Raw genomic sequence first — 42,064 nt, forward strand, 5'->3', positions numbered from 1 at the left:
CACTCTGGTAAATCTCGCGCTGATCCTGCAAAAGCGCCGCGCGCCAGGTGCGCCGTTCGAAGTGCCCATGATTGTGCCCGTGAGCGGCCTGATTCTGTCCGTATCGGCGCTGGCTGTGGCAATCGGAGGGGCAATATGAGCCTGTCAGTTATTTTGGGGGCAATCTGGGTGCTGGCTGCGACGCTGGTCGCTTTGCTGCCGATGCGGCTGCAATACGTGCCCGGAGTGATCCTGCTTGTACTTGCCCCGGTTCTTATCGGCTTTCTCGGATATGAACTGGGCTGGATTGCAGCAATGGCGGGGCTTGCGGCATTTCTGTCGATGTTCCGCAATCCGCTTAGGTATTTCTGGCGGCGGTTCCGCGGGCTGGAAACCGGAGGGCCGGGTGTATGACGACTTCGCTGACTCTCGCGTGTTTCTGGGCCGTGATTGCCAATCTGCTCGCCATGCTGCCCAGCCGGGACAACCACTGGGCCCGGGCGTATGGATTGATTGCGGTTGGGATTCCGATTTTGGGATACGTCACCTACGAAAATGGGCCGTGGTGGGGCCTGGCGGTTTTGGCTGCGGGTATGAGCGTGTTGCGCTGGCCGGTCGTCTATCTCGGCCGTTGGCTGCGGCAGCGGATTGGCTCAGCGCGCCGCTCTTGATCGCAGCGCCAGCCCGAACGTTGCCCGCCGCCGTTGTTCCGGTCGGTCAACTGCGCTAGGGGTGACCTGGTCGCCCATGTGGGTAGCTGACAGGACAGAAGATGAATCTGGAAGAACTGAAGGTCAAAGGGCGGCTGACGCCGAAACGAATGCTGTCCGAATTGACCTGGTTACGGGTCGGCGGGCCGGCAGACTACCTGTTTCAACCAGCCGATACAGAAGACTTGCAGGCGTTCCTGCGGATGTTGCCGAAAGGGGTAAAGGTGTTTCCCATGGGCGTGGGATCGAACCTGATCGTGCGCGACGGAGGCGTCAGAGCGGTGGTGATCCGACTCGGGCGTGGGTTCAATGGGATCGAAATCCAAGGGCAGCGCGTGACAGCGGGGGCGGCTGCACTGGATGCCCATGTGGCGCGCAAGGCTGCGGATTCAGGCGTTGACCTGACCTTTTTGCGAACCATCCCCGGTTCGATCGGTGGTGCAGTTCGGATGAACGCCGGGTGTTACGGCAGTTATGTTGCCGATGTGCTGCAGTCAGCCACGATAGTGACGCGGTCCGGAGAGTTGCAGGAATTGCAGTCGGCGGATTTGAACTTTCGCTATCGGACCAGTGACCTGCCTGCCGGTGCGGTGCTGATCTCGGCCGTATTTCGGGGGCCCGAAGGCGACCCGGCTGAGCTGCGGTCGCGGATGGATATCCAGCTGGAAAAGCGCGACGAAACCCAGCCTACCAAGGACCGCAGCGCCGGCTCCACCTTTCGGAACCCGGCCGGTTTTTCCTCGACTGGGGAGGCCGATGACGTACACGATCTGAAAGCGTGGAAGGTTATAGACGATGCCGGAATGCGCGGCGCACGGCGGGGTGGAGCGCAGATGAGCGAGAAACACTCGAACTTCCTGATCAACACTGGCGGCGCGACCGCAGCGGACCTTGAAGGGCTGGGCGAGGAGGTGCGAAAAAAGGTTTACGAGAACAGCGGCATAACGCTAGAATGGGAAATCATGCGGGTCGGTGAGCCGCAGGATAGCCAATGAACAAAAGATCCAGCCGTTGAACCGATCAGGCAAAAACCGGGACGGGTGGGAATAATAAGAGCACGGGCCAATTGATCTGGCTCGGAACATTGAGGCACGTTGTGGGTCAGTCGAGCAGGACAAACCCCAAAGTGGCGGTATTGATGGGCGGACCTTCGCGCGAGCGCGAGGTGTCGTTGTCCAGCGGGCGTGAATGCGCAGCCGCCCTGAGGGAGCAGGGATTTGAGGTGGCGGAACTGGATGCCGGTCCCGACCTCTGTGCCCGTCTTCAGGACATCCGGCCGGACGTCGTCTTTAATGCGCTGCATGGGCGCTGGGGTGAAGACGGCTGTGTGCAGGGTATGCTGGAATGGCTTGGTCTGCCCTATACTCATTCCGGGGTTTTGTCCTCCGCTCTGGCGATGGACAAGCAGAAATCCAAGGAAGCTTTTCGCGCTGCTGGCCTGCCGGTGGTGGAAAGCGTTCTCGTTCCAAAGGCCGGAGTCGAAGCGGCACATGTGCTGGCGCCGCCATACGTGGTCAAGCCCAACAACGAAGGGTCTTCGGTCGGGATCTACATTGTTCACGAAAGCGCCAACCGGCCTCCCAAGCTGGATGATGACATGCCTGACGAGGTCATGGTGGAAACTTATGTGCCGGGGCGTGAACTGACGACGACTGTAATGGGTGACCGAGCGCTCTCGGTCACCGATATTGTTACCGACGGCTGGTATGACTACGCCGCAAAATACAAACCCGGAGGGTCTCGGCACGTGATACCCGCAGATGTTCCAGCGGATATTTACGAGCATTGCCTTGATTATGCTCTGCGTGCCCATCGAGCCTTGGGGTGCCGGGGTGTCAGCCGAACGGACTACCGTTGGGACGAAAGCCGCGGAGTGGACGGCTTGTATCTGTTGGAAGTCAACACCCAACCCGGCATGACACCGACCTCTCTGGTGCCGGAGCAAGCCGCGGAGTTGGGAATGAGTTTTGGTCAGCTTTGCGCGTGGATGGTGGAGGATGCCTCATGCGATCGGTAGTGCAGTCTCTTCTGCCCGTCCGCTTCAGAGGCAAGCCGCTGGAAGGCGTGGACGCGGAATTCGAAAGCGGCGAGGTCGTCGGCGAGCGGCCCGGAGCATTCCGGCTCGATGGTGCGCAGGAATTGAACTCCGGCGGTCGGAAATGCGATCCCGCTCCCTCGCGGCTCAGCTACCGAATGCAACGATGGATGCTGACTCCGGGCATTCGGCTCGGCTTGCGGATCGGCGTCCCTTTCTGCTTGGTCTTTGCCTTGAGTAGCGCTTTTCTGGCGGACGAAAAACGCAGCGATGCTTTGAACCAGTTTGTGGCCGACATGCGCGCCTCTTTTGAGGAGCGTCCGGAGTTCATGGTCAACCTGATGGCCATTGATGGTGCCGGCAAAAGCCTGGCGCAGGACATTCGCGAGGTTGTTCCGATCGATTTCCCGGTCAGTTCGTTCAACCTAGATGTGGAACAGATCCGCGAAGTGATAACCGGGCTGGATCCCGTCAAGAGCGCGCGCGTCATGGTCCGCCCCGGCGGAATTCTTCAGATCAACGTGAGCGAGCGGATACCGGTGATCGTCTGGCGTACCCGTGACGGGGTTGAGATGTTGGATGAAACAGGTGCCCATGTAGACGACCTGCCGAGCCGCGCCGCGCGTCCCGATTTGCCTCTGATCGCTGGCATTGGGGCAGACGCGCATGTGGGCGAGGCCCTGCGTCTTTTGGAAACCGCGCGGCCTCTCGGTCACCGGTTGCGCGGACTGGTTCGCGTGGGTGAGCGCCGATGGGATGTGGTTCTGGACCGTGGGCAGCGCGTTTTGCTGCCGACGGACAAGCCGGTGCGCGCTCTGGAGCGGGTTCTGGTTCTCAATGAGGTGCAGGATTTGCTGGAACGGGATGTTGCAGCTGTAGACATGCGGATCTCCGCGCGTCCGACCCTGCGGATGACGGAAGCCGCCGTAGAAAGCTGGTGGCAAATTAGACAGGCAAGTGGAAACGGGCAGTGATGATGACGGACCTCTATCAGTCCCAGCGAGCCATGCGGCAAATGAGGCGCCAAGCCATGCAACGCGGCGTCGTCGCGATCCTTGATGTAGGCAGTTCCAAGATTGCCTGTCTGGTTCTGCGCTTTGATGGCACCGGACGGCTGAGCGAAGACAACTCCATCGGGTCGATGGCGGGACAGAGCGGTTTCAGGGTGATTGGCGCGGCCACCACCCGATCACGTGGCGTGCAGTTCGGCGAAATCAATGCGATGCAGGAAACCGAGCGGGCCATTCGGACCGCGCTTCAGGCCGCACAAAAAATGGCCGAGATACGTGTCGACCACGTCATTGCCTGTTTCTCCGGTGCTCAACCGAGATCCTACGGCCTTGATGCCAAGATCGAACTTGAAACGCAGGTCGTTACCGAGAGCGAAGTTGCTCGGGTTCTGAGTGCCTGTGACGTCCCGGAATACGGGGCAGGGCGTGAAGTTTTGCACGCGCAGCCCGTGAACTTCGCGCTCGACAACCGCTCGGGCCTCGCGGACCCGCGCGGGCAGCTCGGTCAGGAACTGGCGGTCGACATGCATATGCTGACCGTGGATGCGCCATCGATCCAGAACCTTGTTCATTGCATCAAACGCTGCGATCTGGAACTCGCGGGCATTGCCTCGTCGGCTTATGTATCTGGCATTTCCTCGCTGGTTGAGGACGAGCAGGAACTGGGTGCTGCCTGTATCGACATGGGGGGCGGTTCGACCTCGATTTCGATCTTCATGAAAAAGCACATGATTTTTGCCGATAGCGTTCGGATGGGTGGCGATCACGTCACCGGCGACATCTCAATGGGGCTCGGAATTCCGGCATCCAATGCCGAACGGATCAAGACGTTCTGCGGCGGTGTTCACGCCACAGGTGCCGACGACCGTGACATGATCGACATTGGTGGCGACACCGGGGATTGGGAACATGACCGCAGGACAGTGAGCCGGGCGGAATTGATCGGCATCATGCGGCCGCGGGTAGAAGAGATCCTTGAAGAGGTGCGCGCCCGCCTTGATGCTGCGGGCTTCGACCACCTGCCGAGCCAGCAGATTGTTCTTACGGGGGGCGCAAGCCAGATCATGGGGCTTGACGGGCTGGCCAGTCGTATTCTGGGGCAGCGTGTGCGTCTGGGGCGGCCGCTGCGCGTTCATGGCCTGCCGCAATCGGCAACAGGGCCGGGATTTTCTTCGGCGGTCGGGTTGAGCCTGTTTGCAGCCAACCCGCAGGATGAATGGTGGGATTTTGAAATTCCCGTTGATCGCTACCCGTCGCGCTCGATCAAGAGGGCGGTGCAATGGTTCCGGGACAACTGGTGATCGCAAGATCTCGCGTATCAAACGAAATCCCGCGTCTACCGGCGGAAGATTGCCCATATTTTGCGGTATTTTTGCGTTTTTTTGATGACGACCTATCCACATCAGGGTAGGATTGTTGTGGATAGGTAACAAAAATGAATGCGCCGGCGGGCGCACAACACAGGCGGACAGAGCATGACATTGAATCTTTCGATGCCCGGACAGGACGATTTGAAGCCGCGGATCACGGTATTTGGCGTGGGCGGAGCCGGGGGTAACGCAGTCAACAACATGATCGAGAAACAGCTCGACGGCGTTGACTTTGTGGTGGCAAACACAGATGCGCAGGCCCTTCAGCAGAGCCGGAGCGAAGCCCGGGTGCAACTGGGTGTCAAGGTAACCGAGGGTCTCGGTGCCGGCGCGCGGGCAACAGTGGGCGCTGCGGCTGCCGAAGAAAGCATCGAACAGATCGTGGATCACCTGGCCGGCGCACATATGTGTTTCATCACGGCAGGAATGGGAGGTGGCACCGGTACCGGCGCGGCTCCGATCATCGCTCAGGCGGCGCGTGAACTGGGAGTTCTGACCGTGGGCGTCGTGACCAAGCCTTTCCAGTTTGAAGGCGCAAAGCGGATGAGCCAGGCCGAGGACGGCGTTGATGCGCTCCAGAAAGTTGTCGATACGCTGATCATCATTCCGAACCAGAACCTGTTCCGCCTGGCCAACGAAAAGACCACGTTCACCGAGGCATTTTCCATGGCCGATGACGTTCTGTATCAGGGCGTCAAAGGTGTGACTGACCTGATGGTTCGCCCTGGCCTGATCAACCTCGACTTTGCCGACGTTCGTGCCGTGATGGACGAGATGGGCAAAGCGATGATGGGAACCGGCGAGGCCGATGGCGAAGACCGCGCGATTCAGGCAGCCGAGAAGGCAATTGCAAACCCGCTGCTGGACGAGATCTCGCTGCGTGGCGCAAAGGGCGTCTTGATCAATATCACTGGTGCTCACGACCTGACCCTGTTCGAACTGGACGAGGCTGCCAACCGTATCCGCGAAGAGGTGGATCCCGAAGCGAACATTATTGTGGGCTCCACGCTGGACACCAACATGGATGGCACGATGCGCGTTTCGGTTGTTGCAACCGGCATCGACGCATCCGAGGTCCAGCACGACGTTCCGGTTCCGCGCCGTCCTCTGTCGCAGCCGCTCAAGCAGAAAGTCGTGGCGGAAGAAACTGTTGCAGAAGTCACGCCGGAGCCCGTGGCGGCAGCAGCACCTCTGACGCTGGAAGAGCCAATGGTCGAGCAGGTAGCCGACGTGGCAGAAGAGCCGAGCCTGTTCGAGAATTTCGAAGTGGAGCAAGCCGCCGCCGAAGATCTGGGCGAAGACATCTTTGCCGCTGACGAACCGGAATTGCTGGAAGAAGATGGCCTGCCGCCGCCGGCCTATCAGCCTGCTCCGCAACACCCGCAGGTTCCGGCCTTTGAGCCGCGCGCGATGCAACGTGAAGACCAGACCGCCGAAAGCTTCGTCGCACCCTCCCGAGGGATGCCTTCGCAGGAAACGACGCGCCGGCTTCACATGGCAGCCGCGAAGACACCCGAGGCGGTTCCGCAGGAGGATCCTGCAGCCTACCGGGGCGCGGAGCAACCGGCTGGGCGCAAAGGTTTTGGTATCAATAATCTGCTCAACCGGATGACCGGACAAGGAGCTGAAACACCGCACGAGCGTCCTGCTGCTCCAGTTCGCCAGCAGCCTCCGATGGGGCAGGCCGGGGCCGCTGCTCAGCCTCAGGCAGAGCAGGATCCGGATCAGGAACGGATCGAGATTCCCGCTTTCCTGCGCCGTCAGGCCAACTGAACCGGTCACAATAGGTAAAGAAAGGGCCACCTTCGGGTGGCCTTTTTTATTTTGTTTTCAGGTATCTAAGGTTGTGTGCGCAATCCGGCGCCGATTCAATACAGTCATGTTTCATTTGGTTGCAAAGAGTGAGTTGAGCCTTGGACCCCCTCCCATTACGTGATGGTCAACACAGCTCGTCGAGGCTGGAAACTGCGGTAAGAGGCACAGGGTGCAAAATACGCTCAAAAGCTCGGTCGTCTTCAAAGGTGTCGGATTGCACAGCGGTGCACCGGCGAACATGACTCTTCGTCCGGCTGCCGCCGGGCATGGGATCTGGTTCAAGCGGACGGATATCGAGTTGGGCAATGCTATGATCCCGGCTTCTTATGATCTTGTTGAGCGCTCTCCGCTTTGCACCCGACTCGTGAACGGTGCCGGCGTATCGGTTTCGACGGTCGAGCATGTCATGGCTGCGCTCGCTGGTTGCGGTGTTCACAACGCTTTGATCGAGATCGACGGCCCGGAAGTTCCGATTCTTGATGGCTCTTCGGCCCCATTCGTGCGCGGCATCATGGCTTTGGGCGTGCGCCGGCAGGCAGCACCGGTCTTGGCCTTCAAGGTTCTCAAGCCGGTAACTGTCGAAAAAGACGGTGCGCGTGCGACGCTGCTGCCTTCGGAGCGTCTTGAGATTGAATTCCACATCGATTTTGTAGACGAGGCGATCGGCAAGCAGAGCAAGACGCTGGACATGCGCAATGGCAGTTTTGCCCGCGAACTTTGTGACAGCCGGACATTCTGCCGCAAATCCGATGTCGACATGATGCGCGAGAACGGTTTGGCCCTTGGCGGTTCGCTCGACAATGCGGTGGTCGTTGATGGACACATTGTATTGACGCCCGGCGGGCTGCGCCACGAAGACGAAGCCGTGCGTCACAAGATGCTCGATGCGTTGGGTGATCTGGCACTGGCCGGTGGTCCGCTGTTGGGCCGCTACGTGGGGGAACGTGCCGGACATGCACTGACCAACACGCTGCTGCGCGAGTTGTTCGCGACTCCTGGTGCGGTTCAACCCGTTCTGTGCGACTCGGAAACGGCTGCTCTGCTGCCGGGGCAGGGGTTGGTCTGGGATGAAATCCCACAGGTCGCCTGAAGCCTCTGTTTTACCCTTCAACTTGTTCCCGCCGGATGCGATTAGGGCGTTTTGCAGCACGGATTAATGTGCTAGACCAAGGCCCAATCGGGCTGAACGCCCTAAGGCAAGTCAACGAGGGTAGGCAAGCATGATCGGCGGTGGATCACGGGCCAAAACAATTGCGGCTCTTCTTCTTGTTGCCATGCTTGCGGCCTGTGGCAACAATTCGGGAACGGATCGTTCCGAAAATCTCGAAGTCTACACGCCTGAACAGATCTATGCCCGGGGCGAATTTGAGTTGGCTCGCAAACGGTCGGAAGACGCGGCTTGGTATTTTTCGGAGATCGAACGGCTTTACCCGTATTCCAACTGGGCAAAACGCGCTCTTATCATGCAGGCGTTTTCTTATCACGCCGGTCGGGACTATGAAAATAGCCGGGCCTCAGCTCAGCGGTATATCGACTTCTATCCCACGGACGAAGACGCAGCCTATGCCCAGTATCTTCTGGCGCTCAGCTATTACGACCAGATTGACGAGGTCGGGCGCGATCAGGGTCTGACCTTTCAGGCGCTTCAGGCATTGCGCACGGTCATCGAAGTTTATCCCGACAGTGAGTATGCGTCTTCGGCAATTCTGAAATTCGATCTTGCGTTCGACCATCTGGCCGCCAAGGAAATGGAAATCGGGCGCTATTACCTGCGCCGGCAACACTATACCGCCGCAATTAACCGGTTCCGTGTGGTGGTCGAGGACTTCCAGACCACATCGCATACCGCTGAGGCATTGCACCGGTTGGTCGAGGCCTATCTTTCCCTTGGGCTTCTGGACGAGGCGCAAACGGCCGGGGCGATCCTTGGATACAACTATCAGTCGACGGAATGGTACGAAGACAGCTACAAACTGCTGACGGCTGCCGGTCTCAAGCTGAAGAGCAAGGGCAACAACTGGCTCAGCCAGATCTACCGCCAGTCGGTCAAGGGCCAGTGGCTGTAACGCGCAGCCAGTGGGGGACGGCGATGGGACCGGATCATGCTGCGCACGCTTGAAATCCGGGATCTGCTGATCATCGACCGGTTGGAACTCGACTTTCAACCCGGGTTGAACGTATTGACCGGAGAGACTGGTGCAGGCAAGTCGATCCTGTTGGATTCGCTCGGATTTGTGCTTGGGTGGCGGGGCCGCGCCGAGCTGGTTCGCAAGGGCGCAGATCAGGGCGAGGTGGTTGCGGTTTTTGACCTTTCTGAAAGTCATCCGGCCCGGGAGGTTCTGGAAAATGCGGGCCTGCCAGCCGGGGATGAACTGATCCTGCGGCGGGTCAATTCCTCGGACGGACGCAAAACGGCTTGGGTGAATGACCGGCGGTGTTCGGGAGAAGTGCTGCGCGCGCTATCGGAAACCCTGCTGGAGCTTCACGGCCAACATGATGATCGGGGTTTGTTGAACCCGCAAGGGCACAAACAGATGCTCGACACGTTCGCCGGGCTGTCCCAAATGCTTGATAAGGCCGCCGCAGCATGGCGCGGAATGCGCCAGTGTCGGGCGGCGTTGGAAACGGCTACGGCAGCTCTCGAAGCTGTCCGGGCGGAAGAAGATTTTCTGCGACATGCCGTGGCCGAACTGGATCAGCTTGATCCGCAGCCGGGTGAGGATGCCGAACTGGACAGCCGTCGCCGACGCATGCAAGCGGCCGAACGGATTCGCGACGATATTCTTCGGGCAAACTCGCTGTTGGGAGCGGACGGAGCCGAAAGCGCTATGGGCGATGCATTGCGCTGGCTCGAAGGGGTTTCGGATCAGGCCGGAGGTGAGTTGGAAAATCCCATCGCTTCGCTGGGACGAGCCATGATCGAGCTATCCGAAGCGCAGGCCGGTGTCGAAAGCTGCCTTGCTGCGCTTGATATCGATCCCACAGACCTGGAGCAGGTCGAGGAACGGTTGTTCGCTATCCGGGCCTTGGCACGCAAACATGATGTGACCGCCGATGAATTGGCGACCCATGCAGAAGTGCTGCGCGAGAAACTTGCTGCATTGGACGCGGGCGAAGCTGACCTGCATGAGCTGCAAGTTGCGCTTCGCGGTTCCGAAGAGGCTTATGACCGCATCGCGACAGAGCTTTCCGAAGCGCGCCGCCTTGCTGCCGGGCGGCTCGACACGGCAGTTATGGCTGAACTGGCGCCTCTGAAAATGGATCGCGCCCTGTTTGAAACACAGGTACGAAACGCCGAACCGGGCCCCGACGGCCGCGATACAGTGAATTTCATGGTGGCGACCAATCCAGGCGCTCCGGCCGGGCCACTCAGCAAGATTGCTTCGGGTGGCGAACTAAGTCGGTTCCTGCTGGCGCTCAAGGTATGTCTGACGGGAGAGGACGGGGCCCGCACCATGATCTTTGACGAGATCGACCGCGGGGTAGGGGGGGCAACAGCCGATGCTGTGGGGCGCCGCCTCGCCGCGCTTGCCGAAGGCGGACAGGTTTTGGTTGTTACCCATTCCCCTCAAGTCGCAGCCCGTGGCGCCCACCACTGGCGGGTTCAGAAGCAGGTAAAAGACGACATCACGCTCTCGTCGGTTGTGCCGCTGCCGGCCACGCAACGGGTCGACGAACTTGCGCGTATGCTGGCCGGCGATACCGTAACCGAAGAAGCTCGTTCCGCCGCACGGGCGCTTCTGGCTGGTTAGTTCCGACGAAATCTGCGTTCACGCCAACCGATATTTCTGAAGGTCCAAACCGGGGCAATGCAGCAGCAGCCGTCAGTTGCGTTCCTGAACGGAATAGGGGCTCAACCCGTTGCCAAGGCAAGCAAACAATCCGGAAAACCGTTTCACACTACCCATGAAGCGAATTAAACAGGGTGGAACGGCGAGGTTTGGATGCCCCAATCAACACGCAAATTGCTCTCGGACCAGTTTGGTCAGGCGGTAACCGCCTTCAGAGACGGTTGGCGTGTTCTGCTTCATCGCGGGCCAAGCCAGGTTCAGTTCTGGTTTATTGCTCTGGCGATCGGGATAGCCGCTGGCTTTGCTGCTCTTTTCTTCCGCAAGAGCATCCGGTTTCTGCAGTCGTGGCTTTATGGCACCGAGGATGTGCAGCTGCTACACAGTTTCGCTGAGCAACTCCCGTGGTACTGGCTCTTGGGTATACCGGTCACCGGCGGTCTGCTGGTGGGGTTGATCCTGCATGTGTTCACGCCCGATGGCCGTGTCCGATCGGTCGCCGACGTGATCGAAGGGGCCGCGCTCACCGACGGGCGGGTAGAGAAACGCGCGGGTATTGCTTCGCTTCTGGCTTCGCTCGTAACGCTCAGTTCAGGCGGCTCGTCGGGGCGTGAGGGCCCTGTAGTTCACATGGCCGGGGTAATCTCCACATGGGTAAGTGACCGGATTCATGCTGACGGTATCACCGGACGCGATTTGCTGGGATGCGCGGTGGCAGCGGCTGTATCGGCCAGTTTCAATGCACCGATCGCGGGGGCACTATTTGCTCTTGAGGTCGTGCTGCGCCACTTTGCGGTGCACGCCTTTGCACCGATCGTGATTGCCTCGGTAGCTGGGACCGTGATCAGCAGGCTGGAATTCGGAGACGTCACCGAGTTCGTTCTGAACACGCCGGGCTCGCTCAAGTTCTACGTTGAACTGCCGGCGTTTTTGCTGCTGGGGCTGCTATGCGGATTGATCGCGGTGGCCCTGATGCGGTCGATTTTCTTTGCCGAGGATGTGGCCAATCACATGCAGGACCGGTTCCACCTGCCGCGCTGGCTAAGGCCGGCAGTTTCCGGAGCACTTCTGGGGCTGATTGCGATCTGGTTCCCGCACATCATCGGGGTTGGGTATGAAACGACTGCGCTGGCCCTAAGTGGTGATCTCGTTCTAGGCACCGCCATAATCTATGCGGTCATCAAGACGCTGGCTGTCGCCATTACCATGGGCGGCCGCATGGGCGGCGGGGTTTTTTCGCCCTCTCTGATGGTTGGGGCCTTGTCCGGGCTTGCATTTGGCTGGATTGCGACCGGTCTTCTGCCCGACGTTTCGGGCACTCACACGCTTTATGCCTTTGCCGGCATGGGGGCCGTGGCAGCTGCGGTTCTGGGTGCTCCGATATCCACCACACTGATTGTGTTCGAACTGACTGGTGACTGGCAGATCGGTTTGGCTGTAATGGTCTCGGTATCGATGTCGACAGCATTGGCCTCGCGGCTGGTCGATCGTTCATTCTTCCTGACACAGCTTGAGCGGCGAGGCATCCATCTTGCGGCCGGACCGCAGGCCTATTTGTTGGCGATGCTCCGAGCCGGATCAGTGATGCGGCCAATGGGCGATCCCCGGGGCGCAGACGAAGCAGCCTGTTGGGAATTGATCAGGCAGGGGCTGGCTGTCGAAGCGTCAGCAACCCTTGAGGCGACAATGCCCTACTTTGACCGGGCGGATATTCCTTTTGTTCCGGTCGTGGCTACACGGAGCGACGATAACGGCGACCCCGTTGATCCAGAGCTGCTGGGCGCCTTGTTCCACGTCGACGCGCTCAAGGCCTATAACCGGGCACTCGCGGCTACTGCGGCTGAAGAGCACTCCTGACGGGTCTTTCGGAACGGATTTCGAAAATGATCAGGGCCTTGCGTGGCCTAGATCTGTTCAACTGTCACATCATCTCGCCGATAGAATGCGATATGTCCGTTGATCCGACTCATATCGGCAATGGGGTCTTCATAGCTCCATGCCGCGTTCGGGATCGTTGCGGATTTGTTGGCGATCGAAAAGTGGGTTGCATCTCCCTTATGAGGGCAATGCGTCACGTGATCGGTGCGGTCAAGCAAGGCCATGGCGATGTCTTCGCGCGGAAAGTAGATGACCGGTTCAAGGCTGCCCTCGGATAGTTCCAGCGCGTTCGTGCTTTCGCCAAGTATGGCACCGCCCGATCGCACGGACCACTTTCCTTGGGCTTTGCGGATCTTGATGTCGGTCATGTGTCGTCCTTCACGCTGGCACGGCGCCTGTCACAATGGGGCCGTTGCAGCATCCAACCACAGCCGCGCCTCGGGTGAAACCCTTGGGCCTATTTTCTCGGCAACGTCTTGGTGATAGGCGTTGAGCCACTTGCGTTCATCATTCGTCAATAGTGCTGTCTGAATCAGGCGGCGGTCGATTGGTGCAAAGGTCAGGGTGCGCCAGCACAGCATCTCGCGCTCGGGGTCCGAACTGGGCAAGGGCTTGGCCGTTTCTGCAACGATCAGATTTTCAAGCCGGATGCCAAATGCGCCTTCACGGTAATACCCCGGCTCGTTGGACAGGATCATCCCCGCCTCCAACGGAACATTCGAGGTTCGTGCGAGCCGTTGCGGGCCTTCGTGGACGTTGAGATAGGTTCCGACACCGTGGCCAAGCCCGTGGTTGAAATCCTGCCCGGCCAGCCACAGCGGCATCCGGCCAATGGCTTCGATCTCGCGACCGGACAACCCGTTCGGCCAGCGTAACCGCGACATAGCGATCATCCCCTGCAAGACGCGGGTGAACGCGGCGCATTCTTCTTCGCCGGGTTCCCCGATGGCGATCGTTCGCGTGATGTCGGTTGTACCGTCGAGATACTGGCCACCGCTGTCGAGCACTAGAAGATGACCCTCTTCAAGGCGACTGTCGGTCTCCTCGGTCACGCGGTAATGCATGATGGCTCCATTGGCGCCCGTGCCCGCAATGGTGTCAAAGCTGATGTCCTGAAGCGCATTGTCCTTGCGGCGGCACTCCTCGAGCCGGGTCACGGCCTGTGTTTCGGTCAAGCTGCCCGGAGGCTGCACGTCGAGCCACGCAAGAAATTCCACCACTGCCGCCCCGTCGCGCAGATGCGCTTCGGCGCTTCCTTCGATTTCTGCCGAGTTCTTGCAGGCCTTGGGCAGAGCGCAAGGATCTGGCCCCTCCGTCGCGCGGGATCCCAGCCGATCGGCGACGATCTGCGGAACAGAAACCATGTCGATCCGAACGGGACCTTCCAGGGTCTCGAGTCTAGGCAGAAAATCATCGACCGGGCGCGGTTTAACCGTTTTTGGGAGGGCTTCAGGGAGGTCATTTAGCTTTTCTGGCGCCATGAACAAGTCAATGCGCTCGTCATCGTGCAGAATTGCAAATCCATGCGCCACCGGGTTTCGCGGGACATCCGAACCCCGGATGTTAAGCAGCCACATGATTGAGTCGGGTAACGTGACAACGGCCGCCTTGTGCTCGTTCTTGCGCAGGTCTTCGGCCAGACGCCGGGCTTTGTCCCCGGCGCTCTCGCCGGCGAATTCCATTGGGTGATTCCGAACAGGTTGCATCGGAGGCGACGGCTGATCTTGCCAGATCCGGTCCACAAGGTTGTCGCAGCGCGTCAGGACGATGTCCGACCCGTCCAGTTCTTTTTCCAAGCTGCGGATCTGCCCGGCGGCGTGGAGCCAGGGGTCAAACCCAATGCGCCCGCCTTCAGGCAATTGCTCGCGCAGCCATTGGGGCAGGCTCACATCTGGCCAGGGTACCGGGGTGTAATCGTCTGCCACCTGTGCTTTGACCTGAGTGCGATAGCGCCCGTCGATAAATACACCCGCCACGTTAATAAGGGCGGCGCAAAACCCCGCCGATCCGGTGAATCCGGTGAGCCAGGCCAAACGCTCGTCACGGGCGGCCACATACTCTCCTTGATGGGCATCTGCGCGGGGGACAAGAAAGCCATCGAGCCCTTCGCGCAGCAGTTCTTCACGCAGCGCGGCCAGACGTGGCGGGCCCTGTTCAGGTCGGGCGGTTACCTCGAAAGTCTGATACATCTGCTCCCCCCTGTTGCGAATTGTCCTCGGTCGACCGGAAGGTGAGTGTCCGGGCGGCAAATGTCCAGTGGTCAAATCCGGGGCTTCGCGTCTATGGTCGGGCATCCGGTAACAAGGAGCCGAAATGACCCGTTTCGTTCTGATCCTGTCATTGATTACTTCGACACCTCTTTATGCTCAGGAATCCGTGCCGGATTCTGAACTCCGCCAGCTTGCGGCCGAGGCTCTCGGCAAGGCGGTTTCGCGGACGGGCAAGCAGGGTAAGGCGGAGATTTCCAAAGCGCACCGCGAAGGCGAAACGGCGATCTTCTGTGCCAATACCGATGCGTTCAACAAAAACGGGAGCTTCATTGGTCTCGACTATTGGGAAGTTCGGGTGCCCGCATCCGGCGAGGGCGAAGCTACCTTGAGAAATGTCACCGGTTTGTTGTCGCCTTGCTATGGGGCCGACTATGAGCCGTTTGATGAACTGCGGAACAAGTAGAGGTGGTCAGTCTTCGAGAAAGTCCAGAAACGAGGCCAGGAAACAGTCCCAGACGGCATTACCGGGAAGTGGGACGTGATTGGCTGAGTCCAAAACCACCAGTTCAGAGTTCGGAATGCCCGCCGCCAGCTTTTGCGCCTGGGTCAGGGGATGCACCGCGTCGTTTCTGGAGTGGATGATAAGGGTCGGGCATTGGACCCTTTGCAACAGGTGCAACACCGATGCCTCGTTGATCGCATCTCTCAGCTTCAGCATGGTTTCCGGCGAACACGACTTTTGCATCATATCGACCAATTCATGCACCGACTCCAATGGGCCTTCGGGAAAGTATGTAGTCATGAAAGCGGTGGCAAACGCGCCCAATGGTTCGTTCCACCCTTCTTCGATCAGCGCGCGCATGAGTTCAGGACGTTGTCGCTGAGCCCTCAGCGATCGTCCCTCTGCGTAACCGCCTATGATCACAAGTTTTTCCAGCATCTCCGGATATTTTGCAGCGAAATGGATCGCTGGCAGCGCGCCTCCAGATTCCGAGTACATCGCAAACCGTTCGAACCCGGCGGCCTCGGCGACCAGTTTCGCCTCGTCTGCAATTGCGCCAAAACTGATCTCGACCGGAACCCGGTCGGATTGTCCTGATCCCAGGTTGTCGAAACGCAGCAGCCGGTGGCGCGCCCGAACGGCGTCGATGAGCCTCCGTTCCGGTTGGTTCTCCCATTCGTGGTGAATGTCCCGTGTCAGGAGAACTCCCATGGCCATCACAGGTGAGCCGCTCCCGGTGACAGAGAAAGCCAGTCGTTGACCATGCTCGTTTCGAGTGAACCGGATGCGTTGAATATCATCTGTTTGATAGGAAACGGGCTGCAGGTTGTGTGCCGCGTCGCCAATTTCGACTTTGGGAACAAGCATCACGCCTGTCCCATGAACGGTACGGATAACTTTCTGATCTTTGCCGGTGTCACCAACCGCTTTTCGCGCCGCAGCAATGCGCGCGCTGACTGCGGAATCTGAGATGAAGCGGCCCTGCCAAACCGCATCGACCAATTCGTCACGTGTGACAACCCGGTTGGGGTGCTGAAGCAGCAACAGGAGGAGTTGGAACACCTGCGGCTCGATATTCTGTCTGAGTCCGGCGCACGTCAGAACACGCTGGCCCGTATCCAGAACACAATCTGCAAAAGAGTACCGCATGGATGAATAAGACACCAGAGCAGGGCCTTACTCAAGCTTTCGCGACATATCTAAAGGAAATCCAAGGGAAATCTAAGGCTGGTCTTCAAGCGCTTGCTTCGGTGCAATGGCAAGATAGGGCATCACAGTTGGAGAGAACCGATGATGCTGCCGACCGATACGAACCTACTCCGTCATGCACAGCCGCCACGCACATCGCTGCCGGAGATTTCCGCCCCGGATATCCCGAGAGCTGCCATCCAGGTGTTGTTTCGGCGGTTGAAGTCCAACCTGGCTGCCAATTTTCGGATCAGGAAGCGCGCTTGATTCCCATTACTCGCGCCCTGGCCCGAGGGTCGCTGTCGAACAGGGCAGCCAATTGCTCGGTCATGGCTCCTGCTAACTGCTCCACATCGGTGATCGTCACAGCGCGGTCATAGTAGCGCGTCACGTCATGGCCGATGCCGATTGCCAACAATTCCACGATCTTGCGCTTTTCGACCATGGCGATCACGTCGCGCAGGTGCTTTTCCAGATAGTTTGCCGGGTTCACGCTGAGGGTTGAATCGTCTACCGGTGCGCCATCCGAGATCACCATCAGAATCTTTCGTTGTTCACGTCGGGCGACCATCCTGCGATGCGCCCATTCCAGCGCCTCACCGTCGATGTTTTCCTTCAGCAGCCCCTCTTTCATCATCAGGCCCAGATTGGGCCGGGCTCTCCGCCAAGGCGCATCAGCGCCCTTGTAGATGATATGACGCAGATCATTCAGACGCCCCGGTGTCTGCGGGCGTCCGTCAGCCAACCATTGCTCGCGCGCTTGCCCGCCCTTCCAGGCCCGGGTCGTAAAACCGAGGATCTCTACCTTGACGTCGCAGCGTTCCAGCGTTCGGGCAAGAACATCGGCGCAGATTGCGGCGATCGAAATCGGCCGGCCGCGCATTGATCCGGAGTTATCCAGAAGCAGCGTCACGATGGTGTCTCGGAACTCGGTGTCTTTTTCTACCTTGAAGCTGAGCGGTGTGGTCGGATTGGCAACAACCCGGGCCAACCGTCCGGCATCAAGAATACCCTCTTCGCGGTCGAACTCCCAACTGCGGTTCTGCTGCGCCTGCAGCCGACGCTGCAATTTGTTGGCCAGTCGACTCACCGCGCCTTTCAGGGGCTCGAGCTGTTGGTCCAAGTAGGCACGCAGCCTTTCAAGTTCGGCCGGTTCAGCCAGATCTTCTGCCGAGATCTCTTCGTCATGGGTGTCCAAATAGACGCGGTAATCCGGATCAGCTTCTGACGGCGGGGGTGGCGAGGGCGGGTCGAGGGGGGCTTCACCATCGGGCATGTCCATCTCGTCGCCCATCTCGTCGTCAGACATCTCGTCCATCGTGACCTGAGCCTGCGCCTGATCGGTCTGCTGTTCCTGCGACTGCTCGGGATCGGCTTCGGTCTGTTCGTCCTCGGAATCGTCCTGACCGGTGCTGTCCGGATCGGACTGCTCTTCGGCATCTTCTTCGGCCTGATCTTCCTGATCGTCGTCGAATTGATCGGGATCGTCGCCCAGCTGATCCCCGTAGCCCAGATCGGTAATAACCTGCCGCGTGAAGCGGGCGAACTCGGCTTGATCCGAGAGGATATCCTGCAAGTGGTCCAGGGTGCCGCCGGCCTGCTCCTCGATGAACCCACGCCACAGTTCCATAACATTGGCAGCCGCAGGCGGAAGATCGCGGCCACTGGCAAGATGCCGGATCAGATACCCGGCCGCCACAGGAAGCGGTGCCTCAGATGCTTCCTTGCACTGGTCATAGCCGCGCCGAATGGCCTCGTGCGAGATCTTGACGTCGATATTGCTGGCAGTGCCCGGCATATCGCGCGCGCCCATTGCCTCGCAACGCGCAGTTTCCATCGCCTCGTACAGATCCCGCGCCATGTCGCCCGGCGGGGCATAGCGGTTATGGATACCCTCGTCATGGTACTTGCGCTGCATGGCCAGGGCGTCGGCTGTTCCGCGTGCCAGCAACACTTCTTCGCGGGACATCCTTCGGCTGACCTGAGGCAGCCGCATGGTGTCGCCGGACATGCCAGAGGGATCGACGGTGTAGTTCACCGTCAGTTCCGGGTCTTCGGCCATGACCTTGGTGGCCTCGGCCAAGGCCTTCTTGAAAGGATCGGCGGGGTTGTCGTTCTTTTGTGCCATGTTTCCCATCCTTCCCCGATGCTAGACGTGTCGGGCCGCCCGGATCAATCTGTGCCCATGTCTGTCCCGGTTTATTTCCGGTCTGCTTATCCCCGATAATGCGTTGTTCGGCAGGTGGCGCCGATGGGGAAGATCCGCGCCCAAAACGGGCGCAGACTTTGATCAGGCCAAGGCCACGCTCGCTGCGCTTTCGGGCAGTTCTTCATCAAAGCAGCGCTGGTAGAACTCGGCCACGGTCTGGCGTTCCAGCTCATCACACTTGTTGAGGAAGGACAGACGGAAGGCGTAGCCAACGTCGCGGAAGATCTCGGCGTTCTGGGCCCAGTTGATCACCGTTCGTGGGCTCATCACCGTCGACAGATCACCGGCCATGAACGCGGTCCGGGTCAGGTCGGCAACCGTAACCATCTGGCTGACAATCTTGCGGCCTTTCTCGGTGTTGTAATGCGGCGCCTTGGAGAGGACGATCATGGTTTCGGCGTCATGGCTGAGATAGTTCAGCGTCGAGACCAGAGACCAGCGGTCCATCTGGGCCTGGTTGATCTGCTGAACCCCGTGATAAAGCCCAGTCGTGTCGCCCAGACCAACGGTGTTCGCCGTTGCAAACAGGCGGAAATTCGGGTTCGGCGTGATGATTTCATTCTGATCGAGCAGGGTCAGCTTGCCGTCATGTTCAAGAACCCGCTGGATCACAAACATCACATCGGCACGACCGGCATCATACTCGTCGAAGACGATGGCGACCGGGTTGCGCAGAGCCCAAGGCAGGATGCCTTCGTGGAACTCGGTGACCTGCTTGCCGTCACGCAGTTTGATCGCATCCTTGCCGATCAGGTCGATCCGGCTGATATGGCTGTCGAGGTTGACGCGCACGGCCGGCCAGTTCAACCGGGCCGCGACCTGTTCGATATGAGTCGACTTACCAGTGCCGTGATAGCCCTGAATCATGACGCGGCGGTTATGTGCAAAACCGGCCAGGATCGCCAGTGTCGTTTCCGGGTCGAACTTGTAGGTGTGGTCGATTGCTGGCACCCGTTCGGTCACCTCGGCAAAGCCCTTTACGGTCATCGGAGTGTCGATGCCGAATACTTCGCGGACCGAGATTTCCTCGGTGGGTTTTGCGTTCATATCGATGGATCCGTCAGCCATGCCTGTCGTCCTTGTCATTCGTATGGACCCCGGTTCCGGGGCAACCCGGGTGTCGTGCAACATAATGCGGACAAGAGCAAGGGGAAGGCAGCGGATTTGCCTTCATTCGGGCGCGTCGGATCATCCCGTTGGGAGCAAGGCCCAAGCGCGTTGAATGACAATGTTGCAAGATCACCTGCCGGAGTTATCATGTCGGTATTCATTTATTTCAGGGAGATCTATTCCGATGAAGCTGTCAGAACTATTCTGTATCGGCGCCTTGGGTCTGTTGGGAACAGGCGCGATGGCGCAAGACAAGCCGCTGAATTTCCTTATCATCTGGGGCGACGATGTCGGCTATTGGAACATCAGCGCCTACAATCAGGGCATGATGGGCTATGAAACCCCCAACATCGACCGGATCGCAAACGACGGCATGCTGTTCACCCACGGCTATGGTGAACAGTCCTGCACGGCCGGACGCGCCTCGTTTATCATGGGGCAGTCCGGGTTCCGCACGGGCCTGCTGAAGGTCGGCCTGCCGGGGGCCAAGGAGGGCATGTCTGAAAAGGATCCGACCATTGCGGAATATATGAAGTCCAAAGGCTATATGACCGGGCAGTATGGCAAGAACCATCTGGGTGACCTCGACAGTATGCTGCCGACAAACCACGGATTCGACGAGTTTTTCGGCAACCTCTATCATCTCAACGCCGAGGAAGAGCCTGAGAACGTCGACTATCCCAAAGACCCCGCCTTCCGCGAGAACTTTGGGCCGCGGGGAGTTATCAGGTCTTCTGCTGATGGCAGTGTTGAAGACACGGGACCGTTAACACGCAAACGCATGGAAACGATCGACGAAGAGGTGACTGCCGGGGCGCTGGATTTCATGGATCGCGCGGTTGAACAGGAGAAACCATTTTTCCTGTGGTACAACACCACTCGAATGCACATCTTCACGCATCTGAAGGAAGAAAGCCAAGGCGTAACCGGGCTTGGTGTTTATCCTGATGGCATGGTCGAACATGACGGTATGGTGGGTCAGATGCTCGACAAGCTGGACGAGCTTGGCATCGCCGACAACACAGTGGTGATGTATTCCACCGATAACGGTGCCGAGGTGTTCTCATGGCCCGATGGTGGCACAACTCCGTTCCGGGGCGAGAAAAATGACAATTGGGAAGGCGGCTTCCGAGTCCCGATGATGATCAAATGGCCAGGTGTCATCGAACCGGGTCGCAAATCAAATCAGATCATCAGTCATCTCGACTGGTTTCCAACGTTCATGTCGGCGCTTGGCGATGAGGACATGAAAGAGCGGATGCTGACCGAGGCGCCGTTTGGCGAGGGCAACGAGCCGGTTCATCTCGATGGTTATGACTTCATGCCATATTTCCGAGGGGAGACGGAAGAAGGACCACGCCGCGAGTTTCTATACTTTTCGGATGGCGGCGATCTTATGAATCTACGCTATGATCGCTGGAAAGTGATTTTCGCTGAACAGCGCGAGCATGGATTCAACGTCTGGCAAGAACCGCTGACGTTCCTGAGGTTGCCGAAAATCATGGACCTCTATTCCGACCCGTTCGAGCGGGCCGATCACGAGGCCATAGGTTATTCGAAATGGCGACTTGACCGAACTTATCTGTTGGTCCCCGCCCAGGCTTTCGTGGCGCAGTTTTTGGGTACGTTCAAAGATTACCCACCCCGCCAGAAACCGGCGAGCTTCTCGATCGATCAGGTGCTTGAAAGCCTGCAACGCAATCAGGGCGGCTGAGGCACCATACGAAAACGCAGAAGGGCGCCCATGCGGCGCCCTTTTTTGTTAATCGGTATAAGAGATTACTTGAAGTTCCTGCTGTCCTTGATCTGGTCCCACGCCCAGACCACTTCCTGCAACTGTTCTTCCTGGCTGCGGTCACCGCCATTCATGTCCGGGTGCAGAACTTTGATCAGTTTTTTGTATGCCTTGCGAACTTCGGCCTTGGTCCAGTTGTCCTTGGCTTCAAGGATTTCAATGGCACGACGTTCGGTGGGGGGCAGACGACGGCCGCTGCCGCCGGTTGCTCGTCCCGGGTTCTGGGTTGCATTGGCTCCAAGAACCTGATGCGGGTCCTCAATTCCGAGACGAGCCCATGCGCGGGCTTCGGGGTCGCCCATCGGTTTGGTTTCCCGTTCCCAGACCTTGTCCTTTGATCGCTGTGCGTTCATTTCGGCCTCGGTGGTGCCGTCGAAGAAATTCCACTTCTGATTGTATTCGCGCACATGCTGCTGGCAGAACCAGAAAAAGTCATCCAACACATCCGGCGCCTTTGGCGCGCGGAACTTTCCCGGTTCCTCGCATCCCTCGTGCTCACAAAGCCGCACCGAAGTTTCCGAGGCTCCTGACATACCGCGGCGACCACGCGGGTTTTTCTTCTTTGCAGAAGAGACCGACATGTCGAAACCGAAAGGATCTGATTTGCTCATACTGGAAACCCTTGTTACGCATCTTTCCGACTCGGAGGCAGCAGTTTAATCTAAGCGGCGGCAGATAGAAGAGGGGGCGGCAGAAATTTTTTGTCGCTGGGCAGAATGACCATCAGAGAAACCATCTACACCCGTTTGCAAGAGGCGTTCGATCCCCGCGAACTGGACGTCGTGGATGACAGCGAAAGCCATCGGGGACATTCCGGTTATCGGGGCGAGGGCGGAGAAAGCCATTTCAATGTTCGGATTCGGGCGGATGCCTTTGCCGGACAGACCCGCGTGGCGCGCCACCGCGCTGTCCACAATGCGTTGGGTGATCTGGTTCCGCGCATTCATGCGCTGGCGTTGGATATCGACGTCTAGAACGAGGTCCTAGCTTTTGTCGGTTTTGTCCTGATCGGGATCATCCGAATCGTCCGATGCGTCGTCGCTCCTGGATCTCCGGCGGAAGGTCGGCTGCACGTCCTCGGTCTGTTCCGGGTCGTCGGTCTCGTCGGTGCCTTCCGTGGTGTTCTCGGGTTCTTCGAGTTCGGGCGCGTCCTGATCCGAATGTATAGGTGGTTCGTCCACGGACTCGGAGATTGGAGCCGGTGCTGCAACAGCCGGCAGTTCGGCCAACGGCTCGGGCAGGTCGATCACCTCGGGCGAGAAATCCTCGACAGTGTCGATCGCTCGGCGAAAGATCAGCACGTTGCGCCAGTTGGTTGCCGAGCCGGTCAGGCCGGTGCGTTCGTCGCTGGGCAGCAGTTCGGCCCGTTGATACTCCCACCCTTCGGCGCCCATCTTGTTGAGAAGGTTTTCAATCGACAGTGAAAACCGCGCTTCGGGCGTTTTGACCTTTCTGGCCTTGGTCCCTTTCTGTGGGGCAGGAACAACTTTGTATTCGTATCGGGGCATCAGCGGTCTCCGGTTGCCCCTGTGGTGTAACAAAGGCCGTTGAAACGGAAAAGGCCCCGCATCATTGCGGGGCCATAATCGGGTGTGCTTGGGGTCAGAGGCCCAGCTTGGCCGAAACGATCTGGTTCACGGCTTTCGGGTTGGCCTTGCCGCCCGTGGCTTTCATGACCTGACCAACGAACCAGCCGGCCAGCTTCGGGTTCACCTTGGCCTTTTCGACCTGAGCCGGGTTGTCGGCAATGATTTGATCAACCGCCGCTTCGATTGCACCGGTGTCGGTGACCTGTTTCATTCCACGTGCTTCGACGATCTCGCTTGGGTCGCCGCCTTCGGTGTACACGATTTCGAACAGGTCCTTGGCGATCTTGCCCGAAATGTCCCCTTTGGCAATCAGGTCGATGATGCCACCGAGCTGATCAGGTGAGACCGGCGATTCGGTGATATCGTGATCTTCCTTTTTCAGCCTACCAAAAAGCTCGTTAATCACCCAGTTGGCCGTGATCTTGCCATCGCGGCCGGAACCGCCATTGACCACAGTCTCGAAGTAACCCGCCGCTTCCACCTCGGCGGTCAACACCGACGCGTCATAGTCGGTCAGCCCGAAATCGCCAATAAAACGCGCTTTCTTTTCATCCGGGAGTTCCGGAAGGCGGGCGGCGATATCATCGACCCATGCCTGTTCGATCTCGAGCGGCAGCAGGTCCGGATCCGGGAAGTAACGGTAGTCATGCGCCTCTTCCTTGGATCGCATCGACCGGGTCTCGCCCTTGTCCGGATCGTAGAGCCGTGTTTCTTGTTCGACTTCTCCCCCGGCTTCGACAATCGCAATCTGGCGTCGCGCCTCGACCTCGATCGCCTGCTGAATGAACCGCATCGAGTTCATGTTCTTGATTTCACAGCGGGTTCCGAGATGTGAGAAATCCTGGGTTTCCATATACTTCTCATAGGCGCCCGGCTGACAGATCGACACGTTTACGTCGGCGCGCAAGTTGCCGTTCTGCATGTTGCCGTCACATGTGCCCAGATAACGCATGATCTGGCGAATTTTGGCGATGTATGCAGCGGCTTCTTCCGGGCCGCGTATATCGGGGCGACTGACGATTTCCATCAGACAAACGCCGGTGCGGTTCAGGTCCACAAAGGACATGTTCGGATCCATGTCATGGATCGACTTGCCAGCGTCCTGCTCCATGTGGATGCGTTCGATGCGCACCCTGCGCGCAGTGCCATCACCCATTTCAACCAACACTTCACCTTCGCCCACAATCGGGTGGTAAAGCTGCGAAATCTGGTAGCCCTGTGGCAGGTCGGGATAGAAGTAGTTCTTGCGGTCAAAAGCTGACTTCAGATTGATCTCGGCTTTCAGGCCCAGTCCGGTGCGTACGGCTTGTTCTACGCAGAACTCATTGATCACCGGCAGCATGCCCGGCATCGCGGCGTCCACGAAAGCAACGTTCGAGTTGGGTTCGGCCCCGAACCGGGTCGAAGCTCCGGAAAACAGCTTCGCATTCGATGAAACCTGCGCGTGCACTTCCATACCAATCACCAATTCCCAGTCGTGCTTGGCACCGGCAATTGTCTTGGGTGTGGGCGTTTCGAAAGTCAGGTCCAGCATCTTGTGCGCCTCTTGTTCCGCGGGTCGTTCGGCCCGCGTTCTAGGCCACTGCCGCAGGCGGGGCAAGAGCAAGCAGGTAACGTCACCGCGCTGGACAAGACATGTTTAAGATAATGCCGATGCGTCGCGCATCCGCACGGGAGGGCGAATTACCAGTTTTCCTGGCTACCCGATCGCCTCGACCTGCGGTCCGTTGGCGGTGAACGTCACCCGGCGGCCCCGGGTGATCTCGTCATGGAAGAGATCGGCAATAACCTGCAGGGCGTCGGCGCGACCTCGCGCAGCGAAGCGGCTGGGTGACGTGATGCGGGTGTTGTTGTCGAACCCGTCAGCGGCATGTGCCCAGATCATGGGGTGCAACTCGGTCAGGTGATCGCGGATCAGCCAGTCCGCGCATTCGGCGATCTGCATCCGCGGCAGGTCGGCATCCTGGCTCATTCCCAGCCCGTTGCGCAGAGCAACGGCGCAATAGGCGGCCAGAAGGTTGATCATCTCCTGTTCCGGGCGTCGTTTGGCAATGTCCTTCAAGCCATCCACGAAAAAGTCTACGTCGATCCGTGCACAGGCGTCCTCGTCCATGGCAATGGCGTCGAAACAAACCCAAGTGTAGGCGCCATTGCCCCAGATATCCTGTGTGCGCGCGGCAGTTCGGCGAGCTTCCAGCTCGAGGTCCTGATAGCTGCCAAACCAGCGCGGCAACATATGGTTGCCAAAGGCGCGCATATGCCGATGGTTATGTGGATCAAGGTCGATGAGCCGTTCATAGTCATTTGCGATGCGGTGCGCGGGATCGGACCGAGAGGTCAGCAAAGCACAACAAGCGGCGCCGACAAGCGGGCTGTCCATCTCGTCACCGCTATAGGGGGCGAGTAGGGCCTTGGCGCGATCAAAATGGGCAGCGCAACGGCCGCGATTGAACTTCGGAACGATTGTATCCCAACCAGTCCCGCGCCAGGCCCAGGCAATATCAATATGCGCAAGCGCAACGATGAGCGAGATATAGGCATCGCCACGATACTCCGCTCTTACGGCTTCCAACCCCATGATTCCATCGATCAACGGGGCATCTTTGGATGGGCGCCCGTCGATCAGGGCGTGCTCTACAGCGTGGACCACATCTGCGCGTGCGCCATAGGCCAGCAACTCCGCCACCGGCATCCCGCCCGGTGTCTTGCTGCGGGCAATATCAGCAGCCCGGATCTCGTCGGCCAGTTCTCTCCATCGGTCTTGCCTGGCCAGGAACTGCCCGCGATCCTGGTGAGTCCGGCAGATCCGGTCGTCCTTGGTGAATTCAACTATTGGGATGCTCAGGTGATCTTCGGGCCTGGGTCGCGACGGATCCGGCGCGGGCGCTGGCAGAGCAAGTTGCACGGCCGGTGCCGGCAAACTGAGCAACGGCAGGCGCGCAATAATCTGGGCCAGAGCGTGACGGGCGCGATGGAGCATGGGTGCGGCTCGATGATTTGTTGTTATTCGATAGAGAAACTGCCGGATCTTTTGGGCGCAATCATGGCGTTGCTAAGGAGTTTCAGGACGCCAATTGGGATTTTTGCGTGACACCGATGCTGATCGGTCTGACTTTGGTTCAGAATACAAGGAAATGATGCCGCTCCGTTCGCACTGCTTGGGCATTCAGCTCGGTCTCGAAACGGCGATGGGGTGGCAGAGCCGGGTCGGGGATCCGTATTTTGTGCCCCGAAGCCAGAAAGATGGTTGCCCGAACCGAGAGATCCCAACGTGTGTCCAACCGAACGTGATCGATCCCGCTCAACGCAATCTGATCGCTGCGCGGCCCGGTCCAGCTTAGCATGGTGTCGTTCAATTCCAGCCGCCAGACAGGGTTTGATACAAAATCCCACAGTGCGGGGAGCCCCGGCAGTGCCAGAAAGACCAGTATCCAATCTGCCGCCTGCAACGTGAGCCGCAGCACGACCAGCCCTCCATAGTAAACTGCGATCAGAGTTGCAGCCCGGGCGGAACGACCCTGACGGACATGATGAAAGGGTACGGTCAACTTACGCCAGCCCGAACGCCATGCGTTGTGTGAGCTGTTCGTCCCCGATCAGGCATTTCGAATACGAGTGATCATTTCGGTTGTGTCACGGCTGAGATCGGGTGTTGCCGCAATCCGGTCAAGCTGTTCGGAAATCAATGCCTGCCGGTCGGCGTCATAGCGCCTCCAGCTCTGGAATGGTGTGCACATGCGCGCGGTTGTCTGGGGGTTCAGCGGGTCTAGCGCAATCAGATGATCGGCAAGCAGTTGATATCCAGCCCCGCTGGAATGATGGAACCCGGCATGGTTCATTGCCAGGGCTCCCATTACAGCACGGAACCGGTTTGGGTTCTTCATGTCAAATAGCGGGTGGCGGGTCAGCTTTTCGGCTTTGGCTGCTGCTTTTGCGGGCGCTGCACATGCGATTTGCAGGGCAAACCATTTGTCCATGACCAGCCTGTCTTCTTGCCACTGCTCAAAGAATGCCTGGGTCTGTGCGATCCCGCGATCAATTGTGAGCAGACATGTAAGTGCCGCGTTCTGCTGGGTCATGTTGTCCGCGTCTTCGTACTGGCGCCGCGCCTGATCTCCGCCATCGAGACGAGACAACAGAGAAAGAATCCGGAAATTCAGGGCCCGCTTGCCGGATCCAACGGCATCGGGTTGATACTGACCTTCGATTGTGGTGTCGGCATAAAGACGCGGCAAGCTGTCCGACAGCGTCTGAGCCAGTGTCTGGGCGAAGGTTTCCGCAGCTTCATGAATCGCTTGCGGGTCCGGAATGACGCTGCGGTCATGCAGGGTCTGTGCCAGATCCGACTGGCTGGGCGGTTGGAGCACAAGTGCACGAAAGGCCGGATCCTGTGTGTCATCACGCACAAGCTTTTGGAGGGCATCGAGGTAATCCGCATCCGGCGCCGCGCCCGTTGTGATCATTGCCAGCCGGGTTTCCTTGGCCAAAGCGTTGCCGGCTTCCCACCGGTTGAACGGATCCGTGTCATGCGCCAGCAGGAAGGCGCGTTCCGCATTGTCGCTGTCGCGCTCCAGGATTACCGGGGCGGAAAACTCCCGAAGAATCGAAGGCACCGGCCGCGCCGACAACCCTTCGAAGCGGAAGGACTGGGTGGTCTCTGTCATCTCAAGCAGCGTGGTTTCCTGCACTTCGTCGCCATTTGGCCCAAGAAGGCCGACAGCGATCGGCAGCACCTGTGGCTTGGGATCAGGGGTGTTGGCGCTGGGGGGAGTCATTTGGCGGAAGGTCAGTGTATAGGTGCCGTGCGACCAGGCTTCGTACACGTTTAGCCGGGGCGTTCCGGCCTGCTCGTACCAGCGCTTGAACTGTGAGAGGTCACGGCCGGTCGCCTGTTCGAAAACCTTTAGCCAGTCTTCGATCGTGCACGCTTGCCCGTCATGGCGCTCGAAATAGAGATCCAGAGCCTTGGAGTATCCTTCGGACCCCACCAACCGCTTCAACATGCCAATCAGTTCTGCGCCTTTTTCGTAGACCGTGGCCGTGTAGAAATTGTTGATCTCCTGAAAACTGTCGGGGCGCACCGGATGCGCCAGCGGGCCATTGTCTTCTGGAAATTGGCGCGCGCGCAGGTCGATCACGTCCGAAATCCGCTTGACCGGCGCCGACCGCATATCTGCAGTGAACTCGGCATCGCGGAACACGGTCAGCCCTTCCTTCAGGCACAGTTGAAACCAGTCGCGGCAGGTGATCCTGTTGCCGGTCCAATTGTGAAAATACTCGTGCGCAATGATTGCTTCGATACGTTCGAAATTCGCGTCTGTCGAGGTTTCGGGACTAGCGAGCACGCAAGAGGAATTGAAGATGTTCAATCCCTTGTTCTCCATCGCGCCCATATTGAAATCGTCCACGGCGACAATGTTGAAGATGTCGAGATCATATTCGCGGCCATAGACTTCTTCATCCCATGACATCGATTTCTTGAGCGCGTCCATTCCGAAGCCGCATTTCCCCTCGTCGCCGGGTCGCACCCAGATGTTGAGGTCCACCTCTTTTCCCGATCTGGTGGTGAACCGGTCAGGGTGGTTCACAAGATCACCTGCCACCAAGGCAAAAAGATAAGCCGGTTTTGGCCAGGGGTCGTGCCAGATAGCGTAGCCGTCGCCTTGCTCGGTCGGGTTTCCGTTCGACAGCAAAACGGGTTGGGGGCCGTTGATCCGAACCGTGAAGGTGGACATTACGTCCGGTCGGTCCGGATAATAGGTTATCTTGCGAAAACCTTCTGCCTCGCATTGTGTGCAATACATGCTGTTCGACATGTAGAGACCTTCGAGTGCGGTGTTATTGGCCGGGTCGATTTCCACTTCGGCTTCCCACACAAACGGAGTTGGCGGTACATCGCAGATCAAGCCACCGTCCACCATTTCAGGAGAAACAGGTTCCCCATCGATCGCGGCCCGGATCAGGTCGAGATTTTCTCCGTGCAAAAAGAAACGCTGTTCGCTTGCTTCGGGATTGGGTCGGAACTCGATACGCGATTTGACCCGCGTTGCGTTGGGCGCAAGGTCAAAGGTCAAGTCGACACTGTCCACGAAATAGCCAAACGGGCTGTAGTCCTTGAGGTAGATTGTCGTGGGGGCAGGGTCGCGCATCATGGGGCCTCGTCTGGTTTTGTCTCGCGGCGACGTTAGAAACTTCGCAGACCCGCCGCAAGCAGAGCAGTGAGGCGGACTCCGGATAAGATGTTCGGCACAACGATCACGCGTGTGATGTATCGGTTTGACCATCAATTCGGTGAGAAAACGGGCGATCCGCACGTTTGATCCGAAGAAGGTGTTTCGCGTACTTGTGGTGTAATCGGGATCATTCAGACCGGAAATCCATATTATTCTTCCTGTAGTTTCAAGAATGAAAAACAGCGAACTCGGCGCCTTGATCTTTGCGTGGGGTAGGCCGCAAGTTCGACTGCTTTGCGAGCCGGAAATTGGACGGACTTCGGGGGTTTCTGATTGTTAATGAATTGAAAGAAAACAGAAAAGCTGGGCCTCACTGGTCCGAGGAACAGTGCTGAAACAAGCTAAAGCACCCTCTCTATAACCGAAGTTGCCCGTCACCGGTGTCTGCACTCTACCGACTGGAAAGGACAGGATCTCACACCGGTTTCTACCGGTTTGGCGCAAGATGCGGTAAGAGCAGTGGCTCGTGTTCAGGCGGTCCGATGCAGTTGAACGCTACGTCACTTATGGTGCACATGGAGGCAGCGAGGGGCCGATCCTCTCGTGTAGCCCCGGCGAAACCGGGGGCAGATGAAAGGGAACCGGAATGGCACTGTCACTCAGACGCGCACGCACAATCATTCGCAAAACGTTGGAAAAAGGTCGAGAGATGGACCTGAAACCACTGTCCGTCGTGGTGTTGGATGCAGGTGGCCACGTGATTGCCTTCGAACGCGAGGACGGCGCAGCGCCCGGACGGTTCGCGATTGCCCACGGTAAGGCTTATGGCTCGGTCATGCTGGGAATGGCTGGCACCGCACAGATGGCGCGGGCCGAGCAGCAGGCCTATTTCATGTCCGCGATGAACGGCGTTTTTGGAGGGCAGGTGGTACCGGTTCCCGGTGGGATCCTGCTGCGCGACCGCAAAGGTGCCGTGATCGGCGCGGTCGGTGTAACCGGTGATACATCTGACAATGATGCCGTGGCGGCGATGTCGGGTGTCGAGGCCACCGGACTGAACGGAGAAGCGTAGCTTTGCCAGCCACAGGCCGCTTGGCCTGTGCATTTCTGAACAACCGGATGCGCCCTGATTGAGCCTGCCGCCCGTTGCCGCTCTGGCATGCGGGCAGTAATCTGCCCGAAATCATCTTTCCGGGGTAAACATGGCGCGTCCTATCGTCGGCATTATCGGCAATTCTTACCTGCTTAACGATCAGTACCCGACCCATGCTGGCGGGACGATGAACTCGGATGCGGTGGCCAATGTGTCAGGCTGCCTGCCGCTGCTTATCCCTGCCGACCCGCGATATGTCAGTGTCGAGGAGCTACTGGACACCTGTGACGGGTTTCTGTTGACGGGCGGGCGGCCAAATGTGCATCCGGCCGAGTATGGTGAGGCCGAAACCGAGGCCCATGGAGAGTTTGACCGGGCCCGGGATGCGATTACGCTACCGCTGGTTAGATCCTGCGTGGAGCGAGGGCAGCCATTCCTTGGAATTTGCAGAGGTTTCCAAGAGGTCAATGTCGCAATGGGCGGCACACTGTATCCCGAAATTCGGGACCTGCCGGGGCGGATGAACCATCGGATGCCCCCTGATGGCACCTTGGAAGAAAAGTTCGCTTTGCGGCATTGCGTGCGTTTTGATGACGGCGGAGAGTTCCACAGGCTTTTTGGTGCAAGCGAGGTGATGACAAACACCTTGCATGGTCAGGGTATCAAGTCAGCCGGTGCCCGTATCGTTATCGAAGGGCATGCGCCGGACGGCACGCCCGAGGCCATTCGGGTGGCCGACGCAGTGGGCTTCACACTTGCGGTGCAATGGCACCCGGAATGGGATGCAGCTAACGATCCCGTTTCGCGCCCATTGTTCGAAGCGTTCGGGGCCGCCGTCAAGGATTGGGCCGGACGCAAAACTGATCCGGTGCTGCGGTCAGTGATTTAACGCCTGCAAAGCGATCGGGGGAATTGACCTTGGTTTTTTGCAATATTGGCGGTGCTGCGCCCCCAGTTTAGGAGCTAGGCGGCCAATACACGGCTTTCGTGCGAACGAAGGCAAAGGCGCGCGGTCGGGCCAAATCCGCCTTCGTGGCTGCGGAGCTCTGGGAACAGAGCGAACATTTCCTCTCGTCCGGGGTCGGACAATGCGCCGAGTGCCTGACCGCCGGGATAGAAGCTCTCGGTTGCGGCACCGTTGGCATAAACGATTTCATGCCTGTCGAACATCAGATGGAGATAGGTGACTTCGCCGCCTTCAAGTTGGCTGACCGCCGGATGGTCGAGCAGATGGCGTGCCGCGACCAGAACTTCGCGGTCGCCAAACAGAAGTTGTGCTCGCGAGCCGCTCCAGAGCAACCGGTGTTGCGGCGAAACCAGCAATGGCGCTTCGGCACCGTCCAAAAGTGAGGTGCCCACTCGAATCGGTGCAAAGCGACCCTCGGCTTGAACGGTTCTGCTGCCGACCCAACGCAAAGGCTGCAATCCGCTGTCCCGCGTGACAATGAGGTCGCCGGGCTGCAGATCTTCCACAGGGCGCGACCCGCCTGCTGTCTGGATCAACGTGCCGGGCGTGAAACAGATAATGTTTTCGATGTTGTCGAAGGTAACCAACGTGCCGTCGTATAGCTCGACCGTGCCGCTTTTTTCATCGGGTTGGTCAACTGTCAGGTTCAGCGTGCTGAGATCGGCAACACCACCGAAATCCAGCGTGTCTCCGTCGGTTTCACCGTTCTCGTTTCCGGTGATCGAGATGCCAGCAGTGCCGGCTTCGGCAAGATCGGCCAGCCTGATGTAGTCGTCGCCACCGCCGCCCCGAATGTCGTCGCCCTGGGCAGCAATAATCGTATCGGCCCCACCGCCGCCGCGCACTTGGTCTGCCCCAGTCCCGCCTTCGATGCTGTCGTCACCAGCATTGCCGCGAAGGGTATCATCGCCCGCGTCACCAAAAACCGTGTCATTGCCGGCCTGGCCCCGGATGTTGTCATCACCATCACCGCCCGAGATGCTGTCATCCCCGCCGATCGGCAGCAGTGGTTGGAAATAGATGTCACTGACCCAGATTGCCTGCGTGCCACTCAGGAGATTGCCGTAGACGATTTCAATCTCGGCAACAGGGCCAGCGATTTCGACAAGGACCGACCCATCTGCATCGGATTGCGATTCCGAGGCTTGACCCGCAGTGATCGTGTTGCCGGAGACGGTATCGGCATTGGGCCCAGAGCTTGAAGGTGTCAGCGTGACCGTGACTGCTGCTCCGTCGGCGTCGTAGGCATTGACGGTAACCTGATCCTCGTGGTTTCCGGACGCCCAGTCGATGTCATTGATGCGGAAGGTGACATTCGCCACTTCGTCCTGAAGATCGGCGTTTGCGTTGGCGGCAAAGTTGATTGTCGTGGTCGACGTCGCCCCGTCGCCGCTACCATAGAGATACAGGGCCGAGTGGTCCGAATGCGCGTCACCGTCGCGATAGATCTCGTCGGTTGTCTCGACACGGTATTCGGGGCTGTTGTTGCCGTCGTCGTTGAAGCTGACCGAGACATCCATACCACCAGTGGTCTGGGTAAACCCGGCGCTCAGATCGGTGCCGTCCACACCTTCGGCAAACCAGTTCAGAGACTCGGTTTCGCTATAGAAATCATCGAGTTCATCAAGGAACACCGCATCGCCCCAGATGACGTCGTTGCCGTCGCCCCCATCCACGGTGTCGTCGCCGGAGCCTGCAACAACCAGGTCATCCCCCAGTCCGCTCTCGATGGAATCGTCGCCGGTCAGACCTAGAACTGTGTCGTCATTGCCGTCAGGTCCACCGCCCTCACCGCTGTCGACAGAATTTCCGTTTATGTCAGAATAGCTGCCGTCGATCGTATCGCCGGCGATGGTTCCCAGAACTACATTGTCATCGGCAAAGAATGGTGCGGAAACGGTTTCGGCGCTTGTGACCGTGGTGACGGGGCCGAGGTCGGGAATAAAGTAAACATTTCCGTCCAGCGCCAGATAGTATTCACCGGTTTCGGTTTCATTGTAATAGTTTGTTGTGCCAACCGTTCCGGTAAAGGCCCACTCTCCGCTGCCCAGCGACTGATCTGTGGTGAACGAAGTCCAGGTGGCACCGATGGCGTCTTCGGCGCCCAGCGTGTTTCCTGTTCCCAATGTCACCAAATAGCCGAATGGCATGGTTTCTCGTCCTCATTTCCGGCTCTTCTGACCGGTGATCAAGCGGCCCAAATGGACCGCCTCATCCTGAGAAGTAACGGTGCTGCGCGGCGGCAGTTGGGAGGGAATGAGGAGGGGGCGTGGCCATTGTTGGCCGTATTGCCACAATTCGCTGGGTTGGCCCGGGATCGTTTCCGTCCGGAACATGTGGGTCAGGACGCCGCCACAACCTGCAGCAGCGCCCCGTTGGCTTGATCAGACCAGAAGGTCGAAATCATGCATCAGTGGCAGGCGCCTTGGTCGCTTTCCGGTCAGGTCGAACAGCGCATTTGCCAGAGCCGGCGCGGCCGGAGGCGTGCCCGGTTCGCCCGCGCCGCCCATATGTTCCTGCACCTGCAGGATTGCGACTTCTGTTTGCGGCATAGTGTGCATGCGAATGGCATCATAGTCCGGGAAGTTGCCCTGTTCGACCGCACCTCCGGCAAAGGTGATTTCGCCGAAACACGCAGCAGACAGGCCATAGACCATTCCGCCAAATAGTTGTGCCTTGATGTTTTCGGGATCAAGTGCAAGACCAAGGTCGGCCGCGATCCATGCCTTGCTGATACGGATCGAGCCGTCTTCCTCAATGACCTCGATCACCTCGGCGACCGGTGTGCCGAAGCTATAGCTCATGGCGACACCGCGCCCGACCCCTTGGGATGTTTTGCCGGTCCAACTGGACATGTCGCGGACGGTTTCCAGAACCTTTGCCGCAGGTTCCCATTCTGCTCGTGCCAGTTCCAGCCGGAAATCCAGCGGGTCTTGGTTTGCGGCATGGGCCATTTCGTCGATGAAGCTCTCATTGAAGAACCCGTTGAAGGAATTTCCGACCGACCGCCATGATCCCACGGGCAAGTCCATTTCCGCGATGTAGCCCCGGGTGCGGTAGTTCGGAATGGCGTATGGCTGGTTGTAAGCGCCTTCGACATGGACCTTGTCCGGGCCGCCGCCCTCGATCCCCATCATGCGTTTCAAGGATGACCGGATCACAGATTGCGCCGCGATCTGCCCGTCTAGGGACAGCGCTTTGCCATCTCTTACGGCCCCCTTGAACCGGGCAATTGCGCCGGGGCGGAACATGTCATGGCGCATGTCTTCTTCGCGAGACCACGTGACCTGAATTGGCGTGCCCTGCATGGCAGTGGCGACTTTCGCAGCGATCACGGCATAGTCAAACTCCAACCGTCGACCATATCCACCACCAAGATAGGTCACATTGAAGTCCACAGCGTCCGGATCGAGCCCGGCAGCCTCGGCGCATTTTGAACGGGCGTAGGTTGGCGCCTGATTTCCACACCAGACCTGCAGCCGATCTCCGTCGTGCAAAGCGGTTGCGTTCATCGGCTCCATTGTTGCATGGGCCAGATAGGGGACCGAGTATTCGGCATCTATCAGGGTTGCACCTTCGGGCAACGCATCGACGTCGCCATCGTCCCGCATCGTCGAATTGACCTCTCCATCGAACGCTGCAACGATGGTATTGAAAATCCGGTCTGTTTCGGGCGGGTAGGGGGCGTCACCCCATTCGAATGTGATTGCCTCGAGCGCCTGCATGGCGATCCAGGTGTTGTTGGCAACAACAGCCACACCGCCACCGAGATCAATGATCCTCTCGACTCCGGGTATCGCCTCAGCCTCCGAAGAGTCGTACCCGGTCATGGCGCCACCCAGATTCGGGTTCATCTTGACCGACGCAAACTTCATTCCCGGCAGGCGCACATCGATACCGAACTCAGCTGTCCCCGTGACCTTTTCGACCATGTCGATCCGGGGCTGGTTGCGGCCCAGCAACGTCCACTCGGACGCCGGCCGCAAATCGGCTTCGATCGGCGCAATGTCCGCTGCCTCACGGGCCAGGTCGCCATAGGCGATCTCGGTTCCGTCGGGGGCGATCACCTTGCCCTTGGCTGTATTCAACTGCTCGCGCTTGATTCCAAACCGTCGTGCTGCGGCCTCTTTTAGGGTTTCGCGGGCAGATGCGCCGGCTTCTCGCATGCGGTGATAACCGTCTTTCATAGAAGATGAGCCGCCGGTCATCTGCATGTCGAGAACCCTGCCGAGGTGACCCAGCGTGTCACCCAGCCGGTGCTGGAAGGCAGATCTGTCATAGCCCTTGCCGGGAAGAGCCTCTCCGACCAGCGCGCTGTTGTAATAGGCTTTTGCGGCGGGGCCATGCAGAACGGTGACCTGGTCCAACTCCACATCCAGTTCTTCGGCAATCAATGCAGCCCATGTTGTACTGACGCCCTGACCCATTTCGGAGCGTGGCGCAATCAATGTGATTTGTTTGTCCGAGATCATTACGAACGGGTTGAAAACGGCTTCGCCATCGCCAGCGATCAGTGGGTTCGGAGCGGGTCGTGCCACCTGCCATGCGCCAAATGCGACGCCGCCGACAAGGGCCGCCGATCCGATCAAAAAGCTGCGGCGGGCAATTTTTCCAAAGCGGGATTTCTTTTCGGGACGGGACATCGATCAAACCTCCTGCAAACGCGATGCGGCGGAATGGATGGCCGCCCGGATCCGCGGATAGGTGCCGCAGCGGCACAGATTGCCCTGCATGGCCTCGTCGATCTGGGTGTCGCTCGGTTTTGGGGTTTCGGCCAGCAGTGCAGCGGCTTGCATGATCTGCCCGGATTGGCAGTATCCGCACTGTGCGACCTGATGATCGACCCATGCCTGCTGCAAGGTCGAAAGCGTTTCGGGTGTGCCGATGCCTTCAATCGTCGTGACGTCCCCCCAGACATCCGAAAGGTTCACTTGGCAGGAACGGACGGCTTCCCCTTCAATTTGTACTGTGCAGGCCCCGCAGGCCGCGACGCCGCAACCGAATTTGGTTCCGGTCAGGCCGATTTCATCTCTCAGAACCCATAGCAGTGGGACATCGTCAGGTAGATCAACTTTGTGCAGTTTGCCGTTGATGGTGAGATCTGTGGACATGGCTGCCTCCCGGTTGCTTGTCGTTTTGACATAAATAGTAACTTTTGTCAGTGTGTCAATTGACATTTTGATAAAAAAGTGTCAATCCTTCAGGAATGAGCAGAATGAACCAAGATATTAACGAACCAGCGGAGGCGGGGCCGGCGAACCTGAGCAACGATCCGAAGCAGGAAACAATCTTGCTGTCCGCCTGGACGGCCTTTTCAACCTATGGATTTCGCAAGACATCGATGGACGACATCGCGCGCGGTGCTGGGATGTCGCGCCCGGCGCTTTATCTGCATTACCGCAACAAGGAAGACATCTTTCGGTCGCTGGTTCAGTACTATTATGATGAGGGCACGGTCCGATTGGCAGAGGCCCTAAAGGCCGAAGGAACGCCGCAAGATGTCTTTGCTGCGGCCTTTCATGCGCAGGGTGGAGCGACCGTCGAAGCCATGCTGACCTCTCCTCATGGAATGGAGTTGCTGGATACCGGGGCTACGATTTCGGGGGATCTCAACGTTGCCGGCGAGGCTCGGTTTGTTCAGATTTATGCTGATTGGCTATCAAAGCAGGCGGCGCAGGGACAGGTCAAACTGTCTGGTCCAGCCGATGAGATTTCGGCAACCATCACATCTGCCCTCAAGGGGATAAAGACGACGGCCGCCAACTACGATGAGTATCGGACCCGTGTGGACCAGCTGGCGCAACTTGTCGGGGCAGGCTTGCTGCCGCGCTGAGTCGCTGAATGACCTGCCCACTACCTGCCACTCCATCTGACCAAATCGCGCATTCCGAACCTGCGGGTATTTACATTCGCCAAATTCTCCACCATTAAATTCAGACATACGAATGTGTTTGTTTTGTCCCGGAGAAAACGCCGTGCCGAATTTTATGATGCCAAGCCCGTTGTCGATGATGTCCATGCTTGTGGCAGGTGCCTCAATGTTTCCTGCCTTTGCCAGCCAGGACATCCCGGATCAGTATCCGCAATCCGAGCTTTATTCGAAACCGGTCGAGGTCATTCCGCACGTGTTCTCAGCGATCGGCGCAACAGCACCGCCCACCTATGAGAATGCCGGACACAACAACAATCTGTCGTTCATTGTAACGGATGAAGGCGTTGTTGTGATCAACTCGGGCGCGTCGTCCCGCTTGGCCGCGGCCTTGCATGATGAAATCCGAAAAGTCACTGACCAGCCTGTCGTTCTGGTGATCAATGAGAATGGTCAAGGTCATGCCATGCTGGGAAATGGATACTGGCGCGATCGGGGCGTTGATATTCTGGCTCATGCAGATGCGATCGCCGAGACCACGGAAAATGGGGATTTCATCTTTCAAGGTATGCAGTCCTACAACCGGGAGCGGGCCGAGGGCAGCCGGGTGGAACATGCCAACCTGTCTTTTGACGACGAGTATGCGCTGACTCTCGGAGGGGTTGAGATCCGGGTACTGCATCTTGGCCCTGCTCATGATCCGGGGGACACTCAGGTGTGGATCCCACAATGGAGCATCATGATTGCCGGCGACATCGCCTTTCATGAGCGGATGCCGCCGATCTTTGAACACACCTGCACCAGTTGCTGGATCGAAACATGGGAAACCGGGCTTGAGCCGCTGAAGGCAACTTACGTGATCCCCGGTCACGGCCATCCGACCAACATGGCGCAGGTGCGGCGCTATACCGTGGAGTATCTGAAAGATCTCCGCGCTAAGGTCGGCGCACATATCGAAGATGGCGGCGATCTGGCCGGGGCATACTATGTCGATCAGTCGCAATGGTCCCATCTGGACACGTTTGAAGAACTGGCCACCAAGAATGCGGGCCGGGTGTTTGAAGAGATGGAGTGGGAATGAAACATGGGCGTTTTTGCTAGCCCGGTAAAAAAGCCGCAGGTGCTGGGCCGGAGGTTCTCTTGAGGCGGTTAGACCTGCCGCCGCTTTGGCTGCTGGGCTGCATCGTATTGGCCTGGTTGCAGGCCACGTATTTCCCCATGCGCTTCACATTTGGCGGATATTGGGCCGATTTCACTGGCGGCCTTCTGGTTGGCGGCGGGGTCATTCTGATGGTTCTTGCCGTCGTCGAAATGCGCCGTCAAAAGACCACGATCCATCCCCACGAAGATCCGCAACAGCTTGTGCAGACAGGAATTTTCAAGCGTTCCCGCAACCCGATCTATCTGGGCGACGTAATGGTTCTGGCGGGCTTTATCCTGCGCTTCGATGCAGTCCTGTCCCTGCATTTGATACCAGTTTTTACCTGGGTTCTGGAACGACGCTTCATCGTACCCGAAGAGAACAGGTTGCGGCGTATCTTCAGGGCAGATTTTGCACGGTACGAAATGAAAACGAGACGCTGGCTTTGACATCTTAGGGCGTCTTGGATGCCGCACCCGGGTATGCTGCACTTGCGAAATTGTCGTTCACGAGATAGGACCGAAAAGTTACAAACTGTACCACACTCGCGCGGAGAGACCGGGCGTCAAAGGGGGACAAGAAGGTTGAAGATAGGGACACCTAGAGAGACATTTTCGGGCGAGTCTCGCGTTGCGATGACGCCTGAGTCTGCGATTCAGTTGCAGAAGCTTGGCTATGAGTGCGCGATTGAGGCTGGGGCCGGAGCTGCTGCGGGTTTTTCGGACGCGGCTTATACGGCTGCCGGGGTTGAGATCATCAAGACGGCGGCGGGTCTTTGGAAGGCTTCGGACATCATTGCGAAGGTGCGTCAGCCGAACGAGACGGAGCTGAAGCGTCTGACGAAGGAAAAGACGCTGATTTCGTTCTTCAACCCTGCTGGCAACGAGCCTGGCATGGAGGCGGCGAAGGCGAAGGGGGCCAACGTGATCGCCATGGAGATGGTTCCCCGGATCAGCCGGGCCCAGAAGATGGACGCGCTGTCGTCGATGGCGAACATTGCGGGTTACCGGGCGGTGATCGAGGCCGGGAACAATTTCGGCCGGTTCTTCACGGGCCAGATCACGGCGGCGGGCAAGGTCCCACCGGCCAAGGTTCTGGTTGTCGGCGCCGGGGTTGCGGGTCTTGCCGCGATCGGCACCTCGACCAGTCTCGGTGCGATCACCTATGCGTTCGACGTGCGCCCCGAAGTGGCCGAGCAGGTTGAGTCGATGGGGGCCGAGTTCGTCTATCTCGACTTCGAGGAAGAGCAGCAGGACGGCGCCTCGACCGGCGGCTATGCTTCGGTGCAGTCCGACGAGTTCCGCGAAGCGCAGCTGGCCAAGTTCCGCGAGCTGGCGCCAGAAGTGGACATCGTGATCACTACGGCGCTGATCCCCAACCGCGAGGCGCCGGAGCTGTGGACCAAGGACATGGTCGAGGCGATGAAGCCGGGTTCGGTGATCGTCGATCTGGCGGCGGAGAAGGGCGGCAACTGCAAGCTGACCGTGGCTGACGAGAAGATCGTGACCGACAATGGCGTAACCATCATCGGCTATACCGACTTCCCGAGCCGGATGGCGGCACAGTCCTCGTCGCTTTACGCCACCAACATCCGCCACATGATGGCCGATCTGACGCCCGAGAAGGACGGTCAGATCAATCACGACATGGAAGATGACGTGATCCGCGGCGCCACGGTGACCTATCAGGGCGACATTACCTTCCCGCCACCGCCGCCCAAGGTGCAGGCGATCGCGGCGCAGCCCAAGCAAGAGGTCAAGGAACTGACGCCCGAAGAAAAGCGGGCGCAGGAGATTGCCGAGTTCAAGGCGCAGACCAAGCAGCAGGTGACCCTGCTGGCCATTGGCGGGGCGCTGATGCTGGGCGTTGGCCTTGTGGCCCCGGCCAGCTTCATGCAGCATTTCATCGTGTTCGTGCTGGCGGTCTTTGTCGGCTTCCAGGTGATCTGGGGCGTGGCACACAGCCTGCACACGCCGCTGATGGCGGTGACCAACGCGATCTCGTCGATCATCATCCTGGGTGCGCTCATGCAAATGGGATCGGGCTCGTTCCTGGTGATCCTCCTCGCCGCGCTTTCGGTCTTCATGGCCGGGATCAACATCTTTGGCGGCTTCCTCGTGACCCGGCGCATGCTCGCCATGTTCCAGAAATCCTGAAGGAGTAGAGGACAATGGACTTCGGATTTACGACTGCGGCCTATGTTGTCGCTGCTGTTCTCTTCATCCTGTCGCTGGGCGGCCTTTCGGGCCAGGAAAGCGCCAAGCGCGCTGTCTGGTACGGAATTGTCGGCATGGCGCTGGCGGTGTTTGCCACTCTGATCGGTCCCGGTGCAGGCCTGTGGTGGCTGTCGATCATCCTGATCGCGGCCGGTGGCATGATCGGCTATCAGCTGGCGTCGCGGGTCGAGATGACCCAGATGCCGGAACTGGTGGCCGGCATGCACGCGCTGGTCGGTCTGGCTGCCGTGTTCGTGGGCTTCAATGCCCATTTCGAACTGGGCAACGTCATGGCGATGGACGAGACCGCAAAGAAAGCGCTGGAAGGCTTTGCCGCGCTGCTGGCCAAGAAGGACAGCGTTGAGATCAACATCCTGCGGGTCGAGGCCTCGCTGGGCATCTGGATCGGGGCCGTGACCTTCACCGGTTCGGTGATTGCCTATGGCAAGCTCTCGGGCAAGGTGACCTCGGCGGCCACCAAGCTGCCTGGCGGCCATGTGCTGAACGCCAGTGCGGCCGCGCTGTCGCTGCTGTGCCTGATCTGGTACCTGAACTCGGGTAGCTTCTTTCCGCTGCTGATCCTGACCATCGCGGCGCTGTTCATCGGCTATCACCTGATCATGGGCATCGGTGGCGCCGACATGCCGGTGGTTGTCTCGATGCTCAACTCGTACTCGGGCTGGGCCGCGGCAGCGATCGGCTTCTCGCTTGGCAACGACCTGCTGATCGTGGTCGGTGCGCTGGTGGGCTCTTCGGGTGCGATCCTGTCTTACATCATGTGCAAGGCGATGAACCGCTCCTTCGTTTCTGTGATCCTCGGCGGCTTCGGCGGCGAGCAGGGGCCGCAGATGGAGGTCGAGGGCGAGCAGGTTGCGATCGAGACCGACGGCGTGGCCGCCGCGCTCAACGAGGCCGACAGCGTCATCATCATCCCCGGTTACGGCATGGCCGTGGCACAGGCGCAGGCTGCAGTCAGCGACCTGACCAAGAAGCTGCGCGCCAAGGGCAAGAATGTCCGTTTTGCCATCCACCCCGTCGCCGGGCGCCTGCCCGGACACATGAACGTGCTGCTGGCCGAAGCAAAAGTGCCCTACGACATCGTGATGGAGATGGACGAGATCAACGAGGACTTCCCGGAAACGGATGTCTCGATCGTCATCGGCTCGAACGACATCGTCAACCCGGCCGCACAGGACGACCCCAACTCACCCATCGCCGGCATGCCGGTGCTGGAATGCTGGAAGTCCAAGCAGGTCTTCGTGATGAAACGCGGGCAGGGAACCGGATATTCCGGCATCGAAAACCCCCTCTTCTTCAAGGAAAACACCCGCATGTTCTACGGAGACGCAAAAGCGTCGCTCGACAAACTGCTCCCAATGATCGAATGAAAATAATCATAATCACGTAAACAGGGGCC

Annotated in this window: 36 protein-coding genes (1 of these 36 cut by a window edge); 22 read left to right on the forward strand and 14 right to left on the reverse strand. The window is 58.8% G+C overall.

Annotated elements, in window-relative coordinates; all coding sequences use genetic code 11:
• The 12 genes from ACP15U_RS13945 to ACP15U_RS14000 all read left to right on the forward strand — a co-directional run.
• Positions 1–139, forward strand: the end of a protein-coding gene (locus ACP15U_RS13945; protein WP_425045750.1) for an APC family permease. The gene continues 1,049 nt to the left of window position 1, outside the view; the window shows 139 of its 1,188 coding nt (coding positions 1,050–1,188); its start codon lies off the left edge, out of view; it ends in the stop codon at positions 137–139.
• Positions 136–393, forward strand: coding sequence for a DUF2484 family protein (locus tag ACP15U_RS13950; RefSeq protein ID WP_425045751.1), 258 nt, complete (start codon positions 136–138; stop codon positions 391–393). The genes ACP15U_RS13945 and ACP15U_RS13950 overlap by 4 nt, the downstream gene beginning before the upstream one ends.
• Positions 390–650, forward strand: a complete 261-nt coding sequence (locus tag ACP15U_RS13955) for a DUF2484 family protein (RefSeq protein ID WP_425045752.1) — start codon at positions 390–392, stop codon at positions 648–650. Before ACP15U_RS13950 ends, ACP15U_RS13955 begins: the two co-directional genes overlap by 4 nt.
• 101 nt (positions 651–751) lie before the next feature.
• A complete protein-coding gene (gene murB / locus ACP15U_RS13960) occupies positions 752–1,684 on the forward strand; it encodes a UDP-N-acetylmuramate dehydrogenase (RefSeq protein WP_425045753.1) in 933 nt (310 codons plus the stop codon).
• A gap of 101 nt (positions 1,685–1,785) precedes the next feature.
• Positions 1,786–2,706: a D-alanine--D-alanine ligase gene (locus ACP15U_RS13965; RefSeq protein WP_425045754.1), complete on the forward strand. Its 921-nt coding sequence runs from the start codon at positions 1,786–1,788 to the stop codon at positions 2,704–2,706.
• Complete coding sequence (locus tag ACP15U_RS13970; RefSeq protein WP_425045755.1) at positions 2,694–3,698, forward strand: cell division protein FtsQ/DivIB; 1,005 nt, start codon at positions 2,694–2,696, stop codon at positions 3,696–3,698. The genes ACP15U_RS13965 and ACP15U_RS13970 overlap by 13 nt, the downstream gene beginning before the upstream one ends.
• Positions 3,699–3,700: 2 nt before the next feature.
• The gene (gene ftsA, locus ACP15U_RS13975) at positions 3,701–5,035 is read left to right on the forward strand and encodes a cell division protein FtsA (RefSeq protein WP_425045756.1); all 1,335 of its coding nucleotides are present in this window, start codon (positions 3,701–3,703) and stop codon (positions 5,033–5,035) included.
• Between the two features lie 174 nt (positions 5,036–5,209).
• Entirely contained in the window at positions 5,210–6,877 is a 1,668-nt protein-coding gene (gene ftsZ, locus ACP15U_RS13980) for a cell division protein FtsZ (protein WP_425045757.1), read from the forward strand.
• Between the two features lie 211 nt (positions 6,878–7,088).
• Positions 7,089–8,009, forward strand: a complete 921-nt coding sequence (gene lpxC, locus ACP15U_RS13985; protein WP_425045758.1) for a UDP-3-O-acyl-N-acetylglucosamine deacetylase — start codon at positions 7,089–7,091, stop codon at positions 8,007–8,009.
• Positions 8,010–8,139: 130 nt separating this feature from the next.
• On the forward strand, positions 8,140–8,985 hold the full coding sequence (locus tag ACP15U_RS13990; RefSeq protein ID WP_425045759.1) for an outer membrane protein assembly factor BamD: 846 nt from the start codon (positions 8,140–8,142) through the stop codon (positions 8,983–8,985).
• A 36-nt stretch (positions 8,986–9,021) separates the two neighbouring features.
• Positions 9,022–10,671, forward strand: coding sequence for a DNA repair protein RecN (gene recN, locus ACP15U_RS13995; protein ID WP_425045760.1), 1,650 nt, complete (start codon positions 9,022–9,024; stop codon positions 10,669–10,671).
• 192 nt (positions 10,672–10,863) lie between these two features.
• Positions 10,864–12,564: a chloride channel protein gene (locus ACP15U_RS14000; protein WP_425045761.1), complete on the forward strand. Its 1,701-nt coding sequence runs from the start codon at positions 10,864–10,866 to the stop codon at positions 12,562–12,564.
• Between the two features lie 47 nt (positions 12,565–12,611).
• Here ACP15U_RS14000 and ACP15U_RS14005 read toward each other — a convergent pair whose 3' ends face one another.
• Together ACP15U_RS14005 and ACP15U_RS14010 are read right to left on the reverse strand one after the other, a co-directional pair.
• Positions 12,612–12,953, reverse strand: coding sequence for a DUF427 domain-containing protein (locus ACP15U_RS14005; protein ID WP_425045762.1), 342 nt, complete (start codon positions 12,951–12,953; stop codon positions 12,612–12,614).
• A gap of 30 nt (positions 12,954–12,983) precedes the next feature.
• A complete protein-coding gene (locus ACP15U_RS14010; RefSeq protein ID WP_425045763.1) occupies positions 12,984–14,774 on the reverse strand; it encodes an aminopeptidase P family protein in 1,791 nt (596 codons plus the stop codon).
• Positions 14,775–14,898: 124 nt separating this feature from the next.
• Between ACP15U_RS14010 and ACP15U_RS14015 the strand changes: the two genes are divergently transcribed.
• Complete coding sequence (locus ACP15U_RS14015) at positions 14,899–15,258, forward strand: hypothetical protein (RefSeq protein WP_425045764.1); 360 nt, start codon at positions 14,899–14,901, stop codon at positions 15,256–15,258.
• A gap of 6 nt (positions 15,259–15,264) precedes the next feature.
• Here ACP15U_RS14015 and ACP15U_RS14020 read toward each other — a convergent pair whose 3' ends face one another.
• From ACP15U_RS14020 to cobS, 3 genes are all read right to left on the reverse strand, one after another.
• Positions 15,265–16,359 (reverse strand): alpha/beta fold hydrolase, encoded by a 1,095-nt coding sequence (locus ACP15U_RS14020; RefSeq protein WP_425045765.1) that lies wholly within the window; start codon positions 16,357–16,359, stop codon positions 15,265–15,267.
• Between the two features lie 376 nt (positions 16,360–16,735).
• Positions 16,736–18,613 carry a cobaltochelatase subunit CobT gene (gene cobT, locus ACP15U_RS14025; RefSeq protein ID WP_425045766.1) on the reverse strand — a complete coding sequence of 626 codons (1,878 nt, stop codon included), beginning with the start codon at positions 18,611–18,613 and terminating at the stop codon, positions 16,736–16,738.
• Between the two features lie 162 nt (positions 18,614–18,775).
• Positions 18,776–19,762, reverse strand: a complete 987-nt coding sequence (gene cobS / locus ACP15U_RS14030; protein ID WP_425045767.1) for a cobaltochelatase subunit CobS — start codon at positions 19,760–19,762, stop codon at positions 18,776–18,778.
• A 226-nt stretch (positions 19,763–19,988) separates the two neighbouring features.
• Between cobS and ACP15U_RS14035 the strand changes: the two genes are divergently transcribed.
• Positions 19,989–21,518, forward strand: coding sequence for an arylsulfatase (locus tag ACP15U_RS14035; protein WP_425045768.1), 1,530 nt, complete (start codon positions 19,989–19,991; stop codon positions 21,516–21,518).
• A gap of 65 nt (positions 21,519–21,583) precedes the next feature.
• Here the strand turns inward: ACP15U_RS14035 and ACP15U_RS14040 are convergent, their stop codons facing one another.
• The gene (locus ACP15U_RS14040) at positions 21,584–22,210 is read right to left on the reverse strand and encodes a DnaJ domain-containing protein (protein WP_425045769.1); all 627 of its coding nucleotides are present in this window, start codon (positions 22,208–22,210) and stop codon (positions 21,584–21,586) included.
• A gap of 105 nt (positions 22,211–22,315) precedes the next feature.
• Between ACP15U_RS14040 and ACP15U_RS14045 the strand changes: the two genes are divergently transcribed.
• Entirely contained in the window at positions 22,316–22,573 is a 258-nt protein-coding gene (locus ACP15U_RS14045) for a BolA family protein (protein WP_425045770.1), read from the forward strand.
• Positions 22,574–22,582: 9 nt separating this feature from the next.
• Here the strand turns inward: ACP15U_RS14045 and ACP15U_RS14050 are convergent, their stop codons facing one another.
• From ACP15U_RS14050 to pepN, 5 genes are all read right to left on the reverse strand, one after another.
• Positions 22,583–23,107 (reverse strand): DUF4177 domain-containing protein, encoded by a 525-nt coding sequence (locus tag ACP15U_RS14050; RefSeq protein ID WP_425045771.1) that lies wholly within the window; start codon positions 23,105–23,107, stop codon positions 22,583–22,585.
• Between the two features lie 94 nt (positions 23,108–23,201).
• Positions 23,202–24,722 (reverse strand): Asp-tRNA(Asn)/Glu-tRNA(Gln) amidotransferase subunit GatB, encoded by a 1,521-nt coding sequence (gatB, locus tag ACP15U_RS14055; protein WP_425045772.1) that lies wholly within the window; start codon positions 24,720–24,722, stop codon positions 23,202–23,204.
• A gap of 165 nt (positions 24,723–24,887) precedes the next feature.
• Positions 24,888–26,168, reverse strand: a complete 1,281-nt coding sequence (locus ACP15U_RS14060; protein ID WP_425045773.1) for a hypothetical protein — start codon at positions 26,166–26,168, stop codon at positions 24,888–24,890.
• Positions 26,169–26,307: 139 nt separating this feature from the next.
• The gene (locus tag ACP15U_RS14065) at positions 26,308–26,736 is read right to left on the reverse strand and encodes a hypothetical protein (protein ID WP_425045774.1); all 429 of its coding nucleotides are present in this window, start codon (positions 26,734–26,736) and stop codon (positions 26,308–26,310) included.
• Between the two features lie 48 nt (positions 26,737–26,784).
• Positions 26,785–29,337 carry an aminopeptidase N gene (gene pepN, locus ACP15U_RS14070; protein ID WP_425045775.1) on the reverse strand — a complete coding sequence of 851 codons (2,553 nt, stop codon included), beginning with the start codon at positions 29,335–29,337 and terminating at the stop codon, positions 26,785–26,787.
• 670 nt (positions 29,338–30,007) lie between these two features.
• Here pepN and ACP15U_RS14075 point away from each other — a divergent pair.
• The gene (locus tag ACP15U_RS14075; RefSeq protein WP_425045776.1) at positions 30,008–30,433 is read left to right on the forward strand and encodes a GlcG/HbpS family heme-binding protein; all 426 of its coding nucleotides are present in this window, start codon (positions 30,008–30,010) and stop codon (positions 30,431–30,433) included.
• Positions 30,434–30,563: 130 nt separating this feature from the next.
• The gene (locus ACP15U_RS14080; RefSeq protein WP_425045777.1) at positions 30,564–31,343 is read left to right on the forward strand and encodes a gamma-glutamyl-gamma-aminobutyrate hydrolase family protein; all 780 of its coding nucleotides are present in this window, start codon (positions 30,564–30,566) and stop codon (positions 31,341–31,343) included.
• Positions 31,344–31,417: 74 nt separating this feature from the next.
• Here the strand turns inward: ACP15U_RS14080 and ACP15U_RS14085 are convergent, their stop codons facing one another.
• The 3 genes from ACP15U_RS14085 to ACP15U_RS14095 form a co-directional block, all read right to left on the reverse strand.
• Positions 31,418–33,571, reverse strand: coding sequence for a Hint domain-containing protein (locus ACP15U_RS14085; protein ID WP_425045778.1), 2,154 nt, complete (start codon positions 33,569–33,571; stop codon positions 31,418–31,420).
• Between the two features lie 234 nt (positions 33,572–33,805).
• Positions 33,806–36,064, reverse strand: coding sequence for a molybdopterin cofactor-binding domain-containing protein (locus tag ACP15U_RS14090; protein WP_425045779.1), 2,259 nt, complete (start codon positions 36,062–36,064; stop codon positions 33,806–33,808).
• A gap of 3 nt (positions 36,065–36,067) precedes the next feature.
• Positions 36,068–36,532 (reverse strand): (2Fe-2S)-binding protein, encoded by a 465-nt coding sequence (locus ACP15U_RS14095; protein WP_425045780.1) that lies wholly within the window; start codon positions 36,530–36,532, stop codon positions 36,068–36,070.
• Positions 36,533–36,636: 104 nt separating this feature from the next.
• Between ACP15U_RS14095 and ACP15U_RS14100 the strand changes: the two genes are divergently transcribed.
• From ACP15U_RS14100 to ACP15U_RS14120, 5 genes are all read left to right on the forward strand, one after another.
• Entirely contained in the window at positions 36,637–37,254 is a 618-nt protein-coding gene (locus ACP15U_RS14100) for a TetR/AcrR family transcriptional regulator (RefSeq protein WP_425045781.1), read from the forward strand.
• Between the two features lie 178 nt (positions 37,255–37,432).
• On the forward strand, positions 37,433–38,371 hold the full coding sequence (locus ACP15U_RS14105) for an MBL fold metallo-hydrolase (RefSeq protein ID WP_425045795.1): 939 nt from the start codon (positions 37,433–37,435) through the stop codon (positions 38,369–38,371).
• Positions 38,372–38,430: 59 nt separating this feature from the next.
• Positions 38,431–38,880 carry a methyltransferase family protein gene (locus ACP15U_RS14110; protein ID WP_425045782.1) on the forward strand — a complete coding sequence of 150 codons (450 nt, stop codon included), beginning with the start codon at positions 38,431–38,433 and terminating at the stop codon, positions 38,878–38,880.
• Positions 38,881–39,015: 135 nt separating this feature from the next.
• The gene (locus tag ACP15U_RS14115; protein WP_425044984.1) at positions 39,016–40,587 is read left to right on the forward strand and encodes a Re/Si-specific NAD(P)(+) transhydrogenase subunit alpha; all 1,572 of its coding nucleotides are present in this window, start codon (positions 39,016–39,018) and stop codon (positions 40,585–40,587) included.
• A 14-nt stretch (positions 40,588–40,601) separates the two neighbouring features.
• Entirely contained in the window at positions 40,602–42,035 is a 1,434-nt protein-coding gene (locus ACP15U_RS14120) for an NAD(P)(+) transhydrogenase (Re/Si-specific) subunit beta (RefSeq protein ID WP_425044675.1), read from the forward strand.
• Positions 42,036–42,064: the final 29 nt, after the last annotated feature.

Source organism: Primorskyibacter sp. S87, assembly GCF_049801055.1.
Taxonomy (GTDB): Bacteria; Pseudomonadota; Alphaproteobacteria; order Rhodobacterales; family Rhodobacteraceae; genus JBNAGF01.

What these genes read in the sequence shown, in the direction of transcription:
- ACP15U_RS13950 (WP_425045751.1), top strand. Translation starts at nt 136, where the DNA reads ATGAGCCTGTCAGTTATTTTGGGGGCAATCTGGGTGCTGGCTGCGACG.
- ACP15U_RS13955 (WP_425045752.1), top strand. Translation starts at nt 390, where the DNA reads ATGACGACTTCGCTGACTCTCGCGTGTTTCTGGGCCGTGATTGCCAAT.
- murB (WP_425045753.1), top strand. Translation starts at nt 752, where the DNA reads ATGAATCTGGAAGAACTGAAGGTCAAAGGGCGGCTGACGCCGAAACGA.
- ACP15U_RS13970 (WP_425045755.1), top strand. Translation starts at nt 2,694, where the DNA reads ATGCGATCGGTAGTGCAGTCTCTTCTGCCCGTCCGCTTCAGAGGCAAG.
- ftsA (WP_425045756.1), top strand. Translation starts at nt 3,701, where the DNA reads ATGACGGACCTCTATCAGTCCCAGCGAGCCATGCGGCAAATGAGGCGC.
- ftsZ (WP_425045757.1), top strand. Translation starts at nt 5,210, where the DNA reads ATGACATTGAATCTTTCGATGCCCGGACAGGACGATTTGAAGCCGCGG.
- ACP15U_RS13990 (WP_425045759.1), top strand. Translation starts at nt 8,140, where the DNA reads ATGATCGGCGGTGGATCACGGGCCAAAACAATTGCGGCTCTTCTTCTT.
- recN (WP_425045760.1), top strand. Translation starts at nt 9,022, where the DNA reads ATGCTGCGCACGCTTGAAATCCGGGATCTGCTGATCATCGACCGGTTG.
- ACP15U_RS14000 (WP_425045761.1), top strand. Translation starts at nt 10,864, where the DNA reads ATGCCCCAATCAACACGCAAATTGCTCTCGGACCAGTTTGGTCAGGCG.
- ACP15U_RS14005 (WP_425045762.1), bottom strand. Translation starts at nt 12,953, where the DNA reads ATGACCGACATCAAGATCCGCAAAGCCCAAGGAAAGTGGTCCGTGCGA.
- ACP15U_RS14010 (WP_425045763.1), bottom strand. Translation starts at nt 14,774, where the DNA reads ATGTATCAGACTTTCGAGGTAACCGCCCGACCTGAACAGGGCCCGCCA.
- ACP15U_RS14015 (WP_425045764.1), top strand. Translation starts at nt 14,899, where the DNA reads ATGACCCGTTTCGTTCTGATCCTGTCATTGATTACTTCGACACCTCTT.
- cobT (WP_425045766.1), bottom strand. Translation starts at nt 18,613, where the DNA reads ATGGCACAAAAGAACGACAACCCCGCCGATCCTTTCAAGAAGGCCTTG.
- cobS (WP_425045767.1), bottom strand. Translation starts at nt 19,762, where the DNA reads ATGGCTGACGGATCCATCGATATGAACGCAAAACCCACCGAGGAAATC.
- ACP15U_RS14035 (WP_425045768.1), top strand. Translation starts at nt 19,989, where the DNA reads ATGAAGCTGTCAGAACTATTCTGTATCGGCGCCTTGGGTCTGTTGGGA.
- ACP15U_RS14040 (WP_425045769.1), bottom strand. Translation starts at nt 22,210, where the DNA reads ATGAGCAAATCAGATCCTTTCGGTTTCGACATGTCGGTCTCTTCTGCA.
- ACP15U_RS14045 (WP_425045770.1), top strand. Translation starts at nt 22,316, where the DNA reads ATGACCATCAGAGAAACCATCTACACCCGTTTGCAAGAGGCGTTCGAT.
- ACP15U_RS14050 (WP_425045771.1), bottom strand. Translation starts at nt 23,107, where the DNA reads ATGCCCCGATACGAATACAAAGTTGTTCCTGCCCCACAGAAAGGGACC.
- gatB (WP_425045772.1), bottom strand. Translation starts at nt 24,722, where the DNA reads ATGCTGGACCTGACTTTCGAAACGCCCACACCCAAGACAATTGCCGGT.
- ACP15U_RS14060 (WP_425045773.1), bottom strand. Translation starts at nt 26,168, where the DNA reads ATGCTCCATCGCGCCCGTCACGCTCTGGCCCAGATTATTGCGCGCCTG.
- pepN (WP_425045775.1), bottom strand. Translation starts at nt 29,337, where the DNA reads ATGCGCGACCCTGCCCCCACGACAATCTACCTCAAGGACTACAGCCCG.
- ACP15U_RS14075 (WP_425045776.1), top strand. Translation starts at nt 30,008, where the DNA reads ATGGCACTGTCACTCAGACGCGCACGCACAATCATTCGCAAAACGTTG.
- ACP15U_RS14080 (WP_425045777.1), top strand. Translation starts at nt 30,564, where the DNA reads ATGGCGCGTCCTATCGTCGGCATTATCGGCAATTCTTACCTGCTTAAC.
- ACP15U_RS14085 (WP_425045778.1), bottom strand. Translation starts at nt 33,571, where the DNA reads ATGCCATTCGGCTATTTGGTGACATTGGGAACAGGAAACACGCTGGGC.
- ACP15U_RS14090 (WP_425045779.1), bottom strand. Translation starts at nt 36,064, where the DNA reads ATGTCCCGTCCCGAAAAGAAATCCCGCTTTGGAAAAATTGCCCGCCGC.
- ACP15U_RS14095 (WP_425045780.1), bottom strand. Translation starts at nt 36,532, where the DNA reads ATGTCCACAGATCTCACCATCAACGGCAAACTGCACAAAGTTGATCTA.
- ACP15U_RS14100 (WP_425045781.1), top strand. Translation starts at nt 36,637, where the DNA reads ATGAACCAAGATATTAACGAACCAGCGGAGGCGGGGCCGGCGAACCTG.
- ACP15U_RS14105 (WP_425045795.1), top strand. Translation starts at nt 37,433, where the DNA reads ATGTCCATGCTTGTGGCAGGTGCCTCAATGTTTCCTGCCTTTGCCAGC.
- ACP15U_RS14120 (WP_425044675.1), top strand. Translation starts at nt 40,602, where the DNA reads ATGGACTTCGGATTTACGACTGCGGCCTATGTTGTCGCTGCTGTTCTC.